The organism is Streptomyces sp. NPDC094448, from assembly GCF_044763775.1.
Classification (GTDB): Bacteria; Actinomycetota; Actinomycetes; order Streptomycetales; family Streptomycetaceae; genus Streptomyces.
In genome coordinates this window covers 76,918-133,904 of the sequence record NZ_JBIWGU010000011.1, presented here as the reverse complement: position 1 = coordinate 133,904, position 56,987 = coordinate 76,918, and the positions used below count along the sequence as shown (strand labels likewise).

General features: G+C 69.1%; 50 protein-coding genes, 1 pseudogene and 1 riboswitch (1 of these 52 running past the window's edge). Of the genes and pseudogenes, 25 read left to right on the top strand and 26 right to left on the bottom strand.

Annotation, left to right across the window (positions count from 1 at the left end):
- Both ACIQ9E_RS22275 and hisC read right to left on the bottom strand, forming a co-directional pair.
- Positions 1-650 carry the 5' end (the start) of a cytochrome ubiquinol oxidase subunit I gene (locus tag ACIQ9E_RS22275; protein WP_403709581.1) on the bottom strand. Its footprint begins 859 nt before the window's first position, so 650 of the gene's 1,509 nt are visible here — the first part of the coding sequence; it begins with the start codon at positions 648-650; its stop codon lies beyond the left edge, outside the window.
- Positions 651-1,042: 392 nt separating this feature from the next.
- On the bottom strand, positions 1,043-2,125 hold the full coding sequence (gene hisC, locus ACIQ9E_RS22270; RefSeq protein ID WP_403709580.1) for a histidinol-phosphate transaminase: 1,083 nt from the start codon (positions 2,123-2,125) through the stop codon (positions 1,043-1,045).
- 396 nt (positions 2,126-2,521) lie between these two features.
- Here hisC and ACIQ9E_RS22265 point away from each other — a divergent pair, with 396 nt between their 5' ends.
- From ACIQ9E_RS22265 to ACIQ9E_RS22255, 3 genes are all read left to right on the top strand, one after another.
- Positions 2,522-3,634 carry a LacI family DNA-binding transcriptional regulator gene (locus ACIQ9E_RS22265; protein ID WP_403709578.1) on the top strand — a complete coding sequence of 371 codons (1,113 nt, stop codon included), beginning with the start codon at positions 2,522-2,524 and terminating at the stop codon, positions 3,632-3,634.
- A 353-nt stretch (positions 3,635-3,987) separates the two neighbouring features.
- On the top strand, positions 3,988-5,433 hold the full coding sequence (locus tag ACIQ9E_RS22260) for a metallophosphoesterase (protein ID WP_403709576.1): 1,446 nt from the start codon (positions 3,988-3,990) through the stop codon (positions 5,431-5,433).
- A 149-nt stretch (positions 5,434-5,582) separates the two neighbouring features.
- Entirely contained in the window at positions 5,583-6,416 is an 834-nt protein-coding gene (locus tag ACIQ9E_RS22255) for a hypothetical protein (RefSeq protein WP_403709574.1), read from the top strand.
- Between the two features lie 48 nt (positions 6,417-6,464).
- Here the strand turns inward: ACIQ9E_RS22255 and thiC are convergent, their stop codons facing one another.
- Positions 6,465-8,276 (bottom strand): phosphomethylpyrimidine synthase ThiC, encoded by a 1,812-nt coding sequence (gene thiC, locus ACIQ9E_RS22250; RefSeq protein WP_403709572.1) that lies wholly within the window; start codon positions 8,274-8,276, stop codon positions 6,465-6,467.
- Positions 8,270-8,448: riboswitch (TPP riboswitch) on the bottom strand. It overlaps the preceding gene by 7 nt.
- Before the next feature lie 275 nt (positions 8,449-8,723).
- Here thiC and ACIQ9E_RS22245 point away from each other — a divergent pair.
- Complete coding sequence (locus tag ACIQ9E_RS22245; RefSeq protein ID WP_403709570.1) at positions 8,724-10,154, top strand: YibE/F family protein; 1,431 nt, start codon at positions 8,724-8,726, stop codon at positions 10,152-10,154.
- Between the two features lie 38 nt (positions 10,155-10,192).
- Here ACIQ9E_RS22245 and ACIQ9E_RS22240 read toward each other — a convergent pair whose 3' ends face one another.
- The 4 genes from ACIQ9E_RS22240 to ACIQ9E_RS22225 form a co-directional block, all read right to left on the bottom strand.
- Positions 10,193-10,627 carry an SsgA family sporulation/cell division regulator gene (locus ACIQ9E_RS22240; RefSeq protein WP_366259223.1) on the bottom strand — a complete coding sequence of 145 codons (435 nt, stop codon included), beginning with the start codon at positions 10,625-10,627 and terminating at the stop codon, positions 10,193-10,195.
- Between the two features lie 180 nt (positions 10,628-10,807).
- Positions 10,808-11,884, bottom strand: coding sequence for a helix-turn-helix domain-containing protein (locus ACIQ9E_RS22235; RefSeq protein WP_403709852.1), 1,077 nt, complete (start codon positions 11,882-11,884; stop codon positions 10,808-10,810).
- Between the two features lie 303 nt (positions 11,885-12,187).
- Positions 12,188-12,406 carry a DUF5326 family protein gene (locus ACIQ9E_RS22230; RefSeq protein ID WP_403709568.1) on the bottom strand — a complete coding sequence of 73 codons (219 nt, stop codon included), beginning with the start codon at positions 12,404-12,406 and terminating at the stop codon, positions 12,188-12,190.
- Between the two features lie 145 nt (positions 12,407-12,551).
- On the bottom strand, positions 12,552-12,869 hold the full coding sequence (locus tag ACIQ9E_RS22225) for a cupin domain-containing protein (protein WP_006348088.1): 318 nt from the start codon (positions 12,867-12,869) through the stop codon (positions 12,552-12,554).
- 274 nt (positions 12,870-13,143) lie between these two features.
- On the opposite strand from ACIQ9E_RS22225, the gene ACIQ9E_RS22220 reads away from it, so the two are divergent.
- The 5 genes and pseudogenes from ACIQ9E_RS22220 to ACIQ9E_RS22200 form a co-directional block, all read left to right on the top strand.
- Positions 13,144-14,280: a cystathionine gamma-lyase gene (locus tag ACIQ9E_RS22220; protein ID WP_403709566.1), complete on the top strand. Its 1,137-nt coding sequence runs from the start codon at positions 13,144-13,146 to the stop codon at positions 14,278-14,280.
- A gap of 213 nt (positions 14,281-14,493) precedes the next feature.
- Entirely contained in the window at positions 14,494-15,384 is an 891-nt protein-coding gene (locus tag ACIQ9E_RS22215; RefSeq protein ID WP_006348086.1) for a LysR family transcriptional regulator, read from the top strand.
- Between the two features lie 70 nt (positions 15,385-15,454).
- Positions 15,455-15,934, top strand: a complete 480-nt coding sequence (locus ACIQ9E_RS22210) for an NUDIX domain-containing protein (protein WP_403709564.1) — start codon at positions 15,455-15,457, stop codon at positions 15,932-15,934.
- Positions 15,935-16,331: 397 nt separating this feature from the next.
- Complete coding sequence (locus ACIQ9E_RS22205) at positions 16,332-17,192, top strand: GNAT family N-acetyltransferase (RefSeq protein ID WP_403709562.1); 861 nt, start codon at positions 16,332-16,334, stop codon at positions 17,190-17,192.
- A gap of 1 nt (position 17,193) precedes the next feature.
- Positions 17,194-17,467, top strand: a pseudogene (locus tag ACIQ9E_RS22200) (MarR family transcriptional regulator); the annotation flags it as partial.
- Here ACIQ9E_RS22200 and ACIQ9E_RS22195 read toward each other — a convergent pair.
- Entirely contained in the window at positions 17,404-18,789 is a 1,386-nt protein-coding gene (locus tag ACIQ9E_RS22195) for a serine hydrolase domain-containing protein (protein WP_403709560.1), read from the bottom strand. The pseudogene ACIQ9E_RS22200 and the gene ACIQ9E_RS22195 overlap by 64 nt on opposite strands.
- A 94-nt stretch (positions 18,790-18,883) precedes the next feature.
- Between ACIQ9E_RS22195 and ACIQ9E_RS22190 the strand changes: the two genes are divergently transcribed.
- Positions 18,884-19,402, top strand: coding sequence for a GNAT family N-acetyltransferase (locus ACIQ9E_RS22190; RefSeq protein ID WP_403709558.1), 519 nt, complete (start codon positions 18,884-18,886; stop codon positions 19,400-19,402).
- A 4-nt stretch (positions 19,403-19,406) separates the two neighbouring features.
- On the opposite strand, the gene ACIQ9E_RS22185 is transcribed toward ACIQ9E_RS22190, so the two are convergent.
- Both ACIQ9E_RS22185 and dnaB read right to left on the bottom strand, forming a co-directional pair.
- On the bottom strand, positions 19,407-19,796 hold the full coding sequence (locus tag ACIQ9E_RS22185) for a hypothetical protein (protein ID WP_403709556.1): 390 nt from the start codon (positions 19,794-19,796) through the stop codon (positions 19,407-19,409).
- 195 nt (positions 19,797-19,991) lie between these two features.
- Positions 19,992-21,488: a replicative DNA helicase gene (gene dnaB, locus ACIQ9E_RS22180; RefSeq protein ID WP_403709554.1), complete on the bottom strand. Its 1,497-nt coding sequence runs from the start codon at positions 21,486-21,488 to the stop codon at positions 19,992-19,994.
- Positions 21,489-21,914: 426 nt separating this feature from the next.
- On the opposite strand from dnaB, the gene ACIQ9E_RS22175 reads away from it, so the two are divergent.
- Positions 21,915-23,252, top strand: coding sequence for an MATE family efflux transporter (locus tag ACIQ9E_RS22175; RefSeq protein WP_403709552.1), 1,338 nt, complete (start codon positions 21,915-21,917; stop codon positions 23,250-23,252).
- A gap of 145 nt (positions 23,253-23,397) precedes the next feature.
- Here ACIQ9E_RS22175 and rplI read toward each other — a convergent pair whose 3' ends face one another.
- The 4 genes from rplI to rpsF form a co-directional block, all read right to left on the bottom strand.
- Complete coding sequence (gene rplI, locus ACIQ9E_RS22170) at positions 23,398-23,844, bottom strand: 50S ribosomal protein L9 (RefSeq protein ID WP_389883317.1); 447 nt, start codon at positions 23,842-23,844, stop codon at positions 23,398-23,400.
- Positions 23,845-23,862: 18 nt separating this feature from the next.
- Positions 23,863-24,099 (bottom strand): 30S ribosomal protein S18, encoded by a 237-nt coding sequence (rpsR, locus tag ACIQ9E_RS22165; RefSeq protein ID WP_358826448.1) that lies wholly within the window; start codon positions 24,097-24,099, stop codon positions 23,863-23,865.
- 66 nt (positions 24,100-24,165) lie between these two features.
- Positions 24,166-24,762 carry a single-stranded DNA-binding protein gene (locus ACIQ9E_RS22160; protein ID WP_403709549.1) on the bottom strand — a complete coding sequence of 199 codons (597 nt, stop codon included), beginning with the start codon at positions 24,760-24,762 and terminating at the stop codon, positions 24,166-24,168.
- A gap of 71 nt (positions 24,763-24,833) precedes the next feature.
- Complete coding sequence (rpsF, locus tag ACIQ9E_RS22155; RefSeq protein WP_005482942.1) at positions 24,834-25,124, bottom strand: 30S ribosomal protein S6; 291 nt, start codon at positions 25,122-25,124, stop codon at positions 24,834-24,836.
- 280 nt (positions 25,125-25,404) lie between these two features.
- On the opposite strand from rpsF, the gene ACIQ9E_RS22150 reads away from it, so the two are divergent.
- From ACIQ9E_RS22150 to ACIQ9E_RS22140, 3 genes are all read left to right on the top strand, one after another.
- Positions 25,405-25,713 carry a hypothetical protein gene (locus tag ACIQ9E_RS22150; RefSeq protein ID WP_366259201.1) on the top strand — a complete coding sequence of 103 codons (309 nt, stop codon included), beginning with the start codon at positions 25,405-25,407 and terminating at the stop codon, positions 25,711-25,713.
- Between the two features lie 296 nt (positions 25,714-26,009).
- Positions 26,010-27,128, top strand: a complete 1,119-nt coding sequence (locus ACIQ9E_RS22145; protein WP_006348073.1) for a peptidoglycan bridge formation glycyltransferase FemA/FemB family protein — start codon at positions 26,010-26,012, stop codon at positions 27,126-27,128.
- Between the two features lie 136 nt (positions 27,129-27,264).
- Positions 27,265-28,296, top strand: coding sequence for an alanine racemase (locus tag ACIQ9E_RS22140; protein ID WP_403709547.1), 1,032 nt, complete (start codon positions 27,265-27,267; stop codon positions 28,294-28,296).
- Between the two features lie 59 nt (positions 28,297-28,355).
- Here the strand turns inward: ACIQ9E_RS22140 and ACIQ9E_RS22135 are convergent, their stop codons facing one another.
- Together ACIQ9E_RS22135 and ACIQ9E_RS22130 are read right to left on the bottom strand one after the other, a co-directional pair.
- On the bottom strand, positions 28,356-29,873 hold the full coding sequence (locus tag ACIQ9E_RS22135; RefSeq protein ID WP_403709545.1) for a glycosyltransferase family 87 protein: 1,518 nt from the start codon (positions 29,871-29,873) through the stop codon (positions 28,356-28,358).
- A gap of 130 nt (positions 29,874-30,003) precedes the next feature.
- Positions 30,004-32,754, bottom strand: coding sequence for a transglycosylase domain-containing protein (locus tag ACIQ9E_RS22130; RefSeq protein ID WP_403709543.1), 2,751 nt, complete (start codon positions 32,752-32,754; stop codon positions 30,004-30,006).
- A gap of 361 nt (positions 32,755-33,115) precedes the next feature.
- On the opposite strand from ACIQ9E_RS22130, the gene ACIQ9E_RS22125 reads away from it, so the two are divergent.
- The 3 genes from ACIQ9E_RS22125 (at position 33,116) to ACIQ9E_RS22115 (ending at position 36,354) form a co-directional block, all read left to right on the top strand.
- Positions 33,116-33,817, top strand: a complete 702-nt coding sequence (locus ACIQ9E_RS22125; protein WP_040915549.1) for a PadR family transcriptional regulator — start codon at positions 33,116-33,118, stop codon at positions 33,815-33,817.
- Between the two features lie 59 nt (positions 33,818-33,876).
- Positions 33,877-34,959, top strand: a complete 1,083-nt coding sequence (locus ACIQ9E_RS22120; protein ID WP_403709541.1) for an inositol-3-phosphate synthase — start codon at positions 33,877-33,879, stop codon at positions 34,957-34,959.
- 102 nt (positions 34,960-35,061) lie between these two features.
- The gene (locus ACIQ9E_RS22115; protein ID WP_403709539.1) at positions 35,062-36,354 is read left to right on the top strand and encodes an MFS transporter; all 1,293 of its coding nucleotides are present in this window, start codon (positions 35,062-35,064) and stop codon (positions 36,352-36,354) included.
- Positions 36,355-36,501: 147 nt separating this feature from the next.
- On the opposite strand, the gene ACIQ9E_RS22110 is transcribed toward ACIQ9E_RS22115, so the two are convergent.
- Positions 36,502-37,944: a CCA tRNA nucleotidyltransferase gene (locus ACIQ9E_RS22110; RefSeq protein ID WP_403709537.1), complete on the bottom strand. Its 1,443-nt coding sequence runs from the start codon at positions 37,942-37,944 to the stop codon at positions 36,502-36,504.
- 102 nt (positions 37,945-38,046) lie between these two features.
- Between ACIQ9E_RS22110 and ACIQ9E_RS22105 the strand changes: the two genes are divergently transcribed.
- From ACIQ9E_RS22105 to trxA, 7 genes are all read left to right on the top strand, one after another.
- Positions 38,047-40,458: a DUF6049 family protein gene (locus ACIQ9E_RS22105; protein ID WP_403709535.1), complete on the top strand. Its 2,412-nt coding sequence runs from the start codon at positions 38,047-38,049 to the stop codon at positions 40,456-40,458.
- 44 nt (positions 40,459-40,502) lie between these two features.
- Positions 40,503-42,788 (top strand): murein biosynthesis integral membrane protein MurJ, encoded by a 2,286-nt coding sequence (gene murJ / locus ACIQ9E_RS22100; protein WP_403709533.1) that lies wholly within the window; start codon positions 40,503-40,505, stop codon positions 42,786-42,788.
- 137 nt (positions 42,789-42,925) lie between these two features.
- The gene (locus ACIQ9E_RS22095) at positions 42,926-44,659 is read left to right on the top strand and encodes a protein kinase family protein (protein ID WP_403709531.1); all 1,734 of its coding nucleotides are present in this window, start codon (positions 42,926-42,928) and stop codon (positions 44,657-44,659) included.
- 150 nt (positions 44,660-44,809) lie between these two features.
- A complete protein-coding gene (gene sigM / locus ACIQ9E_RS22090) occupies positions 44,810-45,514 on the top strand; it encodes an RNA polymerase sigma factor SigM (RefSeq protein WP_403709529.1) in 705 nt (234 codons plus the stop codon).
- Positions 45,515-45,528: 14 nt separating this feature from the next.
- Positions 45,529-46,434: an anti-sigma factor family protein gene (locus ACIQ9E_RS22085; protein ID WP_403709527.1), complete on the top strand. Its 906-nt coding sequence runs from the start codon at positions 45,529-45,531 to the stop codon at positions 46,432-46,434.
- Between the two features lie 123 nt (positions 46,435-46,557).
- Complete coding sequence (gene trxB / locus ACIQ9E_RS22080) at positions 46,558-47,508, top strand: thioredoxin-disulfide reductase (protein WP_006348059.1); 951 nt, start codon at positions 46,558-46,560, stop codon at positions 47,506-47,508.
- Between the two features lie 73 nt (positions 47,509-47,581).
- Positions 47,582-47,914: a thioredoxin gene (gene trxA / locus ACIQ9E_RS22075; protein ID WP_403709525.1), complete on the top strand. Its 333-nt coding sequence runs from the start codon at positions 47,582-47,584 to the stop codon at positions 47,912-47,914.
- 82 nt (positions 47,915-47,996) lie between these two features.
- Here trxA and ACIQ9E_RS22070 read toward each other — a convergent pair whose 3' ends face one another.
- From ACIQ9E_RS22070 to rpmH, 9 genes are all read right to left on the bottom strand, one after another.
- On the bottom strand, positions 47,997-48,614 hold the full coding sequence (locus ACIQ9E_RS22070) for a GNAT family N-acetyltransferase (RefSeq protein WP_403709523.1): 618 nt from the start codon (positions 48,612-48,614) through the stop codon (positions 47,997-47,999).
- Positions 48,615-48,662: 48 nt separating this feature from the next.
- The gene (locus ACIQ9E_RS22065) at positions 48,663-49,760 is read right to left on the bottom strand and encodes a ParB/RepB/Spo0J family partition protein (protein WP_403709521.1); all 1,098 of its coding nucleotides are present in this window, start codon (positions 49,758-49,760) and stop codon (positions 48,663-48,665) included.
- Positions 49,757-50,833 carry a ParA family protein gene (locus ACIQ9E_RS22060; protein ID WP_403709519.1) on the bottom strand — a complete coding sequence of 359 codons (1,077 nt, stop codon included), beginning with the start codon at positions 50,831-50,833 and terminating at the stop codon, positions 49,757-49,759. The genes ACIQ9E_RS22065 and ACIQ9E_RS22060 overlap by 4 nt, the downstream gene beginning before the upstream one ends.
- 225 nt (positions 50,834-51,058) lie before the next feature.
- A complete protein-coding gene (gene rsmG / locus ACIQ9E_RS22055) occupies positions 51,059-51,775 on the bottom strand; it encodes a 16S rRNA (guanine(527)-N(7))-methyltransferase RsmG (RefSeq protein ID WP_006348054.1) in 717 nt (238 codons plus the stop codon).
- Positions 51,776-51,889: 114 nt separating this feature from the next.
- Positions 51,890-52,402: a protein jag gene (locus ACIQ9E_RS22050; RefSeq protein ID WP_403709517.1), complete on the bottom strand. Its 513-nt coding sequence runs from the start codon at positions 52,400-52,402 to the stop codon at positions 51,890-51,892.
- Between the two features lie 16 nt (positions 52,403-52,418).
- Entirely contained in the window at positions 52,419-53,690 is a 1,272-nt protein-coding gene (gene yidC / locus ACIQ9E_RS22045) for a membrane protein insertase YidC (RefSeq protein WP_403709515.1), read from the bottom strand.
- A 3-nt stretch (positions 53,691-53,693) separates the two neighbouring features.
- Positions 53,694-54,074, bottom strand: coding sequence for a membrane protein insertion efficiency factor YidD (gene yidD / locus ACIQ9E_RS22040; protein ID WP_403709513.1), 381 nt, complete (start codon positions 54,072-54,074; stop codon positions 53,694-53,696).
- Complete coding sequence (rnpA, locus tag ACIQ9E_RS22035; protein ID WP_366261583.1) at positions 54,071-54,442, bottom strand: ribonuclease P protein component; 372 nt, start codon at positions 54,440-54,442, stop codon at positions 54,071-54,073. The genes yidD and rnpA overlap by 4 nt, the downstream gene beginning before the upstream one ends.
- An 18-nt stretch (positions 54,443-54,460) precedes the next feature.
- Entirely contained in the window at positions 54,461-54,598 is a 138-nt protein-coding gene (gene rpmH, locus ACIQ9E_RS22030; RefSeq protein ID WP_006348049.1) for a 50S ribosomal protein L34, read from the bottom strand.
- A 399-nt stretch (positions 54,599-54,997) separates the two neighbouring features.
- On the opposite strand from rpmH, the gene dnaA reads away from it, so the two are divergent.
- Entirely contained in the window at positions 54,998-56,794 is a 1,797-nt protein-coding gene (gene dnaA / locus ACIQ9E_RS22025) for a chromosomal replication initiator protein DnaA (protein WP_403709510.1), read from the top strand.
- The last annotated feature ends 193 nt before the right edge of the window (positions 56,795-56,987 follow it).

Here is a 56,987-nt window from a genome sequence, read left to right as displayed (position 1 = left end):
GGGATGTGCTTGCGGCGGGCCAGATGGTAGGCGGCGATGCCGACCATGAAGGCGCCACCGACCAGGAAGGCGGCGGTGATGGTGTGGAAGAACTGGGTGACGGCGGTGTCCTGCGAGAGCACCCGCCAGAAGTCGGTCAGCTCGGCCCGGCCGCGCTCCTCGTTGATGCGGTAGCCCACGGGGTGCTGCATCCAGGAGTTCGCCGCCAGGATGAAGTAGGCGGAGAGGACCGTGCCGATCGACACCATCCAGATACAGGCCAGGTGGATCTTCTTGGGCAGCTTGTCCCAGCCGAAGATCCACAGCCCGATGAACGTCGACTCGAAGAAGAAGGCGATCAGCGCCTCGAAGGCGAGCGGGGCGCCGAAGATGTCACCGACGAAGCGAGAGTAGTCCGACCAGTTCATCCCGAACTGGAACTCCTGGACGATGCCGGTGACGACACCCATGGCGATGTTGATCAGGAACAGCTTGCCCCAGAACTTGGTCGCCTTGAGGTACTTCTCCTTGTTCGTCCTGACCCAGGCGGTCTGGAGCCCCGCGGTCAGTGCGGCCAGGGAGATCGTGAGAGGGACGAAGAGGAAGTGGTAGACGGTCGTGATGCCGAACTGCCATCGCGCCAGGGTCTCCGGCGCCAGAGCCAAGTCCACGTCGTCATCTCCTTACATCGACGAGGTCGATCGGCAGTTTGCCTGATTAATCCCATCCATTGCGGGATGAACGAGACACGCTTGTGAAAGCGTTCACATTCACATGAGATTATGTCTCATACGAAATCCACACTGATGACCGGGGGGTACCTCTTGACGCGACGGCCCGGCCGGCGCTAGTCGTCCCCGGCGGATCCTGCCCCGCCGCCCCGCCGCCCCGCCGCCGGGGCTCCGGGGGCTCCGGGGGCTCCGAAACGTTGCGGCCGGACCGGGAGCACCCCCGGCCCGGCCGTAAACACCGACGGCCCGGGTCCTCGGAGGACCCGGGCCATGACTGCGACGCGATATCCGCACGCGCGTAAGGACGGGGGGCGGCGGCGCCCCTCCCCCCGCTACAGCTTCTTGTCGAAGTCCCCCGCCACCCGCAGGAACAAATCATTCGCCTCCGGCTCGCCGATCGTGATCCGTACCCCCTCACCCGGGAACGGCCGCACCACGACCCCCTCCTTCTCGCACACCGCCGCAAACTCCTCCGTCAGCTCGCCCAGCCTCAGCCAGACGAAGTTGGCCTGCGTCTCCGGCACGGTCCAGCCCTGCCCGACCAGGGCCCCATGAACCCGGTCCCGCTCACCGACCAGCATCCCGACCCGCCCCAGCAGTTCGTCCTCCGCCCGCAGCGAGGCGACGGCCGCGTCCTGCGCCAGCTGGGTCACCCCGAACGGCACCGCCGTCTTGCGCAGCGCCGCGGCGACCGGCTCATGGGCGATCGCGAACCCGACCCTCAGCCCGGCCAGCCCGTACGCCTTGGAGAACGTCCGCAGCACCGCCACATTGGGCCGGTTCCGGTAGATCTCCACCCCGTCCGGAACGTCCGCGTCCCGGATGAACTCCCGGTACGCCTCGTCCAGCACGACCAGCACATCCGACGGCACCCGGTCGAGGAACCGTTCCAGCTCCGCCCGGCGCACCACCGTGCCGGTGGGGTTGTTCGGATTGCAGACGAAGATCAGCCGGGTCCGGTCGGTGATCGCGGCGGCCATGGCGTCCAGATCGTGCACATCGCCGGAGGTCAGGGGCACCTGCACCGCCGTCGCCCCGCTGACCCGGGTGATGATCGGGTACGCCTCGAAGGACCGCCAGGCGTAGATCACCTCGTCACCCGGGCCCGAGGTCGCCTGGAGCAACTGCTGGGCCACGCCGACGGAACCCGTACCGGTCGCCAGATGCGACAACGGCACCCCGTACCGGTCCGCCAGCTCGGCCATCAGCTCCGTACAGGCCATATCCGGGTAGCGGTTGAACTGGTGCGCCGCCGCGACGGCGGTCTCCAGCACCCCCGGCAGCGGGGGGTAGGGGTTCTCGTTGGACGACAGCTTGTACGCGACGGACCCGCCCGCGGCCGCCGCCGGCCGACCCGGCTTGTACGTGGGAATTCCGTCCAGCTCGACACGTAGCTTCGGGCTCGTCTCGCTCACCGCAGATCCTCCTCGAACGACCGTCCGTCCACGGCCCCGGCACGGGAAATCCGGCCCGGACCCCAATACTGCACACCCTATGAGGATTACCTCCGGAGGGAACCCCGTGAACCCCCGCGGACCCCCGCGGAGCCGGGGGAGCGCAAGCTCTTCCGGCGCGCGCCCGTGGCTCGCTCCGTGGCGCGCGTCCCCCGTAGAGGTGAGTTGAGACCTCTTCGCAACCTCGAAGCAGCTTCAGGCTTGGACCGCACTACACCTCGGCCGCCCTATGACTAGCGGATAAGTGCCTTAAATTCCAAGGCAGTTGATGGCTTATGATCATGCAGAATCGTGCCTGTCAACGAGTGCAATGGCGATCGGTCCCACCGCCCGCACGAGCCCTAATATCGGCACGCCATGACAGCAGCAGGGAAGCACCAGGTGAGCCGGACGGACACAACCCGCCGGGGCAGCCGGCAAGGTCGGGCAGGCATCCGAGATGTCGCCGCCGCAGCCGGTGTCTCCATCACGACTGTCTCGGACGCGCTGAACGGGAAGGGCCGGCTCCCGGACGCCACCCGCAGACATGTGCGCGAGGTCGCCGACCGGCTGGGCTACCGCCCGTCGGCGGCCGCGCGCACCCTCCGTACCGGAAAGTCGGGCCTCATCGGCCTGACCGTGACGACGTACGGGGATGAACCTTTCACCTTCACGGAGTTCGCCTACTTCGCCGAGATGGCGCGGGCGGCCACCTCCGCCGCGCTCGCCCGCGGCTATGCGCTGGTGATCCTCCCCGCGACCTCGCGCCACGACGTCTGGTCCAACGTGGCGCTCGACGGGACGGTCGTCATCGACCCGTCCGACCACGACCCGGTGGTCACCGAGCTGGTCCGCCAAGGCCTGCCCGTCGTCTCCGACGGCCGCCCGGCCGGCACTCTCCCGGTCACCGCCTGGGTGGACAACGACCACGAGGCGGCCGTCCTCGACCTCCTCGACCATCTCGCCGACGCGGGCGCCCGCCGGATCGGACTGCTCACCGGCACCACCACGGACACCTACACCCGGCTCTCCACCACCGCCTATCTGAACTGGTGCGAGCGGGTCGGCCAGGACCCGGTCTACGAGTCCTACCCCGCCCACGACCCCTGCGCCGGGGCCGTCGCGGCCGACCGGCTCCTCGCCCGCCCCGACCGCCCGGACGCCGTCTACGGGCTCTTCGACCCCAACGGCACCGATCTGCTGGCCGCCGCCCGCCGCTACGGACTGCGCGTACCCGAAGATCTGCTGCTGGTCTGCTGCAGCGAATCGACGGTCTACGCCACCACCGAACCGCCCATCACCACGCTCTCGCTCAAGCCCCGCCGGATCGGCACCGCCGTCGTCCAGCTCCTCATCGACGCCATCGAGGGCATCGACGAGGACCGACCGGTCGAGCAGGTGATACCGACGGAGCTGATCGTCCGGACCTCATCGCAGCGCCGCTCCCCGCGGACCACCGTCAGCCCGCCGCGCTCCCCCGCGCCGGACTAGGCCGTTCCGCACGGACGCCCCCGGCCGACTCCCAGCCGGCCCGGGGCCGTCCGGGCCTCGGCGTGTCCGGAAACGTTCCGCCGCCGTACCGAAGGGCCCCGGACCGGCCCCGGACCGTCACCACGACGTCACCAGTACGTCCCCGGTCGATATCCGGCGCGACGCCGGGCATCCCCAATTGGGGCCCTATTGGGGCGAAACAGCCGACGTGTCAGGGGTACGGCGGGATTCACCACCCCTGGTGCGTCACAGAGCGCGGACCTCATTCCTATGATGGGCGGACGACACCGCGGACCACCCCGACCAGGCTGGGCCGAGAGGTGAACGGCGGCGCGACGGTGGTGGAGGGGTCGATGACTCAGGGGGCCGGTCAGGGACCCGTGGTGCGCACGGCGACGTTGCGCGATTTCCGCGTTCCGCCCTATGCGCAGATGCCCGTGCAGTCGGAGCCGGCGCAGGACGACGAGCGCCCCGAGAACATCCCGGCGCCGCGCGCGCCCGAGGCCGCGGCGCCGCCGCCCGCCGGGCCCGGGTCCGAGCCGCACCAGGCCGTCCGGGAGTACCCGGCGGCCGCCGTGCCGCAGCACGAGCAGGGGCAGCAGCCGGCGCACCGGACGGACATTCCGGGGTACGAGCAGGAGCCCGCCCCCTACCCCGGACCCCAGCAGGACCACCGGGTGCACCCGGCCGCCGAACCCCCGTCTGCGCACCGGCCGCACCCGGAGCCGTACGCCGACCCGGCCCCGGCCGGGCACCCCGGTGGCGACCGGCCGTACCCCGCGCAGACGCACCCCGGAGACGCCCTCACAGGACAGGCGCACGCCGCGGAGGTGCATCCCGGGAACGCCGTCCCCGAGGACGAGCTGCCCGAGGGCTACACCCCCACCGAACGGGACCTGCCCGTCATCGGCCGCGCCGAGCCCGACCCCGGCACCCTCCCCCTGACCGGCACCGCCGAGGCCCCCGTACCGACCGAACGGGGCCCGCTCTACGTCGTCGGCGACGTCCACGGCTATCTCGACCAGCTCGTCGCGGCCCTCACGGCCCAGGGGCTGATCGACGCCGAGGGGAACTGGGCCGCGGGCAATGCCCGGCTCTGGTTCCTCGGCGACTTCACCGACCGCGGCCCCGACGGCATCGGCGTCATCGACCTGGTGATGCGGCTCTCGGCCGAGGCAGCGGCCGCGGGCGGCTACTGCAAGGCCCTGATGGGCAATCACGAACTGCTGCTGCTCGGCGCCAAACGCTTTGTCGACACCCCGGTGAACTCCGGTGCGGGCACCGCCACCTTCCAGGCCGCCTGGCTGCTCAACGGCGGCCAGAAGTCCGATATGGACCGGCTCCAGGACGTCCACGTCCAGTGGATGGCCCGGCTCGACGCGGTCGCCGTCGAGGACGACCATCTGCTGCTGCACTCCGACACCACCGCCTATCTGGACTACGGCGATACCGTCGAGGACGTCAACGAGGCCGTCCAGGACGTCCTCACCCGCAACGACCCCGACGAGTGCTGGGACCTCTTCCGGAAGATGACCAAGCGGTTCTCCTTCCGCGACGAGGAGGCGGGACCGCCCGCCGTCCGCGAACTGCTCGGCGCCTACGGCGGCAGCCGGGTCGTCCACGGCCACAGCCCCATCCCGTATCTGCTCGGCGAGGTCGGTACGGAGGACGGCGAGGACGGCGAACGCCCGGTCGTCGAGGGCCCGCACGTCTACGCGGACGGGCTGGCGATCGCCATGGACGGCGGAGTCACCATGGCCGGAAAGCTCCTTGTCGTCCAGTTGCCGGTGGCCGGCTGACCCAAGCCGGTTGGGCGTTTTACCGAAAGTCCCTGTCACCCCGTGCCGTAACGGCTCTACCATCTGCTTATCCGTTGCAGGCTCTCCTCCGTCTATCACCGGAAGTCCCGCTTTCTTATGGGCCTTTCGGGCGTACGGAGTATCGGGGGATGCACATGAACAGCGTTCCGCCCCTGCTCAGCGAGGACCGCGCCGAATTCCAGCGGCTCCTTGACGACGTACTGCGCACTGCCCATGAACGACCGGATCTGGCCACGATCGGCGAACGGCTCAACGCCACCCAACTGCGGACGATGGCGCTCAACAACACCGCGCTGATCACCGCTTCCGCCGCACCCGAGTACGCCCACTATGTACGGATCCGCGAGGAGGCCCACTCCCCCTCGCCCCAGGCCACCGGAGGGTCCGGCGCCGCCGAAGCGGTACCCGGCGGCGGGGACCACGACGGCACGGGCGCCGGTATGGGGGCCGTCTTCACCGTGCTCGCGCCGGTCCTCGCCGGTACGGCGGCCCTGATCTTCCTGCTCGTCGGCCATCTGCTGAAGATGCTCGACCCCCCTCCCTCCTTCGCCTCACCCCTGGTCTCAGCGGGCTGGTTCTTCGCGGCCCTGACCGCGGCGGCCATTCTGACGGCGGCGATCGGACTGCTGATCACCGCCGTGCGCAACAGCTCCACCCAGGTACCGGCCGCGGAGCATGCGGAAGAACTCCCCGACGAGGTCGCACGGGCCAAGGACGCCTGGCTCCATGCCGTACTGGAACGCGGTCTGCTGCCCTTCCTGCGGATCACGCTGGAGGACCCCAGCTCCGATCCGCTCTCCCCGGCACCCCCGCGGCAGCCGAACCGGATACCGAAGATCGGCTACGACAGCCCGGATTTCACCAGCCCCGGCGAAGGCGCCACGGCCGGTCAGCGCCCCACCTTCACCAGCCCCGACTTCACCAGCCCGGACTTCGGCGGCCCCGATCACCCACCCGAGTGACCGGGGTGCCCCGGCGCCGACGGCGCCCAACTCGGCTTACGGCCCTGATCAGTCGGCCAGCGGCAGATAGACGCGGTTCCCGCTCGCCGCGAACTCCTCCGACTTCCGGAGCATGCCCTCCGCGATCTCCTCGTCGCTCGCCCCCTGCGCCGCTGCCTCGTCCCCGCCGAACTGCTCGGCGATCGAACGACTGATCTTCATCGAGCAGAACTTGGGACCGCACATGGAACAGAAGTGCGCCGTCTTCGCGGGCTCGGCGGGCAGGGTCTCGTCATGGAACTCCCGGGCCGTATCGGGGTCGAGCGCCAGATTGAACTGGTCCTCCCAACGGAATTCGAAACGGGCGTCCGACAGCGCGTCGTCCCACTCCTGGGCATCCGGATGCCCCTTGGCGAGATCGGCCGCATGCGCCGCGATCTTGTAGGTGATAACACCGGTTTTGACGTCGTCCCGGTTGGGCAGACCGAGGTGCTCCTTGGGCGTCACGTAACAGAGCATCGCCGTGCCCCACCAGGCAATCATCGCAGCCCCGATACCGGAGGTGATGTGGTCGTAGGCGGGCGCCACATCGGTGGTCAGCGGGCCGAGCGTATAGAAGGGGGCCTCCTCGCAGATCTCCTGCTGGAGGTCGATATTCTCTTTGATCTTGTGCATCGGAACGTGACCGGGGCCCTCGATCATCGTCTGCACATTCATACGCTTGGCGATCCGGTTGAGTTCCCCGAGCGTCCGCAGCTCCGCGAACTGCGCCTCGTCGTTGGCATCCGCGATCGACCCGGGCCGGAGCCCGTCACCGAGGGAGTAGGTGACGTCGTACGCCGCGAGGATCTCGCACAGCTCCTCGAAATGCTCGTACAGAAACGATTCCTTGTGGTGCGCCAGACACCAGGCGGCCATGATCGAACCGCCGCGCGAGACGATCCCGGTCTTCCGGCGCGCGGTCAGCGGGACATACCGCAGCAGCACCCCGGCGTGGACGGTCATATAGTCCACCCCCTGCTCGGCCTGTTCGATCACGGTGTCCTTGTAGACCTCCCAGCTCAGCTCCTCGGCCCGGCCGTCGACCTTCTCCAGCGCCTGGTAGAGCGGCACCGTGCCGATCGGGACGGGGGAGTTGCGCAGCACCCACTCGCGGGTGGTGTGGATATTGCGCCCGGTGGACAGGTCCATGACCGTGTCAGCGCCCCAGCGGGTGGCCCAGGTCATCTTCTCGACCTCCTCCTCGATGGAGGAGGTGACCGCGGAGTTGCCGATATTGGCGTTGACCTTCACCAGGAACCGCTTGCCGATGATCATCGGTTCGATCTCGGGATGGTTGACGTTGGCGGGGAGCACCGCCCGGCCGGCGGCGATCTCCTCCCGTACGACCTCGGGAGAAACGTTCTCCCGCAGCGCCACGAACTCCATTTCGGGGGTGATCTCGCCCCGGCGGGCGTACGCGAGCTGGGTCACCGCCTGTCCGTCGCGGCCCCGGCGCGGCTGGCGCGGCCGCCCCGGGAAGACCGCGTCGAGGTTGCGCAGCCCTCCGCGCGGCGAAGTGTGCCGGACGCCGTCGTCCTCCGGGCGCACCGGACGGCCCGCGTACTCCTCGGTGTCGCCGCGCGCGACGATCCAGTGCTCCCGCAGGGGCGGCAGCCCGCGGCGTACGTCCGTCTCGACGGTGGGGTCGGTGTACGGGCCGGAGGTGTCGTACAGCGTCACGTCCCGGCCATTGGTGAGGTGCACCTGACGGACCGGCACCCGGAGATCGGGGCGCGAGCCCTCGATGTACCCCTTGTGCCAGCCGGGCGTGCGAACACCGTCGGCCGCCACCGGGGCGGCGGGTACGACGGCAGGCGTGCGTGCATCCTGAACGGTCATGAAGACCTACTCCCTACGCCGGCATTACCCGGTAACAGGTTCGGCGGTCGACGCAGCGATTCCCGTGACCGGCACCTTCGGCGCGTATATGTCCCGCATATACGTCCGATGGTGCGTCGACGGAGGTCAGCGCCCTCTCAGCCCGGTGCTCCGAGCTCCCGCGTGTGCAAAGGTGACACCACGCTAGCGTCATTTCTGGCGTGCTGAACAGGGGCCCCCGTCCGTTCTTGCGATGATCGGTCGGTGACGTCATCAGCGCCCGGTCCCCAGGGGGGTCCCGACTCCCGGTTCGCGTACGGTGCGGCGGACGGCGGCGGTCAGGGGTACGGCCCCGGTCCGGACCCCGCCCCCGTCCCTGCCTCCGCCGCGGCACCTCCCCCGACGCCCGCCCGGGCACCCGCCCGCAGCCACGAACACGCGCACGCGCCCCCACCGCCGACGACTCCGGTGCCCGCACACCTTCACGGGCACAGTCATGGGCACAGCCACAGCCATGGACCGGCCGCCCCCGTCTCACGCCATCTGCGCCGCATCATCGCCGCGGTGCTGATTCCTTTCGCCGCGGCCGTCGTCGTGGGTCTGGCCGTCCTCTGGCCCGGCTCCGCCCCAGGTCATGAACGCACCGGCGTCGGCTTCGACCGCCAGACCGAACAGGCGGTCGTCACCCGCGTCGACCCGGTCGACTGCAAGTCGGTCAACTCCGCGCAGGTGCCTCCGACCGGTGACACCAGTACGCCCCAGGGCCGTGAGGCCGTCGCGGCGCAGCAGGGCGACTGCAAGAAGGCGACCATCAGGATCACCTCCGGGCCTCATCTGGACCGGATCATCGCCGAGATCGTCCAGCCGGACGCGTCACGGCAGTTGGAGCGGGGGCAGCAGCTCGTGGTGGCGTACGCCCCCGATGCGCCCCGCGACCTCCAGTACTCGGTCATCGACGTGAACCGCCGGTTCCCGCTCGCCGTGGTGGCCGGGGTCTTCGCCCTGGCCGTGGTGCTGGTGGGGCGGATGCGCGGGGTGATGGCGCTGATTGCGCTGGCCGCGTCCTTCGCCGTGCTGACGCTGTTCATCCTCCCCGCGATCCTGGAAGGCTCCAATCCGCTGGCCGTCGCGGTGGTCGGCTCCAGTGCGATCATGCTGATCGCGCTCTACGCCTGTCACGGCATCACCGCCCGTACCTCCGTCGCGGTCCTCGGCACGCTGATCTCGCTGCTGCTGATCGGGCTGCTGGGCTCGCTGTTCATCGACTGGGCGGCGCTTTCGGGCAATACCGACGACAACACCGGGCTGATCCATGGGCTCTATCCGGGCATCGACATGAGCGGACTCCTGCTGGCCGGTGTGATCATCGGTTCACTCGGGGTGCTCGACGATGTGACGGTGACCCAGACGTCGGCGGTATGGGAGCTGCGCCAGGCGGATCCCGGCATGGGACCGCGCGCGCTGTACCGCGCCGCCATCCGGATCGGACGCGACCATATCGCCTCCGTGGTCAACACCCTGGTCCTCGCCTATGCGGGCGCCGCACTGCCCTTGCTGCTGCTGTTCAGCATCGCGAAGAGCGGGGTGGGGACGGTCGCCAACAGCGAACTCGTCGCCGAGGAGATCGTCCGGACGCTGATCGGGTCGATCGGTCTGGTCGCGTCGGTTCCGGTGACCACGATCCTGGCCGCTCTGGTGGTCTGCGCCGACCGGCCGGATGCCCGCGTCCGGGACGGCGCCGAAGGCACTTCCGGGCACCCGGCCGAAGGGTCCGGGGCCCGGCTGCCGCAGATGTCCGCCGAACCGGCGGCCGGCGGGCCGGTTCCGGAGATCCGGCCCGCGGGCCGGGGCGGGCTGCCGGGTCTGGGCGGCGGCAAGGGCCGCCGCCGCAAGCGGTAGCGGTACGGGTCCCCGGGCGCGCCCGGGGACCCGTACGGTCAGCCCGCGTTCTCCTCCGCGAGGATGCTCCGCAGCACCTGCTCCAGTTCGGCGCCGAAATCCCCGAACGCCCGCTCCTGGCCCAGCGGAACCAGCCGGTCCGTACGGTCCAGGAAGGCCACGACGGGTGCCGCGCTCACCTGGAAGAGGGCGAGTTCTCCGCCCACCTGGAGCCGGATCCCGAGGTCCGCCGACTCGTCCGGCCCCAGCGGTGCGATGTGCACATCGCCGTCGCCGCTCGGCCCGACGATCCCGTCGAGCAGCAGATCCCGGCCGAAGGCCCAGGTCACCGGCGCGTCTCCGGGCAGATGGAAGGTCATCCGCACGGCGTACGGATCCGCGGCCGCATAGCGGAGCTCCACCGGGATCCGGAACGACAGCTCCTCGGAGACGAGGAAGCTCATCAGTACCTCGGCCTGGACCGACTCGTGCATCGTGTACCCCGCAGTGACGGAAGCCCGGATGGGCCTGGTGGGCAGCCTTCTTGCTGAAGCCTGGCGAAACGGGTCAGGAAGGACTCCCCTGACGCTCTCCTCATAATCGTGCGCTAAGTCACCAGAGGACTACAAGGAGTGATTTTTCAGATACTGATAGACGCCTCGAACGAAGGGCCGTCAAGCGTCCGGCAGACGAGCGGCGAAGGCGAGTGAACCGAGCAGTCCGCCGACCCCCGACCGGAGCTGCCCGATTGCCGGAAGCAGCCGTTCCGATCGGTCGAGGGGGAGGGATATCGCCATCGCCGCGGCACGGGCGCCCGCGGGCGGCGGTACGGCGATCGCGGCACAGACCGTGTCGAGCGTGTACTCCTGCCGCTCCACGACGGGTTCCGCGCGCCCCCGGGCCACCAGCCGTTCGAGCAGGCTGCGCCGGTCCCGTACCGAATACGGCGTCAGGGCGCGCACCGGGTGCCGGTCGAGATGGTCGTGGAGTTCGGCGGTGTCCAGCCGGCCGAGCAGACACTGGCCGATCGCATGGGCATGGCCGGTCTCGCGGAAATCCGCCCATTCGCTGACGGCGGGGGCGTACGGGGTGTCCGATACGGCCACCACCTGGATTTCGCCGTCGCGGTAGACGCCGAAGTAGACGGGGGCTCCGATCGCGTCCCGCCAGTGCTCCAGGGAGTCCGCCGGCCTGGTGCCGGGGCCGGGCTCCGGCCGTAGCCCCGGGCGGAGGACCGGAGGCGGATCGCCGTCCGCCCCGGCGACCGGTTCTGTTCCTGACGCGCCCGATTCCACACCAACTGTGCCCGCTTCGGGACTGCTGCGACGATTCTGCACAGCGGAAACAAGGGAAGCGGCAGGTGCAGAAGGCACATGGGGCACATGGGGCGCCATGGAAGCAGTGGACACAGCGGATTCGGATGCCTTCGGCGCTTCCGGCCCTTCCGGCCCTTCGGGTGCTTCGGGTGCTTCGGGGCCCAGCCGTCCCACCGCGTCGCCGAGGACGAACACGCCGCTCTCCCTGCGGAGATAGCCCTCGTGCACCAGGGTGCGCAGCAGGTGGTACGCGGTGGGGAGCGGGATCGTCGCCACCCGGGCCAGCACCTTGGCGGGCGCGCCCGCGGGGTACGAGGAGGCGGCCTCCAGCAGCCGCAGGGCCCGCTGCACCGAAGTGATCAGGGTGGGTGTGCCGACGGCCGGAGGCCGGGTGACACCGTCCGCCGGGCCGGTGCCGCGCTCGTCCGGTGGCATGGCCACGGTTCACCCCCTGACATGGTGGCGGGTCGGCGCCCGCCCGCGGGGTCGGTCCCCGTGCGCCCGCCGCCGCACCGGGCACGCGGCCCTGCCGGAACCCGGAACGGTCCGGTACGTGCGGTCCGCACCCGTACCGGTCGTACGGGCCCACAGGGGGCGCTCACCGGCGTACAAGAGGGCGCACAAGGGTGGTGAATCCGCATACCCAGCGGCGGACTGCCACTGTAATGGCCATTCAACCGAGTGTGACCTGGTAAGGCCCGGGGTTCCCCCGGCCGGGTTAACGCCGGACCCGGGCGGCTACCAGTCCCCGCGGGAGTTCGACGACCCCTTGAACTTCCTGACGACGAACACCAGTCCGCCGACGAGGGCGACCAGGGCGAGCGCCTTGAAGAGCAGTCCGATCAGCACCCCGACGACATGGGCGACCAGTCCGCCGAAGAGCAGCAGCACCAGCACCGGCGCCACCACCCACTTCACCCACCACGGCAGCCCCGTGACGATCTCCCGTACAGCCATGGCCCCTACCTCGTCTCTCCTTCGGCTCCCCCGGCGGAATTTCCGGCGCTCCGCCCTCGATGCTAGGCGGGCCGGAAGGCGGGCGGGACGGTCCGGGCCCTTGATCTCCCCTGAGCTGCCCCTTAGGGATTCCGGGGGCGTGGGCTCAGCTCTCAGGGGGAGAGAAGACCACCATGACCCGGAGGTCCTCGGTGATGTGGTGGAACTTGTGCGGCACTCCCGCGGGTACGTAGACCACACTGCCGCGGGCGACCGGAGTCGTCTCCGTGCCGACGGTGATCGCCGCCCGCCCGCTGACGACGAAGTAGACCTCGTCCTGGCGGTGCGGCTGCTGGGGGTCGAGGGCCCCGGCGTCCAGCGCGTACAGACCGACGGACATGTTCCGCTCACGCAGGAACTGCAGATACGCGCCGTCGTTGGCGGCGCGCTCCGCCTCCAGTTCGTCCAGCCGGAATGCCTTCATCGTGCGCCGCCCCTGCCGCTCGTCCCGATCATGTCTGCCACGATCAGACACAGGAAGGAATTGCCTCGTCAAGGGCGCCGGAGCGGCGGTCCGGCGGCCCGCTGCGCAAGGGTGTGGCCGTCCCATCCGGCGGACGGAGGAGGAACGGAAGCTTCCGGAGAACGTACGGTCGGAGCACGAACGAACGGCGCGGGGATCGCGCACGGCCGGTCACCGGACGCCCGGCGCGGGCGGACCCGGGCGGAACCCGGCTGACGAGAGGAGCACCACGGCCATGGAAACGGGCATCGGAGACGGCACCAGAGCGGTACGGGCGGGGCTGCCCGAGCCGGTGAAATACGAGCCCACCCTGCCGGGCCCGGCGTTCGCCGCCCACTTCCATCTGCCGGGCGAGCCCACCGGGCCGTACACCTACGGCCGCGACACCAACCCGTCCTGGACCCTGCTGGAACGGGCCATAGGTGAGCTGGAAGCGCCGGGCGAGTCCGTCGAGACCACGGTATTCGCCTCCGGTATGGCGGCCGTATCCGCGGTGCTGTTCTCCACGCTGCGGGCCGGCGACACCGTCGTCCTGCCGAGCGACGGCTATCAGGCGCTGCCCCTGGTCCGCGATCAGCTGGAGGCGTACGGAATCGAGGTGCGCACCGCGCCGACCGCGGGCGACGCCCAGTTGTCGGTTCTGGAGGGGGCCAGGCTGCTCTGGGTCGAGAGCCCGTCCAATCCGGGGCTCGACGTCTGCGATATCCGGCGCATGGTGCGGGTCGCCCATGCGCACGGTGCCCTGGTCGCCGTCGACAACACCCTGGCCACCCCGCTCGCGCAGCGGCCGCTGGCGCTGGGCGCCGACTTCTCGGTGGCCAGTGACACCAAGGGCATGACCGGCCACGGCGATCTGCTGCTCGGGCATGTGACCTGCCGCGACACCGCACGGGCGGCGGACGTACGGCGCTGGCGGAAGGTGGTCGGGGCGATTCCGGGTCCTATGGAGACCTGGCTGGCCCACCGGTCTCTGGCCACCCTGCATCTGCGGATCGACCGGCAGTGCGTCAACGCCCTGGCCCTGGCACGGGCGCTGGGCGAGCGGGCGGAGGTGACGGGGCTGCGGTATCCCGGGCTGCCCACGGACCCCTCGTACACCCTGGCCGGACGGCAGATGCGGCGGTACGGAGGGGTGCTCTCGTTCGTCCTGCCCGACCGCGACCACGCCGAACGCTTCCTCGACGCACTCCGGCTGGTCGACGACGCGACCAGCTTCGGCGGGGTCCGCTCCTCGGCGGAGCGGCGCGGGCGGTGGGGCGGGGACGCGGTCCCGGAAGGCTTCATCAGGCTGTCGGCCGGTGCCGAGGACACCGACGATCTGGTCGCCGATGTGCTGCGGGCCCTGGACGAAGCCGCAGGCGCGGTCGGCTGAGAAACACCTTCCCGGCAGGCCCGGTCCGTCTCTCGGCGGGCGGTCCGAGCCTCCCCCCTCATGGCTCGGACCGCCCCGGTTCCTCCCCGAAGAACCGCCCCACAAGGCTAGTTGACTGTGCGTCAGTGTCCAATCACAGTAGCGGCAGCAACCAATCGACTTATTTATCGTTGTCCGATCCCCGGACACCGTCGGTGGAGGAGGCGCTCGGCAATGGATCTGGCCCTGCTGCGGACGTTCGTCACGGTGCACCGGGCCGGTTCGTTCACCCGCGCCGCGGCCCTCCTCGGGCTCTCCCAGCCCGCGGTCACCGGACAGATACGCACCCTGGAACGGCAACTGGGCAAACCCCTCTTCCTGCGGCAGGCCCGGGGGGTCACCCCCACCAGCGTCGGCGACGAACTCGCCCACCGGGCCGCCCCGCATCTCGACGCCCTGGTGGAAATCGCCGAATCCGGGCTCGACGAGGAGGCGGGCGTACGGACCCTGCATCTGGCCGGCCCGCCCGAATTCACCTCCCTGCGCGCCCTGCCCGCGCTCACTCCGCTGCTCTCCCAGGGGCTCGCGCTGCGCGCCGCGTTCGGCAAGGCCGAGGAGTCCCTGGAGGGACTGGCGGCCGGGCACCACGATCTGGCCATCACCACGGCCCGGCCGCGCGGCGGGCTCCTCACCGCGACCCCGCTCTGCGACGAGGAACACGTCCTGGTCGCCTCGCCCCGCTGGGCCGCCCGTCTCGGGCCGGACGTCCTGCGCGCCGGACAGGTGGTGCTGGAACAGCTGCCGGTCGTCGAGGTCCATGAATCGCTGCCCTTGGTCTCCCGGTACTGGGCCACCGTCTTCGAATCCCCGCCCGCCGCCGCGGGCACCGTCATCGCCCCCGATCTGCGGGCCGTCCTGGAGAGCACCGCCGCGGGCGCCGGGCTGGCCGTCCTGCCGCGCTACCTCTGCGAGGAGGCGCTGGACCGGGGGCGGGTGGTGACCCTGCTGGAACCTCCGGTACCCCCGCTGCGGACCTACTTCCTCGTCGTACGGGCCGGGACACTGGCCCTCCCGCATATCTCCCGGGCGCACGACTGGCTGATGCGGGCCGCCGCGGACTGGTGACCGCCCTCCCGTACGGACGGCCGAAGCCACCGGGAGTTTCAGGACACGCCGAACGGGCCATGGTCCTGGCATGACCGAACGTCCCGTGGTCAAGCGCACCGCCCGTGCCGTCCTCCTCGACGGCGACGATCTCATCCTGATCAAACGCACCCGGCCCGGCGTGGATCCGTACTGGCTCACCCCCGGCGGCGGAGTGGAGGCGGCGGACGCCAGCGTCGTCGACGCGCTCCACCGGGAGATGAACGAAGAGCTGGGTGCCAAGGTCACCGATGTCGTGCCCTGCTTCGTCGACACCGTGGAGCACCACACCGGCAGTGGTGTGACCGGGGTCAAGGTGCAGCATTTCTTCGTCTGCCGGCTGGTGTCCATGGACCCGGCGCAGCGGCACGGCCCGGAGATCGACGAGCCGCGGGGCGAGTACGAGATCGTCCGGGTGCCCTTCAGCCGGATGGGGATCGCCGGGGTCCATCTGGTCCCGCTCTCCCTCCGCCACTACCTCGACGGCAATATCGAGGGCGTCCGGGCCCTGCACGCACCCGATCTGGGCTGAGACCTCGCCGGCCTCCCGACGGTCCTTCCGGACCGGGACCGGCCCGCCCGGCGAGAGCCGTCGTCCGGCGGGGCGATGCGCCGCTCGACGAGAGCCGTCGTCCGGCGGGGCGATGCGCCACGAGATCCGGCCGACCCCGGGCCTGGGCGGACACTCCCCGACGCCGAACCGGGACCGCCCTGCCTACTCCCGGGCTCGTACCGCAGATGCCTCCCGGGGGCGGACGCGGGGTTCCGGCCGCCCCCGGCACGGTGTTTCACGTGAAACGTCTGTTCATGACGGCCGTCTCCGTGCTCAAGCCCTGGGGACCGACACCGCGCGCCCGTCGGTTGCGGGCAGAGATCAGTTCCCTGAAAGCACTGGACGAGCGATCACCACGGCGTACAGTCTGGCCCCTATGTCGACAGCGCTCCCCGAACTGCCCATCCGCCGACTCACCAGGGACGACCTCGCAGCCTGCGCCGACCTCTCCGAGGACCGCGGCTGGTCCCGGGAGGAAAGCACCTGGGGACTGCTTCTGGCTGCGGGAACCGCCATGGGGATCGACGACCCCGAGGACAAGGGGCTGGCGGCGTGCTGCGTCCTGACCCCGTACGGCAGCGGACTTGCGGCCGTCGGCAAACTGCTCGTCGCCCGCCGGTACGGGCACCAGGGCATCGGACGCCGCCTGATGGACCGCGTCATGGAGGCAGCGGGCGGAACCCCGCTGGCGCTGTACGCGACGCCGTACGGGCAGCCGCTGTACCGGAAGCTCGGCTTCGCCGATATCGGGCACGTCGAACGGATCAGGGGCCGGTTCTCCCCGTCCGCGGCCGGGTCGGTCGCGGAGGTGAGGACGCGGCGGGCGACCGCCGAGGACATGCCCTCCATCGTGGAACTGGATGCCGAGTGTTTCGGCCTGGACCGTACCTCGGTGATCACCCGGCTGCCCGGTATGACCGAACGGCTGTGGGTGGCGGAGGACAGCCGTGGCCTCACGGGCTTTGCGGCGGTCTGGGACAGCAGCGAGCAGCACAGGGTCGGGCCGTTGACCGCGAAGGACTCCGGGACGGCCCGGGCGCTGCTCGTCGCGGCGGCGGGATCAGCCGAAGGGCCGATCCGTACCGATATCGACGGCCGGCACCGGGATCTGCTGGACTGGGCCGTGGCACACGGGATGGAGCCGGTCGGCTCGACCGCCCTGATGACCTACGGAACCGACAGGCTTCCCGGCGACTGGCGACGGTCCTTCGCTCCTCTCTCGGTCGCCACCGGCTGACCGCTGTCTCTGCGACACCGACCGCCGCGGGATCTGCACCGATGTGACCGAAGCCGGACTGGCCCTGCTCGTCGAAGGCCCGCCCCACCCATGGCACGGCGCTGCGCCGGGCCTTCGACGAGGCCGCGGCGGATCTCGCGCTCGCCCCGCTGGCGCGGACCGTCGAGCGGCTGGCCCCCTCCGTCCGGGCCGGATCCGTTGTGGTCCCCGCTCAGGGCGTACCGCGCCAGCCTCCCGGGTCCACATCCCCCGGAACCCCGGCGCCGGGCTCGTAGGGCTCACGGGTGAGGACGAACGAACCGAGGTCGAGATGGCGGACCGAACCGTCCGCCCGCCGGACCACCCTTAGGGTTTCCCCCGCGTAGTACCCGTCGAGCCCGGTCCAGGTACCGTCCTCCGCCGCCCGGAAACGCGCCCCCCGCCCGTATCCCCCGACCGGGGTGAGCAGCAGACCCCGCTCCAGCAGCAGCCGCAGCTCATGGGGTTTCGCCCCCCAGTACCAGGGGCCGGTGAGGGCCAGCAGTTCGGGATCCGCCTCCGGCAGCGGACGCCAGGGCTCGGGCAGCTTCGGCTCGGCCTCCGCCACCGTCCGGACGAGTTCGGCGGCGACGGCCCAGGGCTGAGGGCCGGAGGTGGCGTTCGCCAGGGTCGCCGCCGCCACCCCGTCGGCAGGGCTCACCCAGAGCCCGGCAACGTACCCGGGCAGCGAACCGGTATGGCCGACCATGGTCCGGCCGTACAGCCGGGCCACCTGCACACCGAGACCGTAGGTGCCGTCCCACTCGCCGTTCTCCAGCGGTGCGGCCGGGGTGGCCATCTCCTGTACGGAGGCGGTGGAGAGTACCCGGTCGTCCCCCTCGGCGAGGAATCCGGCGAACCGGCACAGGTCCCCGGCGGTGGACCACATCTGCCCTGCGGGGGCCATCACTCCGAGGTCCTCCACGGGCTCCGGCAGCAGGACGTCCGCGTAGGGGTGAACGGCCCACCCCTCCGCGTACGGAGCGCTGGGCTGCACGCCGGTCCGCTCCAGACCCAGCGGCTCCAGGATCTCCTCCCGTACGGCATCGGCCCAGCCGACTCCGCGCACGGCCCCGACGAGGGAGCCCAGCACCGTGTAACCGGGATTGGAGTAGTGGAAGCGGCGTCCGACGGGGTGCTTGAACGGGGCGTCCCCGAGAACCTCCGCCAGACCGGGCCGCAGGCCGGCCGGGGTCCGCTCCCACCAGGGGCCGGGCGTCTCGGCGGCCAGACCGGCCGTATGGGACAGGAGTTGGGCGATGGTCGCCTCGCCGAGGTCCGTACCGGGCAGATGCTTCTCCAGCGGATCCCCGAGGTCCAGCAGACCCTCGTCACGCAGCCGCATCACCAGCACCGCCGTGAAGGTCTTGGTGATGGAGCCGATGCGGTACTGCGGATCGGGGCCGGGCCCCGTGCTCCCGTCGGCGGACCGGATACCGCTCCAGACGACGCGGCCCCCGCGGGCCACCGCCGCGGAGAACGAGGGCGTCCGCCCTTCGGCCTGCGCCGCGGCCAAACTGTGCAGCAGAGCCCGTTCGGTGGTGGGCAGCAGGCGTTCCGTCGGAGATGAAGAGATCATGGGACCAGGTCTACCAACCGCAGGCCTCGATGTCCGACGGCACCCTGGGGTTTATCCGATGCGCCGGGCCCGCGTACCGTGCTAGGCCATCTCCATGGAAGATCTTGTGACCGAGCGACTCGTCCTGCATCCGCTGACCCCGGAGGAGGCCGGGAAGTTGGCGGAGGGCGTCCCGTTTCCCGGAGCGGTGTGGGCGCCGGGCTATCCCATGACGGACGACAGCTCCGCGGCCCGCCGCTTCCTCGACACCCGTATCCGTGCCACCGCCGCCCGTCCGCATCCCGGCGCCTTCGAGATACGGCTCCGGTCCGACGGGCGGGCGATCGGCGGGGTGGACTTCCACGGCCCCGCCGACAGCACCGGCAGCGTCACCGTCGGCTACGGACTGATCCCCTCGGCCCGGGGCCGCGGCTACGCCTCCGAGGCCCTCCGCGCCGTCCTGTCCCATGCCCGTGCCCTCGGCATCACCCGGGTCAAGGGCGACGCCGACCACCACAACACCCCGTCCCACCATGTGATGACCGCCGCGGGCATGCATCTGACCGGCGAGGACCACCGCGTCCGCTACTACGAGACCGTCTGGCACCGAACCGGTCCTGAAACCCCGGTGTAGGTTCTCACTTATCGGCAGCCATCCGTTCCACCCACTCCCGCACGGACACTGCTCGGTCGATGCGGCTGACGATGTCCTTCTTGGATGCCGTGTCCAAGGTTTCCGGGATCTTGTCGAAGGTGCCGGGAAGAACGTCGAGCAGACCCAGGATCTGTTCGCCGGTGCCGACGGTCAGCAGTTGCCGGCACCTCCACTGCACCGGTGTCTCGGGACGGTGAGTGAGGTGCTGCACGACCGTCGGGAACAGGTAGTGCGTCGCCTCCGCGGCAAGGTGCTCCCGGAGCCAGTCGACCGGGAGCCGCTGGCTGAAGCCGTGCCGGGCGGCCTCTTGGGCCAGGTCCAGGAGCTGAGCGGTGTCGACGGCTCGGACGGTGCGGGGAAAGGTCGGGGTCATATCGGCGATGATGCCAAGAAGCCTCCGCCGTGCCGAGAGGTCGGCCGGGCCGGGACGCGATCTGCCAACGGTGGTGTCCCCCATCTCTTCGAACCGCTCGGAGGCGAGTTGTTCGGAGTCGTGGCCTTCGAGTTCGACCTGCCGGACCAGCCGGCCGTCGGCGTCGGCCTCAACGGAGAACCGGACCCGGGGTGATCAGGTCTGGGCCATGTCCACAAAGCGGGAGTAGTGGCCCTGGAAGGCGACCGTGATCGTGGCCGTCGGACCGTTACGGTGCTTGGCCACGATCAGATCGGCCTCCCCGGCGCGGGGGGACTCCTTCTCATAGGCGTCCTCGCGGTGCAGCAGGATCACCATATCCGCGTCCTGCTCGATGGAGCCCGATTCACGCAGGTCGGAGACCATGGGCTTCTTGTCGGTGCGCTGCTCGGGGCCACGGTTCAGCTGGGAGAGCGCGATCACCGGAAGCTCCAGTTCCTTCGCCAGCAGCTTGAGGTTTCGCGACATGTCCGAAACCTCCTGCTGACGGCTCTCGGCGCGTTTGGAGCCGCCGGACTGCATCAGCTGGAGGTAGTCGATGACGACGAGCCGGAGGTCGTTGCGCTGTTTCAGCCGACGGCACTTGGCGCGGATCTCCATCATCGAGAGATTGGGGGAGTCGTCGATGTACAGCGGCGCCTGGGAGACGTCCGGCATCCGGCGGGCCAGCCGGGTCCAGTCGTCGTCGGTCATGGTGCCGGAGCGCATATGGTGCAGCGCGACCCGGGCCTCCGCCGACAGCAGACGCATCGCGATCTCGTTGCGCCCCATTTCGAGGGAGAAGATGACGCTCGGCAGATTGTTCTTGATCGACGCGGCTCGGGCGAAGTCCAGCGCCAGGGTGGACTTTCCCATCGCCGGACGGGCCGCGATGACGATCATCTGACCGGGGTGGAGCCCGTTCGTCAGGGAGTCGAAGTCCGTGAAGCCGGTCGGCACCCCGGTCATCTCGCCGCTGCGGGAGCCGATCGCCTCGATCTCGTCGAGCGCGCCCTCCATGATGTCCCCGAGGGGGAGGTAGTCCTCGCTGGTCCGCTGCTCGGTGACGGCGTAGATCTCGGCCTGGGCGGAGTTGACGATCTCGTCGACGTCGCCGTCCGCCGCATATCCCATCTGGGTGATCTTGGTGCCGGCCTCCACGAGCCGGCGCAGCACCGCCCGCTCATGGACGATCTCCGCGTAGTACGAGGCGTTGGCGGCGGTGGGGACCGACTGCACCAGGGTGTGGAGGTAGGACGCGCCGCCGACCCGGGTGATCTCACCGCGTTTGACCAGTTCGGCCGCGACCGTGATCGGGTCCGCGGGTTCCCCGCGGGCGTACAGGTCCAGGATCGCCGTATAGACGGTCTCATGGGCGGGGCGGTAGAAGTCGTGCCCCTTGATGATCTCCACGACGTCCGCGATGGCGTCCTTGGAGAGGAGCATGCCACCGAGCACCGACTGTTCGGCGTCCAGGTCCTGGGGCGGCACCCGCTCGAAGCCTCCGCCGGCTCCGTCCCAGCCGCCGCCGTCCCGGCCTCGTTCGTGCTGGTCGTCCCGGCCGCCACGGCGGTCAGGGCCGCGGTCGTCACGGCGGGAACGGGAGACGGGCAGACGGTCGCCGGGGATTCCGTCGGCCGCCCACGGGTCGTCCAAGGGCTCGGAAATGCTCACCCGGGCCACCTTCCTCCCGTCCGCTGAGCGGACCTCGCCGTGCCCCTTCTTTCTACGGCACAGCACTGACAAATCGAGTGGCCCGACCCGGCTTCCGGCGCGTCGAGCAACGGTCCACGTTAGGCCGCTCGCCACCGTCAGCCAATCTGGTTATCCACAGGCCATGTGGATGAGCGGTCAGATGCTGTGGAGAACTCCCCGGAACCTGTGCACGGACCGGGGGACAGCATTGTGGACAACCCGGCCCTCGCCTGGGGAGACCACCCCTGACCTGCACCTTTTCCATCCACGGGCTGTGGGGGAGAAAAAGTTTCCCAAGCGGAGCACGAACGGAACAAACGGCCCAGCGCCAAGCCGTCACCCTGAGTAGAGGTAAGGATCACAGAACACTTGCATCTCTTACCTGTGGACGATTACCTTGTGCATATGACTCAGGCCTCCGCACCGCCGAAGGCGATCCGGCGACGCCATGACCGAGAGATCATCACCCTCGCCGTTCCCGCGTTCGGCGCCTTGGTCGCCGAACCCCTCTTCGTCATGGTCGACAGTGCGATTGTCGGCCACCTCGGCACCGCGCAGCTCGCGGGGCTCGCCATCGCTGCCGCTCTGCTGATGACCGCGGTGAGCGTCTTCGTCTTCCTCGCCTACGCCACCACCTCCGCCGTGGCCCGCCGGGTCGGAGCCGGAGATCTGCCGGGGGCGATCCGCCAGGGAATGGACGGCATCTGGCTCGCGGTCATCCTGGGCGCGGCCGTGGTCGCCCTCACCCTCCCGCTGGCACCCCGGATCATCGACGCCTTCGGAGCCTCCGACACCGCCTTCCCCTACGCCGTCACCTATCTGCGCATCTCCCTCATCGGCATCCCCGCCATGCTGATCGTGCTGGCCGCCACCGGAGTGCTCCGCGGCCTCCAGGACACCCGTACCCCGCTCTATGTCGCGGTCGGCGGCTTCAGCGCCAATGCGGTACTGAACGTTCTGCTCGTCTACGGCGCCGGCTTCGGAATCGCCGGATCCGCCTGGGGCACCGTCATCGCCCAGTACGCCATGGCCGTGGCCTATCTGGTCGTCGTCGTCCGGGGCGCCCGCCGGCACCAGGCCTCGCTCCGCCCCGATGCCGCGGGCATACGGGCCAGTGCACGGGCCGGGGTCCCCCTGCTGATCCGTACGCTGTCCCTGCGCGCCGTACTGATGATCGCCACCGCCGTCGCCGCCCGCCTGGGCGACACCGAGATCGCCGCCCATCAGATCGTGCTCTCCCTGTGGAGCCTTACGGCCTTCGCCCTGGACGCCATCGCCATAGCCGGCCAGGCGATCATCGGCCGCTACCTCGGAGCCGGGGACACCGAGGGAGCCCGCCAGGTCGGCCGCCGGATGGTGCAGTGGGGCCTGGTCTCGGGGATGGTCTTCGGTCTGCTGCTGGTACTGCTGCGCCCGCTCTTCCTGCCCCTGTTCAGCAGCGATCCCGCCGTCCACGATGCGCTGCTGTCCGCCCTGCTGGTCATGGCGCTCACCCAGCCGGTCGCCGGGATCGTCTTCGTCCTCGACGGAGTTCTGATGGGAGCCGGAGACGGCCCCTATCTCGCCGGCGCCATGCTGGTGACCCTGGCGGTCTTCGCCCCGGTCGCCCTGCTGATCCCCGTATTCGGCGGCGGTCTCACCGCCCTGTGGTGGGCGATGGGCCTGATGATGGCCGTACGGATGGCGACGCTCTGGGTACGGACCCGCTCCGGGCGCTGGCTCGTCACCGGAGCAACCCGCTGAACCACTGTTTCACGTGAAACGGTGGCCGCCCGACGACGATATTGCCCGGTGCTCCACCGGCGGGCGCGCCGGACAGGAATCCGGACAGCACAGTGGGCCGTACCCGACGGGTACGGCCCACTGCCTGCTCAGTCGGAGACTGACGTCAGCCCGCGACGACCTCGACGCCGAGCTTGGCGTCGACCTCGGGGTGCAGACGCACGGACACCTGGTGCGAGCCCAGGGTCTTGATCGGCGCACCGAGCTCGACACGGCGCTTGTCGACCTCCGGGCCCCCGGCGGTCTTGATCGCCGAGGCGATGTCGGCCGGGGTCACGGAGCCGAAGAGACGGCCGGCGTCGCCGGAGCGAACAGCCAGACGCACCTTCACGGCCTCAAGCTTGGCCTTGACCTCGTTGGCCTGCTCGATGGTCGCGATCTCGTGGATCTTGCGGGCGCGGCGGATCTGCGCCACGTCCTTCTCGCCGCCCTTGGTCCAGCGGATCGCGAAACCGCGCGGAACCAGGTAGTTGCGAGCGTATCCGTCCTTGACCTCGACGACGTCTCCCGCGGCACCGAGCCCGGAGACTTCCTGGGTGAGGATGATCTTCATTGTGCGGTCACCCTTCCCTTATCGCGCGGTGGACGTGTAGGGCAGCAGCGCCATCTCACGGCTGTTCTTCACGGCCGTGGCGACGTCACGCTGGTGCTGCGTGCAGTTGCCGGTAACGCGGCGGGCACGGATCTTGCCGCGGTCGGAAATGTACTTCCGCAGCATGTTCGTGTCCTTGTAGTCCACGTATGCGGTCTTGTCCTTGCAGAACGCGCAGACCTTCTTCTTCGGCTTGCGCACAGGCGGCTTCGCCATGGTGTATCTCCTGTGTGATCAAGAATGGGGAGTAGCGAGCACCCCTGGTGTCCCGGCGCGGGACGCCTAGAAGGGAGGCTCGTCCGAGTAGCCGCCGCCGGAGTTGCCGGAAGCGCTGGAGCCACCGGAGTTTCCACCCCAGTTGCCTCCGCCGCCCTGCTGGCCGCCGCCGGAGGGAGCACCGGTGGCCCAGGGGTCGTCGGCGGGAGCCCCGCCGCCCTGCTGGCCGCCGGGGCCGGAGCCCCAGTTGCCGCCACCCTGCTGGCCACCGCCGTAGCCACCACCCTGACCACCGCGACCGGCGGTCTTGGTGACCTTGGCCGTGGCGTTCCGGAGGCTGGGGCCGACTTCCTCGACATCCAGCTCGAAGACCGTGCGCTTCACACCTTCGCGGTCCTCGTAGGACCGCTGCTTCAGCCGGCCCTGCACGACGACGCGCATGCCGCGCTGGAGCGACTCGGCGACGTTCTCCGCCGCCTGCCGCCAGACCGAGCAGGTCAGGAACAGGCTCTCGCCGTCCTTCCACTCATTGGTCTGACGGTCGAAGGTGCGCGGGGTGGACGCGACACGGAACTTCGCGACCGCCGCACCGGAGTTGGTGAAGCGCAGCTCGGGGTCGTCGACGAGATTGCCGACGACCGTGATGACGGTCTCGCCTGCCATGGGTGAACCTCTCGGCGGGGATTGCTTGGCTGCTTGCTGCTACTCGAACCCTTTGACCTCTGAGCGGATGCTCAGTGGGTCTCGGGGCGGAGGACCTTGGTCCGGAGGACCGACTCGTTCAGGTTCATCTGGCGGTCGAGCTCCTTGACGACCGCAGGCTCGGCCTGCAGGTCGATGACCGAGTAGATGCCCTCGGGCTTCTTCTTGATCTCGTACGAGAGACGACGACGGCCCCAGGTGTCGACCTTCTCGACCTTTCCGTTGCCCTCACGGACGACGGAGAGGAAGTTCTCGATCAGGGGGGCGACAGCGCGCTCCTCCAGATCGGGGTCGAGGATGACCATCACCTCGTAGTGACGCATGTGGAACCCACCTCCTTTGGACTCAGCGGCCACGGTCGTTCCGTGGCAGGAGGGTCGTGATGCGTTGTTGCAACGGTGTCGAGTAAAGCAGGGCCCACTGACACTCACCGGCTGTCGATGCCGGATCGGTCGGCAGCCTGGGCCGACACCGCGCAGACCGTTCAGAGTACCCGGAGAGGTGCTTGCGGTTGAAATCCGGCAGCCGGAGGGCGCAATCTGTACACATCGGGTGTGCGCGGCACTACGATGCGCCGCGCTCGGCAACGCCAGGAGGTGCCGCATGGCACAGGCAGTGCGACGTCAGACATCCCTCTTCGCCACGGACGGCAAGCCTCATCCCCTTCAGGACACCCTGGCCGGGGTGACCCTGGTTCTGGGCGTGCTGGCCTTTGTGTCGTCGTGGTTCCCCTCCCTCCATCTACTCAGCTCGTGGACGGGCCTGATCGGCATCCTCACGGGCGGCTACGGACAGTTCATCTCCGCGACGACCCGTGAGCGGTTCATCCTGATCGTGGGGCTCGGGATGTCCGCCGCGGGCTTCTTCCTCGGTATGGCGCACGGCGGCCTCTTCGGCGGCCTCATCGGCTGACCGCCGCCGGGCGGCACCACGGCCGGGGTACCGGTGATCCACCGGCACCCCGGCCCTTCACGGCCCGGACCGCCGGCGCCCGCGTTCCCGGCAACCCCGTCCGCGAATACGCAAGATCCAGCACGAGCCGGGCCGGGTGAGTCCGGGGTCCGGTGGATCACCCCAACGGCCGACAGGCCACGTCGAACGGGTACATCGAACGTGCCCATTCGGGGCGCTCCTCCAGCCCAGTAGGCTTCGGCGCGAGAGCCGGAGCCCCTGACCCATGGGGACACACCTGCCGAGGAGCGCCCCATATGAGCCTGACACTGAGGACCATCAGCCGAGAGCAGCATCTGGCGTACATCCAGTCCCTGCCGTCGGCAAGCCACTGCCAGGTCCCCGCATGGTCGGATGTGAAGACCGAGTGGCGCTCGGAGAACCTGGGCTGGTTCGACAAGCACGGTCAGCTCGTGGGTGCCGGACTGGTCCTCTACCGCCAGCTCCCCAAGATCAAGCGGTATCTCGCCTATCTCCCCGAGGGCCCGGTCATCAACTGGTACGCCCCCAATCTGGACGACTGGCTGCAGCCGATGCTCGCCCACCTGAAGCAGCAGGGCGCGTTCTCCGTGAAGATGGGCCCGCCGGTCGTCATCCGCCGCTGGGACGCTCCCGCCATCAAGGCCGGTATCCAGGACCCCGACGTCAAGCGGCTGCGGGACGTCGAGGCGACGCATATCGAGCCCCGCGCCTTCGAGGTCGCCGACCGGCTGCGCAAGATGGGCTGGCAGCAGGGTGAGGACGGCGGTGCCGGCTTCGGTGACGTCCAGCCCCGCTACGTCTACCAGGTGCCGCTGGCCAACCGCTCCCTCGACGACGTCCTCAAGGGCTTCAACCAGCTCTGGCGCCGGAACATCAAGAAGGCCGAGAAGGCCGGGGTCGAGGTCGTCCAGGGCGGCTACTACGACCTGGAGGAGTGGCAGCGGCTGTACGAGATCACCGCGGTGCGCGACCGGTTCCGCCCGCGCCCGCTCTCGTACTTCCAGCGGATGTGGACCGTCCTCAACAACGAGGACCCCAACCGCATGCGCCTCTATTTCGCCCGGCACAACGGCGTCAACCTGTCCGCGGCGACGATGCTCGTCGTCGGCGGCCACGTCTGGTACTCCTACGGGGCTTCCGACAACATCGGCCGCGAGGTCCGGCCCTCGAACGCGATGCAGTGGCGGATGCTCCGCGACGCCTATGCCATGGGCGCCACCGTCTACGACCTGCGCGGCATCAGCGACTCCCTCGACGAGACCGACCACCTCTTCGGTCTCATCCAGTTCAAGGTCGGCACCGGCGGCGAGGCCGTCGAGTACGTCGGGGAGTGGGACTTCCCGCTCAACAAGCTGCTGCACAAGGCCCTGGACATGTATATGTCGCGCCGCTGAGCCGACGGGACCACCGGTGCCCCGGCCGCTTCCGCCGCCGGTGGTCCCCACCCCGTAACCTCGTAGATCACGTGTTCCCCCGTCTCTGTCCACACCTTCGATACACCGCAGCCACCAGAAAGGTTCCGGGCCGGCCATGGCGCTCTCCCTGTACGTCGACACCAACCGCTGGCGGATGCACCAGAATTCGGTGACCGACCAGTTCCCCGGGCTCGTACCGGTCTGCAAGGGCAACGGGTACGGCTTCGGGCACGAGCGGCTGGCGGAGGAGGCGACCCGCTTCGGGTCCGACATGCTGGCCGTCGGCACCACGTACGAGGCCGCCCGCATCAAGGACTGGTTCAGCGGCGATCTGCTGGTCCTCACGCCCTTCCGCCGCGGTGAGGAGCCGGTGCCGCTGCCGGACCGGGTGATCCGCTCCGTATCGTCGGTCGACGGGGTGCACGCCCTGGTCGGCGCCCGCGTGGTCATCGAGTGCATGAGCACCATGAAGCGCCACGGCGTCTCCGAGCAGGATCTGGCCCGGCTGACGGCCGCCATCGAAGATGTGCGGCTGGAGGGCTTCGCGCTCCACCTCCCGCTCGACCGCACCGACGGCTCCGACGCCGTCGAGGAGGTCATCACCTGGATGGACCGGCTGCGGTCCGCGCGGCTGCCGCTGCACACCATGTTCGTCAGCCATCTGCGCGCCGAGGAGCTGGCCAAACTGCGCCAGCAGTTCCCGCAGACCCGGTTCCGGGCCCGGATCGGCACCCGCCTCTGGCTGGGCGACCACGACTCGACCGAGTACCGCGGCTCCGTCCTCGACGTCACCCCCGTCGCCAAGGGCGACCGGTTCGGCTACCGCCAGCAGAAGGCCGCGTCCGACGGCTGGCTGGTGGTCGTCGCCGGGGGTACGTCCCACGGCGTCGGCCTGGAGGCGCCCAAGGCGCTGCACGGGATGATGCCGCGGGCCAAGGGCGTGGCCCGGGCCGGTCTGGCGACGGTGAACCGCAATCTGTCGCCCTTCGTCTGGGCGGGCAAGCAGCGCTGGTTCGCCGAGCCGCCGCATATGCAGGTGTCGATTCTGTTCGTCCCGGCGGACGCGCAGGAGCCGCGGGTCGGCGATGAGCTGGTGGCGCATCTGCGGCACACCACGACCCAGTTCGACCGCATCGTGGAACGCTGACCGGCAGCCTCTGACAAGGCCGCCCCGGGAGCCGCGTACGGCAGCTCCCGGGGCGGTCCTTATGAGCCGCTCGGCGGCACCGTACGGCCTTCGGGGCCTGCAAAGCCCCAGGCCACCTTCGGCCCGTCCGCATCGCCGTGGCCGGTTCCGTACGCCCCTTCCCGGCCCAGCACGAACACGTCGTCCGCCCGGTCGAGCACCCCGCCCGAGGGGTCGTCCGCCCCGTCCTGGCGTACGACGTCCCGCTCGGGCCGCAGGATGTCCCGTACGACGACGGCGCAGAGGTAGAGCGTCCCCAGCAGATGCAGGGCGATCGCGAAGTGGTACCCCTCGGGCGGCAGGCCCTGCCGCTGGTTGCCGCTGGTGGTGTAGGCCAGGTACATCCAGATGCCGAGGTAGTACGCCACTTCGCAGGCCTGCCAGATCAGGAAGTCCCGCCAGCGCGGCCGGGCCAGCACCGCCAGCGGGATCAGCCAGAGCACGTACTGCGGCGAGTACACCTTGTTGGTCAGGATGAACGCGGCCACCACCAGAAAGGCGACCTGCGCGAATCGCGGCCGCCGGGGTGCGCTCAGGGTCAGCCAGGCGATACCCGCGCAGGCCAGCACCGCCAGGAACAGGGAGTAGCGGTTGACCTCCTCGGGCGTGATCGTGATGTCGAAACGCTGGGCGGCGATCAGCCAGACGGACCCGAAGTCGATATCCCGTTCCTGGTTGAAGGTGTAGAACTTCCGCCAGCCCTCGGGCGCCGCCAGCAGCACATACAGATTGGCCACCAGCCAGGAGCCCGCGGCGCCCAGAACCGCCAGGCCGTACTCCCGCCATTTCCCGGCCCGCCAGCAGAGCACCAGCAGCGGTCCGAGCAGGAAGAGCGCGTAGAGCTTGGCGGCGGTCGCCAGCCCGATCAGCACCCCGAAGGCCAGCGGGCGGCTGCGGGACCACATCAGCATCGCCGCGGCGGTCAGGGCGACGGCGAGCAGGTCCCAGTTGATGGTGGCGTTCAGGGCGAAGGCGGGGGCCAGGGCGACCAGGAGGGCGTCCCAGGGGCGGCGGGCGTGGGTCCGCGAGACACAGACCGCGATGATCACGGCGCAGACCATCAGCATGCCCGCGTTGACCATCCAGTAGAGCTGCTGCTGGTCCTGGAGGGATCCGCCCGAGGGGGTGAGCCAGGCGGCGATCTGCATGAAGAGCCCGGTCAGTACGGGGTACTCCAGGTACTCCATATCGCCGGGGAGCCGGTCGAAGTACGGAATCAGCCCGTCCGAGAAGCCGCGCCCGACGAAGAGGTGCGGAATGTCGGAGTAGCAGGCATGGGTGTACTGGGAGCTGGCGCCGCGGAACCAGGCCCAGTCGTAGCACGGCATCTTCTGGACCATGCCCAGGGCGAACATCCCGATGGCGGTGAGCGCCACCACGCGTACGGGGGTCGGATAGCCGCCGCGGACGCGCAGGGCCCAGCGGCCGGCCGGGCCACCGATCAGCTCGCTGCCGGCCGCCGCGACGGAATCGCGCCGGGTGGGCCGTACATCCGGGCGGTCGTCCGGGGGCACGGTCGTCTTCTCTGCGCTGGGCATGGTGCACATCCTGCCGTACGGGTGGGGGTACGCCGCGAGGGCCGTGGAATCCGGTGCGGCCGGGTACGGGACACGGAACCGCGGGTGCCGGATGCCACGGCCCTCGCAGGGGCGCGGACGGGCCGGAGGGCTACTCCTCCTGGGGCCCGCCGATCACGAGGCCGTTGCTGTTGCCACCGTTGTTGTTGGAGTTGCCGCCGTTATTGGAGTTGCCGCCGTTGTTGGCAGTGCTGCCGTTATTGGCGTTACCGCCGTTGTCGGCACTGCCGTCGGTGCCCCCGTTGTTGTTGCTCCCGTCGGTGCCGCCGTTGTTGTTGCTGCCGGTGTTGGTACCACAGCTCCAGTTGTCCCAGGGCTTGCAGGAGTTGCTGGGGTCGGGGGAGTTGCCGGTGGCCGGCGGGGACTTCGACTCCTTCTGGGTCTGCTGGGTCTTCGACGGCGCCTTCGTCGAGGACGTGGCCGAGGGCTCCGCCGACTTCGACGGCGGCGGGCTGGACGCGCCGCCGCCCCAGTACGCCTCGCCGATCGGCTCGGGCTCGGGGAACTTCAGCGCCTTGGTGCCCTTGAGCGCGTTCTTCATATAGTCCGCGAAGATGTCGGACGGGAACGACGAACCGTGGATCTTGTCCTGGCCGCCGGTGCCGAACATCTTCAGGAACTCGCGCTTGGTGTTCTTCTCGTTGTCGTCGAGGCGGTACATATCGATCGCGGTCGACAGCTGCGGGGTGTAGCCGACGAACCACGCCGACCTGTTGCCGTCGGTGGTACCCGTTTTGCCGGCTACCTGGCGGCCCGGGACCTTGGCGTTCGTACCGGTGCCCTTCTCGACGACGTCGACCAGCACATCGGTGACGTTGTTGGCGACGGCGGGGGAGAAGCCGTCGGTCGGCTTGTCCTCGTGCCGGTAGATCTCCCGGCCGCTCTTCTTCACGTACTCCACCGAGTACGGGTCGCGCTGCTGGCCCTCGGCGGCGAAGGTGCCGTAGGAGCTGGCCATGCGGATGGCGCTCGGGGTGGAGATGCCGATGGAGAAGGAGGGCACGTCGGACTTGTTGAGCGAGCTCTCCAGCAGTCCGGCCTTGACCGCGGCCTTGCGGACCTCCGAAACGCCGATGTCCATACCGAGCTGCACGAACGGGCTGTTCGCCGAGTCGATCATCGCGTCGCGGAGGTTGATGTTCTTGTAGTCCGTGTCACCGTCGTTGACCTGGAGCCACTCCTTGCCCTCCTCGTTGCGCCAGATCGACCCGTCGTAGTTTTTGATCTTGAGCTTGTTCTTGCCGTTGTAGACCGTCTTGTCGGGGTCGATCTTGGTGCGCTGGGACTCCGTCTGGACCCGGCCGCCCTCCGGATCGCGCACCCCGACCTCCATCGCGGAGGCGAGGACGAACGGCTTGAAGGTCGAGCCGACCTGGGCACCGGTGCTGTCGGCGTTGTTGGTGAAGTGCTTGGTCGCGTCGGTTCCGCCGTAGATCGCGACGATCTTCCCGGTCTTCGGTTCGATCGAAGCCCCGCCGAACTGGACGTGGGTGTCCTTGTCGGGACGCTTCTTCGGGTCGATGTTCTTGTCGTAGACCTTTTTGACGGACTCTTGGAGCAGCTTGACCTGGTTCTTGTTGAAGGTCGTGTAGATCTCGTAGCCGCCGAGGGAGAGGTCCGCGGCGGTGAGCTGCTTGTTGTTCGAGAGGAAATTCGCCTTGGCGAGGTCCACGAGATAGCCGACCTGGCCGCCGAGCTTGGCCTGCTTGGCGGGGTCGAGGACCTTCGGGAAGACCGTCTTGTCCCGCTCCGCCTTGTCGAGGTGGCCGTCCTTCACCATCTCGTCGAGGACCCAGTTCCAGCGCTCGGTCACCCGCTTGGTATTGGCCTCCGCAGTGGCCGCCTCGTCGAAGTCGGTGGCCCCGGCCGGGTCGTAGTAGGTCGCGCCCTTGAGCAGGGTGGTCAGGAAGACGGACTGGGCGACGGTCAGCTTGTTGGCGTCGACACCGAAGTAGGTACGCGCCGCGGCCTGGATCCCGTAGGAGTTCCGGCCGTAGAAGGAGGTGTTCAGATAGCCGGCCATGATCTCCGGCTTCTTCATCTCCGTGCCGACCTTTATGGAGATGAACAGTTCCTTGAACTTACGGCTGATGGTCTGCGACTGGTCGCCGAGCCGGGCGTTCTTCACATACTGCTGGGTGATCGTGGAACCACCCTGGGTCTGCTGACCGCGGGCCATGTTCACCAGGGCCCGGCTGATCCCCTTGGGGTCGATGCCGGAGTCCGAGTCGAAGGTCTTGTTCTCCGCCGACTTCACGGCGTTCTGCAGATGCACGGGGATCTGCTCGATCCCCACGTTCTGCCGGTTGACCTCACCGCCGGTCGCGGCCATCTGGGAGCCGTCGGACCAGTAATAGACGTTGTTCTCGGCCTCCGCCTGCTTACGGGGGTCCGGGACGTCCACCCAGGCGTACGCCAGCGTCGCCGCGCCCATCAGGGTGCCGAAGAAGGCCAGCGCCAGCCCGGCCACCAGCTTCCAGGAGGGCGTCCAGCGGCGCCAGCCGTCCTTGTCGTACCGCGGGTAGTCGACCAGTCGCCGTTTGCGAGGGCCGCCACCGCCCGGGTCATGGTGGCCCGCGCCACCGGCGCGGCGGCCGCCGCCGCGCCCGCCCCGGCCGCCTCCGGCGGCAGTGGGATCCACCCGGCGGCGGCCGCCGCGCTGGGCGGCCCGCCGGGCCTCGGCGCGGCCGCCGTAAGGGCGCTCCTCACCGTGGGAGGCGGCAGGGGAGACGGCGCCGGTGTCCCCGGTGGGGGCGGCACGGCGGCCGGATGGCTGCTGGGCTTCGCGCCTGGCAGCGGCCCGTCCGCCGGTCTGCGGCGGTTTGCGACGGTGCTCGCTCATCGAACGACTACTCCTCGGGCAGGCGAAACGCCTGGAAGCGGCAGTTGACTTCCGGTCCCCCCGGCATGGATGCGGACCGGCCGCGTGAAGGGCTCGTCCGCAGTGCACCCACGGCGATGACGACTGGGGCCGTCATGTGGTTCCCGGCGGTCTGCATCCGCACAGACTACGCACGAACAAATCCATCCCGACGCTGAAGTTCATCCCAAAACAGGCAAGTTGGCCAGAACGAATTGACGATGTGACCCCGTTCACCATGACCCCCCTTGTCGCAGGAGCCCCGCCGTCCTATCGTGCTGATGTATCGAGTCGATACATCAGCACGTCATAGAGAGTCGGGGCCGTACGAAGGGAGGCCGAGGTGAGCAGGCGCTCGGGAATTCTTGAGTTCGCTGTGCTCGGCCTCCTCCGTGAAGCCCCGATGCACGGGTACGAGCTGCGGAAACGGCTCAACACTTCGTTGGGGATCTTCCGGGCCTTCAGTTACGGGACCCTGTATCCCTGCCTCAAGACGCTGGTCGCCAACGGCTGGTTGATCGAGGAACCGGGAAATGCTCCCGACGACGCCCTGGCCGCTCCACTCTCAGGGCGCCGCGCCAAGATCGTCTACCGGTTGACGGCGGAAGGGAAAGAACACTTCGAGGAGCTGCTTGCGCATACCGGCCCCGACAGCTGGGAGGACGAGCACTTCGCGGCTCGCTTCGCCTTCTTCGGGCAGACGGAGCGCGAGGTGCGGATGCGGGTGCTGGAAGGCCGCCGCAGTCGGCTGGAGGAGCGTCTGGAGAAGATGCGCGCCTCCCTCGCCCGCACCCGGGAGCGCCTCGACGACTACACGCTGGAGCTCCAGCGCCACGGAATGGAGTCCGTGGAGCGCGAAGTGCGCTGGCTGAACGAGCTCATCGAGAGCGAGCGGGCGGGACGGGATCAGCGACGCTCCTCCCCCGGCTCCGCAGCACAGCAGCAGAACACCGCGGGGCCCGGGGACGGCCTGCCCCGGCGTGGGGACGCGGAGACCTCCGGGCCCGCCACCCCGCCGGATCCGTCCGACGGCACCGCCAACTGAGACCCCGCGGTCCGCAGGGTCTCATCCGGAATACCGAAATCACACAGGGAGCAACCGGAATGGGTTCGGTTCGCGTAGCCATCGTCGGCGTGGGCAACTGCGCCGCCTCGCTGGTGCAGGGCGTCGAGTACTACAAGGACGCCGACCCGGCCGGCAAGGTGCCGGGTCTGATGCACGTCCAGTTCGGGGAGTACCACGTCCGGGACGTCGAGTTCGTGGCGGCCTTCGACGTGGACGCCAAGAAGGTCGGCCTCGACCTGGCGGACGCCATCGGCGCCAGCGAGAACAACACCATCAAGATCTGCGACGTGCCGAACACCGGTGTCACGGTGCAGCGCGGCCACACCCTCGACGGTCTGGGCAAGTACTACCGCGAGACCATCGAGGAGTCGCCGGAGGCCCCGGTCGACGTCGTCCAGGTCCTCAAGGACAAGCAGGTCGACGTTCTGGTCTGCTACCTCCCCGTCGGCTCCGAGGACGCTGCGAAGTTCTACGCGCAGTGCGCCATCGACGCCAAGGTCGGCTTCGTCAACGCGCTCCCCGTCTTCATCGCGGGCACCAAGGAGTGGGCTGACAAGTTCACCGAGGCGGGCGTCCCGATCGTCGGTGACGACATCAAGTCGCAGGTCGGCGCCACCATCACGCACCGTGTGATGGCGAAGCTCTTCGAGGACCGGGGCGTCGTCCTGGACCGCACGATGCAGCTGAACGTCGGCGGCAACATGGACTTCAAGAACATGCTGGAGCGCGACCGGCTGGAGTCCAAGAAGATCTCGAAGACGCAGGCCGTCACCTCGCAGATCCCCGACCGCGAGCTGGGCGAGAAGAACGTCCACATCGGTCCGTCCGACTACGTCGCGTGGCTCGACGACCGCAAGTGGGCGTACGTCCGCCTGGAAGGCCGTGCCTTCGGTGACGTCCCGCTGAACCTGGAGTACAAGCTCGAGGTCTGGGACTCCCCGAACTCGGCCGGCGTCATCATCGACGCCCTGCGCGCCGCGAAGATCGCCAAGGACCGCGGTATCGGCGGCCCGATCCTCTCGGCCAGCAGCTACTTCATGAAGAGCCCGCCGGTCCAGTACTTCGACGACGAGGCCCGCGAGAACGTGGAGAAGTTCATCAAGGGCGAGACCGAGAGCTGATCCCCGCCCTACAGGGCAGTGGCGCAAGGCTACGGAGGGTCTCCGGTGGTTCACCGGGGACCCTCCGCATCTGTGCCGGGCCGGTGTGTGACGCTTGGCCCCATGCCCGTCGTAGGTGATCTGCGCGTACTCCTGCGCCTGACGAACTTCCGCCGACTGCTGACGGTCCGGCTGCTGTCCCAGACAGCGGACGGCGTCTACCAGGTCGCGCTCGCCACGTATGTGGTGTTCTCGCCGGAGAAACAGACCTCGCCCGCGGCCATCGCCTCGGCCATGGCCGTTCTGCTGCTGCCGTACTCGCTGATCGGCCCCTTCGCCGGGGTGCTGCTGGACCGCTGGCGCCGCCGCCAGGTGCTGCTCTACGGCAATCTGCTGCGGGCCCTGCTCGCCTGCGGCACCGCCTTGCTGATCCTGGCCTCCGTACCGGACTGGCTGTTCTACGTCTCGGCCCTGTCGGTCACAGCCATCAACCGCTTCGTCCTCGCCGGGCTCTCCGCCGCACTGCCCCGGGTGGTCGACGACGAGCGGCTGGTCATCGCCAACGCCCTCTCGCCCACGGCCGGCACTCTGGCGGCGACCGCGGGCGGCGGGCTCGCCTTCGTCGTACGACTGGTCGTCGCCGACTCCGATGCGGCGGTAGTCCTCCTGGGGGCCGCCCTCTACCTCTGTGCCGGACTGGCCTCCCTGCGGATGGGGCGCGACCTCCTCGGCCCCGATCCGGAGCGGGTCCAGCCCCGTCTGGCGACCGCCCTCGTCTCCACGGCTCGCGGTCTGACCGACGGGCTGCGCCATCTGGCCCGACGGCCGGCCGCGGCCCGGGTCCTGACCGCAGTCACCCTGATGCGCTTCTGCTACGGGGCGCTGCTGGTGACCGTGCTGATGCTCTGCCGCTACGCCTGGTACGCGGACGAGCGGGACGGGCTGGCGCTCCTCGGGGTGGCCGTCGCCGTATCGGGGGCCGGCTTCTTCGTCGCCGCCGTGATCACCCCTTGGACCATCGGGCGGTTCGGACCGTACCGCTGGATGATCTTCTGCGCCGCGACCGCGGCCGTACTCGTCCCGGCGCTCGGGCTCCCCTTCGCGAAGGCACCGATACTCGTCGCGGCCTTTGTTCTGGGCCTGGTCACCCAGGGGGTGAAAATCACCACCGATACCGTTGTCCAGATCTCGGTGGACGACGCCTATCGGGGCCGGATCTTCTCCCTCTACGACGTTCTGTTCAATGTCTCGTTCGTCGCGGCGGCAGCCGTCGCCGCACTGATACTGCCGCCCGACGGCCGCTCGGCCCTGCTGGTGGTGCTGATCGGCGCGATCTACGCCGGAATCGCCCTGATGCTTCTGCGCTGGAGCAGGACCACCCCCGCGCTTCCCCGGTCGACCGGCCGGGCCGGCTGAGCTTCGCGGTGGGGCGGGCGATGTTTCACGTGAAACATCGCCCGCCCCGGAGGCGGTTTCCCGGAACGGCTGCCCAACGGGTGCGGGGCATGTTTCACGTGAAACATGCCCCGCACCCGGCCATCGGCCCGATCCGAAAGAAGCGCCCTATCCCTGAGCGGCCCACCACTCGGTGAGCGCCTTGACCGCGTCGTCGCGCTCCATCGGCCCGTGCTCCAACCGCAGCTCCAGCAGATGCGCATACGCCTTGCCGATCAGCGGTCCCGGGCCGATGCCGAGGATCTGCTGAATCTCGTTGCCGTTGAGGTCGGGCCGGATGGCGTCCAGCTGCTCCTGCTGCTGCAGCTGCGCGATGCGCTCCTCCAATCCGTCATACGTGCGGGAGAGGGCAGCCGCCTTCCGCTTGTTCCGGGTGGTGCAGTCCGAGCGGGTCAGCTTGTGCAGCCGGTCGAGCAGCGGTCCGGCGTCGCGCACATAGCGGCGTACCGCCGAGTCGGTCCACTCCCCGTCCCCGTAGCCGTGGAAGCGCAGATGCAGCTCCACCAGCCGGGAGACGTCCTTCACCAGCTCATTGGAGTACTTGAGGGCGGCCATCCGCTTCTTGGTCATCTTCGCGCCGACCACCTCGTGATGGTGGAAGGAGACCCGGCCGTCCTTCTCGAACCGACGGGTGCGCGGCTTGCCGATGTCATGGAGCAGCGCGGCGAGCCGGAGCACCAGATCCGGCCCTTCCTCCTCCAGGGCGATGGCCTGTTCCAGCACGGTCAGGGAGTGTTCGTACACATCCTTGTGCCGGTGGTGCTCGTCGCTCTCCAGCCGCAGGGCGGGCAGCTCCGGAAGCACCCGGGCGGCCAGTCCGGAGTCGACGAGGAGGGCCAGTCCCGTCCGGGGGTGGCGGGAGAGCAGCAGTTTGTTCAGCTCGTCCCTGACCCGCTCGGCGGAGACGATGTCGATGCGGTCGGACATCTCCGTCATGGCACGGACGACCTCGGGCGCCACCTCGAAATCGAGCTGGGCCGAGAAGCGGGCGGCTCGCATCATCCGCAGCGGATCGTCCGAGAAGGACGCCTCGGGGGTGCCCGGGGTCCGGAGCACCTTGGCCGCGAGGTCTTCCAGACCGTGGTGCGGGTCGATGAACTCCTTCTCCGGGAGCGCGACGGCCATCGCGTTCACCGTGAAGTCCCGGCGGACGAGATCGTCCTCGATGGAATCGCCGTAGGACACCTCCGGCTTGCGGGAGGTGCGGTCGTAGGCCTCGGAGCGGTAGGTGGTGATCTCGATCTGATAGCCGCTCTTCTGGGCCCCGACAGTGCCAAAGGCAATACCGACGTCCCATACCGAATCCGCCCAGGGGCGGACAATCTTCAGGATGTCCTGGGGGCGGGCGTCCGTGGTGAAGTCGAGGTCGTTGCCGAGCCGGCCGAGGAGCGCGTCCCGTACCGAGCCGCCGACCAGGGCAAGACGGAAGCCGGCTTCCTGGAAGCGGCAGGCGAGATCGTCCGCGACGGGAGCTACCCGCAGTAGCTCCGTCACCGCGCGGCGTTGCACCTGGTTCAGTGCGGAGGGAGTGTCTTCATTGGCGTTCGGCACAACAGAGAAGGTTACGTCCCCCGGGCCCGCAGGGGTCCCCCGTAGACCGTGACGATCATGTAGGGCAGTCCGCGGCACTTCCGCCCGGCGCACCTCGTTACCATGCGTGGACGCAATGAGCGACAGCGACCTGACGACAGCAGACGACGAGGGACGGACGAGCGCGTGGCCGAGGCGGCAGACTTCCGGAGGATGACCCCCGCGCCTGCCCGTCGATGGCTCCGCAGGGCCGTCTGCGCGCTCGCCGCCGCCCCCATGATCGTGGGGCTCCTCGGGTCGTCCGCGCCCGCCGCTCAGGCCGCTCCGGCCGCCCCGGGTCCGACCACCGTGGATGTGAGTCTCACCACAGTCACCCCGAGCGTGCCGGAAGAGGACGGAACACTCACCGTATCCGGCACGGTGGTCAACAAGACCAAGGGACCGGTGACGAGCCCCGAGATCGACCTCCATGTGGGGCCCCCGGTCAACGGCCGCACCGGGATAGACCGGGCCGCGAAGCGCACGGGGTACGACCGGGCTGCCGACGGCCCCGCCGTGGGCGGCCGGTACACCGTGAAGCTGCCCTCCCTGGCTCCGGGCATCAGCCGGGACTTCACCGTGTCGGTGCCCGTCGAGGAGCTCGAACTCGGCGAGGCAGGCGTCTATCAGCTCGGGGTCAGCCTCTCGGGGCGGAGCCGCGGCTCGTCCTACCGGCAGGTCCTGGGCATCGAACGGACCTTCCTGCCCTGGCAGCCCGACACCCTGGAACAGCGCACCCGCCTCACCTACCTCTGGCCGCTGGTCTCCTCGACCCATCTGACGTCCGAGGTCGGCTCCGACGAGCAGCGCACCCCGGTCTTCGAGGACGAGTCGCTGGCCAAGGAGATCTCCCCCGAGGGCCGGCTGGGACAGATGGTGTCCCTCGGCCGCGAACTGCCGGTCACCTGGGTCATCGACCCCGACCTGCTGGCCACCGTGGACGCCATGACCCGGAACTACCGGGTGAAGGACGGCAAGGGCGGCGAGGAGACCGTTCCGGGCCGTAACCAGGCGGTGGCCAAGCAGTGGCTCAGCTCCCTGGAGGCCGCGGTCCAGAACCGCAAGGTGATCGCCCTCCCCTATGCGGACCCGGATCTGGCGTCCCTGGCCCACCGCGGGACGGGCACTCTCGGGCGGCTGACGGATGCCACCGAGGTGGCGAGCCTGACCGTGGAGACGATCCTGCACGTCAAGCCGTCCGTGGAGTTCGCCTGGCCCGTCGACGGGGCGATCGACTCGTCGATCGTGAAGGTCGCCACCTCCGCGGGCGCCGACCATGTGATCGCCCGCAGCGACAGCCTCCGTGACGATCTTCCGTACACGGCATCCGCGGCCCGGCCGATCGGCGGGGGCACCACCGCGGTGGTCGCCGACGCCCGGCTGTCGAAGGCGTTCGAGGGGAACATGCTGGACAGCGGCGAGTCCACCCTCGCCGTGCAGCGGTTCCTGGCCCAGACCCTGGCGGTGGCGCTCCAGGACGAGGCACCCGCGGGCCGCAGCGTCGTCGTGGCCCCCCAGCGGATGCCCACCACATCGCAGGCGCAGAGCATGGCACGCGCCCTCCAGGGGCTCGCCGGACAGCGTTGGACGCAGCAGATCGACCTGCTCGCGGCAGCGGACGCCAGGCCGGACAGCGGGGCGAACCGCAGGACTCCTTCGGTGTCCCAGTACCCCGAGAAGCTGCGCAAGCGCGAGCTGCCCGACCGGGCCTTCGAGGAGATCCGGGACACCCAGGAGACCCTCGACAACTTCACGCTCATCCTGACCGCCCGGGACCGGGTGGAGACGCCGTTCTCCCGTGCGATCGACCGGGAGATGTCCACCTCGTGGCGGGGCCATCAGCAGGCCGCCGAGGCCTACCGCGCCGATGTGCGCACGACCCTCGGGCGGCTCGTCGGCGAAGTCCAGCTCATCGAGAAGTCGCAGATCACCCTCTCGGGCCGCAGCGCCACCATCCCGGTGACCGTCCAGAACCGGCTGGTCCAGGACGTCGACCGGCTGGTGCTGCGGCTCAGCTCGGACAACGGAGCCCGGCTCAGCCTCGACGGCGGCAAGGGGACCGCGGAGCGCCCCATCGAGATCAAGGGCGGCCACAGCCAGTCGGTGAAGTTCGACGCCAAGGCCAACGCCAACGGCCAGGTCCGGATGACGGCGCAGCTCTACACCGAGGACGGCAAGCTCTACGGCCCTGCCATGCAGTTCACCGTGAAGGTCTCCGAGGCCACCCCCACCGTGCTGCTGGTCATCGCGGGCGGCGTTCTGCTCCTGGTGCTCGCCGGGGTCCGGATGTACACCCAGCGCAAGCGGGCGGCGGCCCGCGACACCCCCGCCGGCGGCCCCGGCACCGAGCCCGGTGGGGACGGTGACCCCGACGGTACGGAACCCTCCGGAGACAGCGGCGACGGCGCCGATCACGGGCAGCCGAGTGACCCGACACCGGACACCCGTCGGGAAAGCGGCAACGGATCGCGCGCGGGTGAGAAAGTGGACCGTTGAGCGATGTCGTGGCCACCGGCCGGGGACGATGAGGTGGGGTAGCAATGAACGCGCCGTACGACGGTGACCGCGGTCAGGGCGCCGGGACGAACCCGGCGGACCAGCCGCCACCGCCGCAGCCCCCGTATGCCCACGATCCGGCCCAGCACCCCTACGCCCACGACGCGGGCACACAGCCTTACGCCTACGACCCCGCCCAGTACCAGCAGCAGGTCCCGTACCCGTACGACCAGACGGTGCAGCAGCCGGGCTACGACACCGCCCACGATCCGTATCTGCGGGACGCCTACGCCCAGGACCCCTACCGGGCGCAGGACCTGTCCGCCCAGGACCCGGTGGCCGAGGCGCTGTACGACCGCGCCTCCCACCCTCCGCCGCCGCCCGGCACCTACCCCGACCAGCAGCCGCTCTACCAGCAGCCCCCGCCCTCGGAGTACGCCCCGGACCCCCGAGTCTGGGCCCACACCCCGCCGCCCGAGCCCGCGGGCCCCTCCCGTCATCTCCCGTACGGCGACGACGCGCGCACGACGCAGTACACGGGCGTGGACGACCTGGTGAGCAACGCGGCCGACGCTCGGCCGCAGCAGGACGCCTTCGCCCATCTCTTCCGGGACCAGCAGGGCACCGGCAGGACCGTCCCGGCCCCCGCACCCGAGCCGATCCCGGCACCGGCCGCCCCCCAGCGGTCCGGGGGACGGGTCGCCAGTCTGGCGAAGTCGAGCGCGGTGATGGCCGCGGGCACGATCGTCTCCCGCCTCACCGGCTTCCTCCGCAATCTCGTGATGGCAGCGGCGATCGGTGTCGGCGTCCTCAGCGACACCTACCAGGTCGCCAACGTCCTGCCCACGATGATCTACGTCCTGGTCGGCGGCGGCGCCCTGAACGCGGTCTTCATCCCGCAGCTCGTACGGGCGATGAAGAACGACGACGACGGGGGCGAGGCCTATGCCAACCGGCTGCTCACCCTTGTGGTCGTACTGCTGGCGGGCGTCACCGTGTTCTGTGTGGTGGCGGCTCCGCTGCTCGTGACCATGATGTCGCCGACGATCGCCTCCGACCCGCAGAAGAAGGAGGTGGCCGTCGCCTTCGCCCGCTACTGCCTGCCCACCATCTTCTTCATGGGTGTCCACGTGGTGCTCGGGCAGATCCTCAACGCCCGTGGCCGCTTCGGCGCGATGATGTGGACCCCGGTCCTCAACAACGTGGTGATCATCGCCTCGTTCGCCGCCTTCATCTGGGCCTTCGGCAGCTTCACCACCTCGGGCGTCAACACCGCCACGATCACCCCGGAGGGCGTCCGGCTCCTCGGCATCGGCACCATGCTGGGACTGGTGGTCCAGGCACTGGCCATGCTTCCGTACCTCCGGGACGCGGGCTTCCGGATGAGGCTGCGGTTCGACTGGCGGGGCCAGGGGCTCGGCAAGGCCGCGGGACTCGCGAAGTGGACGCTGTTCTTCGTCCTCGCGAACCAGCTCGGCATGATCGTCGTCACCCAGCTCGCCACCTCGGCGGGAGCGACCGCCGAGAAGCACGGCTTCACCGGCACCGGTATCACCGCCTACAACTACGCGCTGCTGCTGTGGCAGCTCCCCCAGGCCATCATCACGGTCTCCGTGATGACCGCCGTCCTGCCGCGTATCTCCCGTTCCGCCCATGACGGCGACGCCGCCGCGGTCCGGGACGACATCTCCTACGGGCTCCGTACCTCCGCCGTCGCGATCGTGCCCTCGGCCTTCGCCTTCTTCGCCCTCGGTGTCCCGATGGCGGGTCTGATGTACGCGGGGTCGGGCGCGGAGGGCGCCCGGAACATCGGATTCACTCTGATGGCCTTCGGGCTCGGACTGATTCCGTACTCCGTTCAGTACGTCGTCCTGCGTGGCTTCTACGCCTACGAGGACACCCGGACGCCCTTCTACAACACCGTTATCGTCGCCCTGATCAACGCGGGTGCGGCCGGTCTCAGCTTCCTCCTGCTGCCCGCCCGCTGGGCGGTCGTCGGCATGGCCGCCTCGTACGGTCTGGCCTACATGATCGGAGTCGGGGTCGCCTGGAGCCGGCTGCGGAAGCGGCTCGGGGGCGATCTGGACGGAGCGCACATCATGCGTACGTACACCCGGCTGTGCATCGCGTCGCTGCCTGCCGCGCTCCTCGGCGGGGCCGCGGCCTTCGGCATCATCAAGCTCCTCGGCAGCGGTGCCGTCGCCTCCCTGGCAGCGCTCACCGGTGGCGGTGTCGTCCTCCTCGGAGTGTTCTTCCTCGCGGCCCGCCGGATGCGGATCGAGGAACTGAACTCCATGGTCGGCATGGTCCGCGGCCGGCTCGGCCGCTGAGACACGAGCCGGGGGCGCATTTGCGCCGCGGCCGCACAACCATCGCCAAGGGCCGTGTGTCGTGCATAGCAGTGGACTGTGGGCACAATTGGCATGGCTGTTGGTTGTGCGCAACGGATGGGGAGGCAGGAACGACGGTGGCGGAACGTAGCACGGCTGCCGTCGACGTGGCCGACAACGGCGGGAACGAACCGCCGACCGCGCAGGCGGAAAAGGCCACGGCCGACGGCTCTACCGGACCCGAGAGGACCGCGGAACTGCCCGTCCCCGGCGACCAGGACACCCAGGACGGGGCGGACGAGGCCGAGGAGCCCGTCCTCGCCGTGCCCGAGCTGCACAGCGGCCACAAGCTCGCCAAGCGCTACCGCTTGGAGGAGTGCATCACCCGACTGGACGGTTTCAGCAGCTGGCGTGCTGTGGACGAGAAGCTGCGCCGGGCCGTCGGGGTCCATCTTCTCCCCGCGGGGCACGCCCGGGCCCGCTCCGTGCTGGCAGCCGCCCGCTCCGCCGCTCTTCTGGGCGACCCCCGGTTCGTGATGGTGCTGGACGCGGTCGAGGAGAACGATCTCGTCTATGTCGTTCACGAATGGCTGCCGGACGCCACCGAGCTGACCACCCTGCTGGCCATGGGTCCCCTGGAACCGCACGAGGCCTACCGCCTCGTCGACCAGCTCTCCCAGGCCATGGCTGCGGCCCACCGCGAGGGCCTCTCCCACCTCAAGCTGACCCCCGGCGCCGTCCTGCGGACCTCCAGCGGCCAGTACCGGATCCGCGGCCTCGCCGTGAACGCCGCACTGCGCGGTATCACCGCCGACCACCCGCAGCGCACCGACACCGAGGCGATCGGCGCGCTGCTCTACGCCGCCCTGACCCAGCGCTGGCCGTACGAGAACGACGCCCACGGCCTTTCGGGGCTGCCCAAGGGTGTCGGGCTGCTCCCGCCCGACCAGGTCCGGGCCGGTGTCCACCGGGGGCTCTCCGAGCTGTCCATGCGGGCCCTGGTCAACAACGGCGCCACGGCATCCCGCCAGGAACCGCCCTGCACCACTCCGGAGGAGCTGGTGAAGGCCGTCGCGGACATGCCCCGTATCAAGCCGCCGGAGCCGGCATTCGCCGCACCGCCGGAGTATCAGCGCACCACCTACCAGCAGGGCAACTACGCCCGTCCTGGTGCCATCCGGCCCGGCGGCGCCGTACCGGCGCATGCGGTTCCGGTACCGCCTCCGCCGCTGGAGAGCCGGGCCGGCAAGGCACTGAAGTGGACGGTCGCCGCGCTGCTGATCGCCGCCCTGGGGCTGGGCAGTTGGCAGATCTCGGAGGAACTGCTCGACCGTGACAAGGGTTCCGGCTCCACGCCCGAGGCTCCGCCCCAGGACGGCGACGAGAAGCCGAAGGCACCCGCCGAACCGCTCACCGTCGACCACGCCACGGAGTTCAAGCCGAGTGGCTCCGGCATACAGCAGCACGAGGCTCCCCTCACCATCGACGGTGACCCCAGGACGTCCTGGGTGACCCCCGAGTACCGGAACTACCCGAACTTCGGGAACTACCCCAACCGCCGCCAGGGCAGCGGAATCATCGTCGACCTCGGCACCGTGCGAGAAGTCTCCGGAGTCGATATCGACCTGTACCGGGCAGGGCACAAGGCTGAGGTGCTGGCGGCCGCCGAGAGCGCCTCGGATCCGGGTTCGCTCACGGACTTCGACCGGCGGCTCACCCCCGAGCAAACGGTGGGGAAGCAGCTCAAGGCCTCCTTCGACACACCCACCCGGACCCGATACGTGCTCGTCCGGATCACCGAACTCCCGCCCGCCGAACTGGCGAACCGCTACCGGGGCGGGATCTCGGAGATCAGGATCCTCGGGCACTGACTCCGCTCCGGCGGCCTTGCGCCCGCCGTCCGGGGGCGCCCGGGGACTGCCCTGGGCGCCCTGCCTCTCCCCGGGGGAATCGTGATAGACAGACCGGGCCGGAGCTGATGCTTCCAGGCGCCGAACCGGACCGACCAGAGGGTGGAGGCCGTGACGACGGGGGCGTCCCACACAGTCAGCGACTCCGAGCTTCTCGCCCGCCATGTCGCCGGGCATCCCGACGCCTTCGGTGAACTGGTCCGGCGGCACCGCGACCGGCTCTGGGCCGTCGCCCTGCGCACCCTGGGGGACCGTGAGGAGGCCGCGGACGCCGTACAGGACGCCCTGGTCTCCGCCTTCAGAGCCGCCCACACCTTCCGGGGCCAGTCCGCCGTCACCACCTGGCTGCACCGCATCACGGTCAACGCCTGTCTCGACCGGGCGCGTAAAACCGCATCCCGGAGAACAGCACCCGTCGAAGACACCGAACGGCTGGAGCAACTGCTCGAACCCCATGAGTCCGCGGAAGCGCCCGCAGAGCGTCGCGACCTCAACCGCGAGCTGCTGGCCGCCCTGGGCAAGCTCGCGCCGGAGCAGCGGGCCGCCCTGATCCTCGTGGATATGCAGGGCTACTCCGTCGCGGAGGCTGCAGAGGTCCTCGAAGTGCCCCCGGGAACGGTGAAGAGCCGTTGTGCACGGGGGCGGGCAAAGCTACTCCCCTTGGTCACCCATCTGCGCGGTACTTCCGGGGATAGCGAGGATCCCGGCCGGGGAAGGAACCGGACGCCGGGGGCAGCCGTCCCACCGGCGACGGACCGAAGGAACGCAGGGCCGACCGATCCTGCTGCTGTGAAGGGCGGAGGTGGACGCACGTGACATCCACGGCCGACATGACTCAGCATCCGGATGTCTCCGAGATCTCCGATCTCACGGAGGGACTACTCTCCCCCGCCCGGAGCGCCCCATTGCGGAAGCATCTGGCCGACTGCGAACTCTGCGCCGATGTCCGGGCGTCTCTGGAAGAGATCCGCACCCTGCTGGGGGTCGTCCCCGGCACACCGCGGATGCCGGCCGATATCGCCGAACGGATCGACGCCGCACTGGCTGCCGAGGCATTGCTGGATGCCGGCCGCCCCGAGCATGTTTCACGTGAAACATCGACTGCCTCCGGGCCCGCCGAACCGGGTACGGCTGCCGGTACCGGTACCGGTACCGCGACCCGCCCGGCGGGTCATCCCCGCGGCGCCACCGGTCCCGGCCGGACAGGCGCACAGCGCCGCAGGCGCCGGAATTCGGTGCTGGGCGCCATCGTCGGCATGACCGCGGTGGGAGTGGGTGCGTTTCTCTTCCAGAGCGGGGACTCCGGCAGCACGCCGACGACCCAGGCCATCGCCTCGCCCTCGGACCGGCCCGGAGAGTTCTCGGCGTCGACACTGGAGACCCGGGTACGGGATCTGCTGGACCGTCCCGTACCCCAGAGGGACGGGGGGAACGCCATGGCCACCAGTGAACAGCCCGGCTCACCGGCCGGCGGGGTACCGGGTACGGAGCTGGGGGGCCACACGGGCACCGGGCCCGAGGTTCCTCTCTGTGTTCAGCAGGGCACCGGCCGTACCACGGTTCCGATCGCGGTCGAGAGGGGCCGGTACCGGGGCACGGATGCCTATCTCCTGGTCCTCCCGGTCATCGGAAACATCCAACAGGTCGAGGCGTTCGTCGTCGACGCCGGTTGTACCGGCAGCTCGCCCTCGGACACCGGGGAACTCCTGCTGACGGACTCCTTCCCCCGACGCTGACAGCTCCGAGCGCGCTGCGTGACAGTACGGGAATGCATCCGCCGTAGGATCCGTTGGGTGGGGTGAGAGCCATTGCCCCGGCCAACAGTCAGCAGACAGCCTGCAGAGACGAGGAAGAGACCCGTGAGCGACGTCCGAAACGTGATCATCATCGGCTCCGGACCCGCCGGTTATACGGCGGCGCTCTACACCGCACGGGCCTCCCTGAAGCCGCTGGTCTTCGAAGGCGCCGTGACCGCCGGTGGCGCACTGATGAACACGACCGACGTGGAGAACTTCCCCGGCTTCCGTGACGGGATCATGGGACCGGACCTCATGGACAATATGCGGGCGCAGGCCGAGCGCTTCGGTGCGGAGCTGATCCCGGACGATGTGGTCTCCGTCGACCTCAGCGGTGAGATCAAGACGGTCACCGACACCGCGGGCACCGTTCACCGCGCCAAGGCCGTCATCGTCACCACCGGATCCCAGCACCGCAAGCTCGGCCTGCCGAACGAGGACGCTCTCTCCGGCCGCGGGGTCTCCTGGTGCGCCACGTGCGACGGCTTCTTCTTCAAGGACCAGGACATCGCTGTGGTCGGCGGTGGCGACACCGCGATGGAGGAGGCCACCTTCCTCTCCCGGTTCGCCAAGTCCGTGACGATCGTCCACCGGCGGGACAGCCTGCGGGCGTCGAAGGCCATGCAGGACCGCGCCTTCGCCGACCCGAAGATCGCATTCGCCTGGGACAGCGAGGTGGCCGAGGTCCACGGCGACCAGAAGCTCACCGGACTGACCCTGCGGAACACCAAGACCGGGGAGACCTCCGAGCTGCCGGTCACGGGGCTGTTCATCGCCGTGGGCCACGACCCGCGGACCGAGCTGTTCAAGGGCCAGCTGGACCTGGACGACGAGGGGTACCTCAAGGTCGAGGCACCTTCCACTCGCACCAACCTCACCGGCGTCTTCGCCGCGGGCGATGTCGTCGACCACACCTACCGTCAGGCCATCACGGCCGCCGGTACCGGATGCTCCGCGGCGCTGGACGCCGAGCGATTCCTGGCCGCGCTGGCCGACGCCGAGAAGTCCAACTGACCCGAGCAGCACCCCAGGGTCTGCTCGGGTCATTCCCCACCCCACACCCCAGATTGATCAAAGGAGGCCCGCCGTGGCCGGCGCGCTGAAGAACGTAACGGATGCCACCTTCGAAGAAGAGGTCCTCAAGAGCGAGAAGCCCGTTCTGGTGGACTTCTGGGCGGCCTGGTGCGGCCCGTGCCGTCAGATCGCGCCGTCCCTTGAGGCCATCGCTGCCGAGCACGGTGACAAGATCGAGGTCGTCAAGCTCAACATCGACGAGAACCCGGCCACCGCTGCCAAGTACGGCGTGATGTCGATCCCGACCCTGAACGTCTACAAGGACGGCGAGGTCGCGCAGACCATCGTCGGCGCCAAACCGAAGGCCGCCATCGTCCGCGATCTGGAGAACTTCCTCAGCGAGTAAGCGCCGCCTGCACGCACATGTTTCACGTGAAACATGACGGAGGGACTCGCCCGATCGGGCGAGTCCCTCCGTTGTTGTCCGGTCAGAGCGGCCGTAGTACCGGCTCCTTCTGTACCGCACCGAGCAGCCGGTCCAGAGCCTGCTCGACGTCCTCCTTCCAGGAGAGCGTGTTTCTCAGCCCCAGCCGCAGCCGCGGATACGAGAAATGCGGGCGGACCGTTTTGAATCCCACCGCGGTCAGATGGTCGGCCGGAAGAAGGCAGGCAGGCTCCCGCCAGCGGGCATCACCGAAGGCTTCGACCGCCTTGAAGCCCCGCCGCAGTGCGTCCTTGGCAACGGTCTGCACCAGGACCCGGCCAAGCCCCTGCCCCTGGTATCCCGGGTTGATCCAGGACGTCATCAGCTGAACGGCGTCAGCTGATACGGGACTGGTCGGAAAAGCCAGGGAACGCGGCACATAGGCCGGTGGGGCGTAGAGAACAAAGCCGACCGCGACCTCGTCGACATAGACGACCCGGCCACAGGATCCCCATTCCAGCAGGACCGCGGAGAGCCAGGCTTCCTTCTCCAGCTCGGACCGACCGGCCCTGACAGCGGCATCACCGCTGACCGGATCCAGCTCCCAGAAGACACAGGAGCGGCAGCGCTTGGGGAGGTCCGACAGATTGTCCAGCGTGAGAGGTACCAGCCGACGCCCCATAGAGACCGCTCCTCCGTTCCGTCCCCGTCCGCCCGGCCAACGGCAGCCTCAGTCGTCGGCGTCCTGCCCGCCCTGGGTGAGCCCTCGTTCCAGGGCACGGTCCTCACCAGGAGCAAGGGTTCCGAGAATGCGCTCCAGATCCTCCATCGAGGCAAACTCGACGACGATCTTGCCGCGCTTCTGGCCCAGGTCGACCTTGACCCTGGTCTCGAAGCGGTCGGAGAGCCGGGAGGCCAGATCGGTCAGTGCGGGGGAGACCCGAGTACCGGCACGAGGGCCCTTCTTCGGCTTGACCGTGCTCTTGGGGTCGGAGCCGAGCAGAGTGACGATCTCTTCGACGGAACGCACCGACAGTCCTTCGGCGACGATCCGGCGCGCCAGCCGGTCCTGCTCCTCGTGGTCCTCCACCGACAGCAGCGCACGAGCGTGCCCGGCCGTCAGCACTCCCGCGGCCACCCGCCGCTGGACCGTGGGCGCCAGCTTCAGCAGCCGCAAGGTGTTGGAGACCTGAGGGCGCGACCGCCCGATCCGATCGGCGAGCTGATCGTGGGTGCAGTTGAAGTCTCTCAGCAACTGGTCGTAGGCAGCGGCCTCTTCCAGCGGATTGAGCTGGGCGCGGTGGAGATTCTCCAACAGCGCGTCCAGCAGCAGCTTCTCGTCCTCCGTCTCCCGGACGATCGCCGGGATCCGTTCCAGACCGGCCTCACGGCAGGCACGCCAGCGACGCTCGCCCATGATGAGCTCGAAGCGCTCCGGGCCGGTCTGCCGGACGACGACCGGCTGAAGCAGGCCGACCTCCTTGATGGAGGTGACCAGTTCGGCCAGGGCGTCCTCGTCGAAGATCTCACGGGGCTGCTGCGGGTTGGGCGTAATCGCATCCAGCAGCACTTCGGCGAAGTGGGCACCGGACGGCGTCATCAGTGCGGAACTTTCATCCGCTCCGATGGAGTCGATGGTGGTGTCAAGGGGGACGCCCGCCGAGGGCAGGGTGGCGACCTTGGCCGCCGCGACACCACGCTGCTCGGTCAGCACCGGAATCGCCCCGGGTGAGCTGAGCGTGGCGCCGGAAGAAGCCGGCCTCTCCTGGGGAGCGCCAGGGATCAGGGCACCGAGCCCACGCCCCAACCCTCTACGTCGCTCGCTCACTGGATCCCCTCCGAGATGTTCTGCCGGCTGTTCTCTGTGCCCACATGGGCATGGTGCGGGTCGTACTGAAGGCCCACCCCGCGCAAGGCGATCTCGCGGGCCGCTTCCAGATAGGACAGGGCGCCGCTGGAGCCCGGGTCGTAGGTCAGTACCGTCTGTCCGTAACTCGGAGCCTCCGAGATCCGGACGGATCGCGGGATGTTGGTCCGCAGTACCTCTTCACCGAAGTGGCTACGGACTTCGTCGGCCACCTGGGAGGCAAGCCGGGTCCGGCCGTCGTACATGGTGAGGAGGATCGTCGACACATGGAGCGCGGGGTTGAGATGGCCCCGTACCAGATCCACGTTCCGAAGCAGTTGGCCCAGACCTTCCAGTGCGTAGTACTCGCACTGGATGGGGATCAGCACCTCGGCCCCGGCGACCAGGGCATTGACCGTCAGCAGACCGAGCGACGGCGGACAGTCGATGAGGACGTAGTCCAGCGGCTGCTCATAGGCCTGGATCGCCCGCTGCAGTCTGCTCTCCCGCGCCACCAGGGACACCAGCTCGATCTCCGCACCGGCGAGATCAATCGTGGCGGGGGCGCAGAAGAGTCCTTCGACGTCCGGAACCGGCTGGACCACCTCGGAGAGCGGCTTGCTCTCCACCAGGACGTCGTAAATCGAGGGAACCTCGGCGTGATGGTCGATTCCCAGCGCCGTGGACGCATTGCCCTGCGGGTCGAGGTCGACCACGAGTACACGGGCGCCGTGCAATGCGAGGGAGGCGGCCAGATTGACCGTGGTCGTGGTCTTGCCCACCCCGCCCTTCTGGTTGGCAACCACCATGACCCGGGTCTGCTCCGGCCTGGGAAGACCTTCACCGGCCCGCCCCAGTGCCTGGACGGCAAGCTGGGCAGCTCGGCCGATGGGGGTGTCATCCATCGGGGCCGGTGTTTCACGTGAAACATCGTCTCCGGGCGACTCGGTACGGGGACCGGGGACCGGATCGGTCATCGGTCCCGCGATGTTGGCGTCGGACCGCAAGGATTCACTCTCCTCGACTTCAGGCTCGCGATGAACAGAGCCTGCCATGCTTTCGGGGTCATGAACCAGCGAGGCCCGTGCTTCTGTGGATGAATCCACCTCTGTGGACAACTTCGTGACCCCTCCGAGGGGCCTCCGGTTCCGAATCGGGGCGGCAGCACGCCCGCGGCTGATGATTCCGTGCAGCAGTGAGCGACGTTTCACGTGAAACACGATGCCCGGACCGTGGAGCGGCATCCGGACGACACTCCGGCATACGTACGTACGGGAGCCTCAGCGGCGGCGTCGGGTGCGGCTGGTACGGGCAGCCTTGGCCCGCTTCGCCGCGAATCGCACACCGCCGGGGCTCTCTCCGACCTCCACCCGGACCACCGTGGAAAGAGGGTCGACCAGACCCTCGCCGACCTGGAGCACGGACGTCTCGACCACACCGAGCTTGCTCAGCGCGGCTCGGGCTCCACGCAGCTCCTCCTCGGCGGTATCCCCCTTGAGCGCCAGCATCTCGCCGTAGGGACGGAGCAGTGGAACGCCCCAGCCGGCCAGACGGTCGAGGGGAGCCACGGCCCGGGCCGTCACCACATGAACCGGAGGCACCGTCCCGAGGACTTCCTCGGCCCGGCCCCGGACCACGGTCACATGGTCGAGCCCGAGCAGTTCGACGACTTCCTGGAGGAAGTTGGTACGCCGCAGCAGCGGCTCCAGCAGGGTGATCTTGAGATCAGGACGGACCAGGGCCAGCGGGATACCGGGCAGACCCGCACCGGAACCCACGTCGCAGACCGTGACACCCTCGGGAACCACCTCGGAGAGCACCGCGCAGTTCAGCAGATGCCGCTCCCACAGCCGGGGCACCTCGCGGGGGCCGATCAGACCGCGCTTGACCCCGGCGTCGGCAAGCAGCTCCGCATAGCGCACGGCTTCCGGAAAGTACTCTCCGAAGACCGTCCGCGCCGCTTCGGGCGCCTGGGGAAGCTCCGCTGCCTCCGTCACGGGAACCGTCCTTCCGTACCGCACTATCGCTTCATGGACCGTGGTGGCTGACTATCAGGCTGACAAAGATCGGCCCCGTCTGCGCTACAGACGGGGCCGAGGAAACGATCGGGGTCAGGCAGGGAGGACGACGACGAAGCGCTGCGGCTCCTCGCCCTCCGACTCACTGCGCAGACCCGCCGCGGCAACCGCGTCGTGCACGACCTTGCGCTCGAAGGGCGTCATCGGCTCAAGCTTCACCGGCTCACCGGTGTTCTTCACCTCGTCGGCGGCCTTGGCGCCCAGCTCGGCCAGCTCGGTCCGCTTCTTCGCCCGGAAGCCCGCGATGTCCAGCATCAGCCGGCTGCGGTCTCCGGTCTCGCGGTGCACGGCGAGACGGGTCAGCTCCTGAAGAGCTTCCAGAACCTCGCCGTCGCGTCCCACCAGCTTCTGAAGGTCACGACCGCCCGATTCACTGATGATCGAGACAGCGGCCCGGTCGGCCTCGACGTCCATGTCGATATCGCCGTCGAGATCGGCGATATCGAGCAGACCCTCAAGGTAGTCGGCGGCGATCTCCCCCTCCTGCTCAAGGCGGGTCAGGGTGTCGCCTTCCTCCGCGGCAGCGGGGATGGTGCCTTCCGTCACGGATGGACTCCTTCTACTACTTCTTGGACGACGGGTGCTTGGGACGCTGCGGGCCCTTGCGCTGTCCGGACTTGGGCTGCTGACGGCCCGAGTTGGCCCGGGGCTGCTTGGACTTGGCGCTCTGCGACGAATCCTTGCGGAGCGAAGGCTTCGACTCGGTGTCGCCGGAGCCGGATTCGTCCTGGTCCGCTGCCTTGTCCGTGGGCTGCTGTGCACCGGTGGACTGCCGCTGGGACTTGCTCTGCCGCTTCGGCTGCTGGCGCCTGGTGGTGCCGCCCTCGGCCTCGGTCTCGACGGTCTCGCTCTTCACGATCGACCCGTCCGCCTGCGCGGCGAATCCGGCCTTGGCCAGACCGGTGATGAACTTGCGCTCGTTGTCGTTGCGGTCCGAACCCTTGGCGACGACCGCCTGGACGACCTTGCGGCGACGGCGGGAACTGATCTCGCCATGCTGCGTGGCGGTCTTCAGCAGCCGGGTCAGGTAATGATCCTGGGCCTTGCTGCCCGGTGTCGGGTTCTGGTTGATCACGTACATCTGCTGACCCATGGTCCAGACGTTGGTGGTCAGCCAGTAGACGAGGACGCCGACGGGGAAGTTGATGCCCATGACCGCGAAGATCACCGGGAAGATGTACATCAGCATCTTCTGCTGCTGCATGTACGGGGTCTTCACCGTCAGGTCGACGTTCTTCTGCATGAGCTGGCGCTGCGTGTAGAACTGCGACGCCGACATCAGAATGATCATGATTGCGGTGACGACGCGGACATCCGTCAGCGAGGCGTCCAGAGCCTGGACCTTCTCGGGGCTGTCCGTGAACTTGGCCGCCAGCGGGGCGCCGAAGATATGCGCCTGCCGGGCACTGGCCAGCAGCGGCTCGTTGATGACACCGACGACATCACCGGATGCGATCTTCGAGAGCACGTAGTAGAGCGCGAAGAAGAACGGCGACTGCGCGAGGATGGGCAGACACGAGGAGAGCGGGTTGGTACCCGTCTCCTTGTACAGCTTCATCATCTCTTCGGACTGACGCTGCCGGTCGTTCTTGTAACGCTCCTGGATCGCCTTCATCTTCGGCTGGAGCGCCTGCATGTTCCGCATCGACTTGATCTGCTTCACAAAAAGCGGGATCAGGCAGATACGGATGAGGACCACCAGCGACACGATGGACAGTCCCCAGGCCCAGCCCGTGTCGGGGCCGAAGATCGCCCCGTAGAGCTTGTGGAACTGGACGATGATCCACGAGACGGGCGTGGTGATAAAACTGAAGAGACTGGCAATCGTGTCCACTAATCAGGCTCCTTGAGCTTTGGGCGAGGTCTCTGCGGCCGGACTCGGGGGTGCGGAATCCCCTCCCGACGGCACCGAAGGCTCTCCGGAACCGTGCCCGCCCTCTGTGCCGGCATGGCCGTCCTTGCCCCGAAGGGCATTGCGCAGCGTCTCGTGCCACCGTGGACGCTTCCGCGGAGGCACATGATCCACTCCACCTGGTGACCACGGATTGCACCGCAGGATCCGCCAGGCGGTGAGCACCGTGCCTTTCACCGCACCGTGCCGGTCGATGGCCGTGTATCCGTAGTGGGAACACGACGGGTAGTACCGGCAGACGGGCCCCAGCATGGGGCTGATCGTCCACTGGTACAGCTTGATCAGAGCCAGCAGCGGGTACTTCATCGCGCGCCCCCTCCCAGGAGCCGCTGAAGTGCGGCGTCCAGGTCCCGGGCCAACTGTGCGTGATCGGCGTCGCCCGCTCCGGGCAGCGCCCGTACGACCACCAGGCTACCGGCGGGAAGCTCGGCGAGCCGGTCGCGTATCAGATGCCGCAGTCTGCGCTTGACCTTGTTGCGCACAACCGCGCCACCCACTGCCTTGCTCACGACGAAACCCGCACACGTCGGGGGAGCGCTCTCCCCAGGCGCGTGCGGGTCCGGTGAACCGCTGCGTAGATGGACGACGAGAAGCGGGCGTCCGGCCCTGCGCCCTCGTCGTACCGCGGCCGCGAAGTCCTCGCGCCGCCTCAGCCGATTCTCGGTAGGCAGCACGTCATGACCTGTACGCGATCAGGCGGACAGGCTCGCGCGACCCTTGCTGCGGCGAGACGCGAGAATCGCGCGGCCGGCACGGGTACGCATGCGCAGACGGAAACCGTGGGTCTTCGCCCGGCGACGGTTGTTCGGCTGGAAGGTGCGCTTGCTCACTCGGGGGCTCCAGATGAAGATTCGTAGGTGGCGGGGTATCGCCTGGCTGTCACCGTGCGCCCACGAGAAGCTCGCGTTTCGCCCGAGTGCACCGCTTCACAACCACGGAAAGTGGTCTTTGCCCATCGGAGGCAGGCGGCAGCAGCCATCGACAACTCGACCTGGTTACGGTACGCGCGGCTACGCCATCCGGTCAAACCAGCCTCCGGCCACCCCCCGGGCCGCCCGCCGTGCGGGCCCCTCTGTGCACAGGCTGTGGACAACAACTTGAACCAGCCGGGTCGCGCTGACTACCTTGGCTGAACTCCGAATCTTTCCTTTCTGTCCTTGACTGTCCTTCCCCCACCGCCCCGGACCACCCTTTCGGCAGCGTGCGGGACCTTCGAGAGAGCGTGGCTCGTGGCTGACGTACCTGCCGATCTTGCCGCAGTGTGGCCACGAGTGCTGGAACAGCTCCTCGCCGAGGGCCAGCAGGGCATCGAGCCCAAGGACAAGCAGTGGGTCGAGCGCTGCCAGCCGCTGGCGCTGGTTGCCGACACCGCACTGCTGGCCGTCCCCAACGAGTGGGGCAAGCGGGTGCTCGAAGGCCGGCTGGCGCCGCTGATCAGCGAGACGCTCAGCCGGGAGTGCGGCCGTCCGATCCGGATCGCGATCACGGTCGACGATTCGGCGGCCGAGCCCCCGGCCCAGCACCAGCCGCCGCCCGCCGGGCCGCTCTACGACGAACCCGGCGAGCCGGGCCCCGAGCGGTATCGGCAGGGTGATCCCTACGGGGGCTACGGCCACCGTCCCGCCGAGGACGGGCTGCCGGAGATCCGCCCCGCCTACCCCGAGTACCAGCAGCAGCGCCCCGAGCCGGGCGCCTGGCCGCGTACCCCGGAGGACCTGTCGTGGCAGCAGCCGCGCCTCGGCGGGTTCCAGGACCGGGATCCGTACGCCACTCCGGGCCGGCACCGGATGCCGCACGAATACCGCGGCCCGCAGCAGTCCGAGCGCCCGGCCTACGAGCCGCAGCGCCAGGACCGCAGGGAGTCCGAGCCCCCGCAGCAGCCGCACCGCACCGGGCCGCAAGGACTCCAGGTACCGGGGCGGCCGTCGGGTGCCATCGACGGTCCGGGCGGCCCGGGGGCATCGTCGCCGACCTCCGGCGGGCCCGGGGAGCCGCACGCCCGGCTGAACCCCAAATACCTCTTCGACACCTTCGTCATCGGCGCTTCCAACCGGTTCGCCCACGCGGCCGCCGTCGCGGTGGCGGAGGCCCCTGCCAAGGCGTACAACCCCCTCTTCATCTACGGGGAGTCGGGCCTCGGCAAAACGCATCTGCTGCACGCCATCGGGCACTACGCGCGCAGCCTCTATCCCGGCACGCGGGTTCGGTACGTGAGCTCGGAGGAGTTCACCAACGAGTTCATCAACTCCATCCGCGACGGCAAGGGCGACACCTTCCGCAAGCGCTACCGCGATGTGGACATCCTGCTCGTCGACGACATCCAGTTCCTGGCGAGCAAGGAGTCGACGCAGGAGGAGTTCTTCCACACCTTCAATACGCTCCACAACGCCAACAAGCAGATCGTTCTCTCCTCCGACCGGCCGCCCAAGCAGCTGATGACGCTGGAGGACCGGCTGCGGAACCGTTTCGAGTGGGGTCTGACGACCGATGTCCAGCCGCCCGAGCTGGAGACGCGGATCGCGATCCTCCGGAAGAAGGCGGTCCAGGAGCAGCTGAACGCTCCGCCGGAGGTTCTGGAGTTCATCGCCTCGCGCATCTCCCGCAATATCCGCGAGCTGGAGGGGGCGCTGATCCGGGTCACCGCCTTCGCTTCGCTGAACCGGCAGCCGGTCGACCTCGGGCTGACCGAGATCGTGCTGAAGGACCTCATCCCCGGCGGCGAGGACTCGGCGCCCGAGATCACGGCGGGCGCGATCATGGCGGCGACCGCGGACTACTTCGGGCTGACCGTGGAGGACCTCTGCGGTTCCTCCCGCAGCCGGGTGCTGGTCACGGCCCGGCAGATCGCCATGTACCTCTGCCGCGAGCTGACCGATCTTTCACTGCCGAAGATCGGCGCGCAGTTCGGCGGCCGGGACCATACGACGGTGATGCACGCGGACCGCAAGATCCGCGCGCTGATGGCGGAGCGGCGCTCCATCTACAACCAGGTCACCGAACTGACCAACCGCATCAAGAACGGCTGAGGGGCGGCCGCAGGGCGGGATCGGCGGCCCTTTCACGACAGTGGACGAAGCGCCCCGGGACTCCGGTCCCGGGGCGCTTTTCCATGGGCGTACGGACCCTGCCGAAGATCGGCGCGCAGTTCGGCGGCCGGGACCATACGACGGTGATGCACGCGGACCGCAAGATCCGCGCGCTGATGGCGGAGCGGCGCTC

What these genes read in the sequence shown, in the direction of transcription:
- ACIQ9E_RS22265 (WP_403709578.1), top strand. Translation starts at nt 2,522, where the DNA reads ATGACAGCAGCAGGGAAGCACCAGGTGAGCCGGACGGACACAACCCGC.
- ACIQ9E_RS22260 (WP_403709576.1), top strand. Translation starts at nt 3,988, where the DNA reads ATGACTCAGGGGGCCGGTCAGGGACCCGTGGTGCGCACGGCGACGTTG.
- ACIQ9E_RS22255 (WP_403709574.1), top strand. Translation starts at nt 5,583, where the DNA reads ATGCACATGAACAGCGTTCCGCCCCTGCTCAGCGAGGACCGCGCCGAA.
- thiC (WP_403709572.1), bottom strand. Translation starts at nt 8,276, where the DNA reads ATGACCGTTCAGGATGCACGCACGCCTGCCGTCGTACCCGCCGCCCCG.
- ACIQ9E_RS22240 (WP_366259223.1), bottom strand. Translation starts at nt 10,627, where the DNA reads ATGCACGAGTCGGTCCAGGCCGAGGTACTGATGAGCTTCCTCGTCTCC.
- ACIQ9E_RS22235 (WP_403709852.1), bottom strand. Translation starts at nt 11,884, where the DNA reads ATGCCACCGGACGAGCGCGGCACCGGCCCGGCGGACGGTGTCACCCGG.
- ACIQ9E_RS22230 (WP_403709568.1), bottom strand. Translation starts at nt 12,406, where the DNA reads ATGGCTGTACGGGAGATCGTCACGGGGCTGCCGTGGTGGGTGAAGTGG.
- ACIQ9E_RS22225 (WP_006348088.1), bottom strand. Translation starts at nt 12,869, where the DNA reads ATGAAGGCATTCCGGCTGGACGAACTGGAGGCGGAGCGCGCCGCCAAC.
- ACIQ9E_RS22220 (WP_403709566.1), top strand. Translation starts at nt 13,144, where the DNA reads ATGGAAACGGGCATCGGAGACGGCACCAGAGCGGTACGGGCGGGGCTG.
- ACIQ9E_RS22215 (WP_006348086.1), top strand. Translation starts at nt 14,494, where the DNA reads ATGGATCTGGCCCTGCTGCGGACGTTCGTCACGGTGCACCGGGCCGGT.
- ACIQ9E_RS22210 (WP_403709564.1), top strand. Translation starts at nt 15,455, where the DNA reads ATGACCGAACGTCCCGTGGTCAAGCGCACCGCCCGTGCCGTCCTCCTC.
- ACIQ9E_RS22205 (WP_403709562.1), top strand. Translation starts at nt 16,332, where the DNA reads ATGTCGACAGCGCTCCCCGAACTGCCCATCCGCCGACTCACCAGGGAC.
- ACIQ9E_RS22195 (WP_403709560.1), bottom strand. Translation starts at nt 18,789, where the DNA reads ATGATCTCTTCATCTCCGACGGAACGCCTGCTGCCCACCACCGAACGG.
- ACIQ9E_RS22190 (WP_403709558.1), top strand. Translation starts at nt 18,884, where the DNA reads ATGGAAGATCTTGTGACCGAGCGACTCGTCCTGCATCCGCTGACCCCG.
- ACIQ9E_RS22185 (WP_403709556.1), bottom strand. Translation starts at nt 19,796, where the DNA reads ATGACCCCGACCTTTCCCCGCACCGTCCGAGCCGTCGACACCGCTCAG.
- ACIQ9E_RS22175 (WP_403709552.1), top strand. Translation starts at nt 21,915, where the DNA reads ATGACTCAGGCCTCCGCACCGCCGAAGGCGATCCGGCGACGCCATGAC.
- rplI (WP_389883317.1), bottom strand. Translation starts at nt 23,844, where the DNA reads ATGAAGATCATCCTCACCCAGGAAGTCTCCGGGCTCGGTGCCGCGGGA.
- rpsR (WP_358826448.1), bottom strand. Translation starts at nt 24,099, where the DNA reads ATGGCGAAGCCGCCTGTGCGCAAGCCGAAGAAGAAGGTCTGCGCGTTC.
- ACIQ9E_RS22160 (WP_403709549.1), bottom strand. Translation starts at nt 24,762, where the DNA reads ATGGCAGGCGAGACCGTCATCACGGTCGTCGGCAATCTCGTCGACGAC.
- rpsF (WP_005482942.1), bottom strand. Translation starts at nt 25,124, where the DNA reads ATGCGTCACTACGAGGTGATGGTCATCCTCGACCCCGATCTGGAGGAG.
- ACIQ9E_RS22150 (WP_366259201.1), top strand. Translation starts at nt 25,405, where the DNA reads ATGGCACAGGCAGTGCGACGTCAGACATCCCTCTTCGCCACGGACGGC.
- ACIQ9E_RS22145 (WP_006348073.1), top strand. Translation starts at nt 26,010, where the DNA reads ATGAGCCTGACACTGAGGACCATCAGCCGAGAGCAGCATCTGGCGTAC.
- ACIQ9E_RS22140 (WP_403709547.1), top strand. Translation starts at nt 27,265, where the DNA reads ATGGCGCTCTCCCTGTACGTCGACACCAACCGCTGGCGGATGCACCAG.
- ACIQ9E_RS22135 (WP_403709545.1), bottom strand. Translation starts at nt 29,873, where the DNA reads ATGCCCAGCGCAGAGAAGACGACCGTGCCCCCGGACGACCGCCCGGAT.
- ACIQ9E_RS22130 (WP_403709543.1), bottom strand. Translation starts at nt 32,754, where the DNA reads ATGAGCGAGCACCGTCGCAAACCGCCGCAGACCGGCGGACGGGCCGCT.
- ACIQ9E_RS22120 (WP_403709541.1), top strand. Translation starts at nt 33,877, where the DNA reads ATGGGTTCGGTTCGCGTAGCCATCGTCGGCGTGGGCAACTGCGCCGCC.
- ACIQ9E_RS22115 (WP_403709539.1), top strand. Translation starts at nt 35,062, where the DNA reads ATGCCCGTCGTAGGTGATCTGCGCGTACTCCTGCGCCTGACGAACTTC.
- ACIQ9E_RS22105 (WP_403709535.1), top strand. Translation starts at nt 38,047, where the DNA reads ATGCGTGGACGCAATGAGCGACAGCGACCTGACGACAGCAGACGACGA.
- murJ (WP_403709533.1), top strand. Translation starts at nt 40,503, where the DNA reads ATGAACGCGCCGTACGACGGTGACCGCGGTCAGGGCGCCGGGACGAAC.
- ACIQ9E_RS22085 (WP_403709527.1), top strand. Translation starts at nt 45,529, where the DNA reads ATGACTCAGCATCCGGATGTCTCCGAGATCTCCGATCTCACGGAGGGA.
- ACIQ9E_RS22070 (WP_403709523.1), bottom strand. Translation starts at nt 48,614, where the DNA reads ATGGGGCGTCGGCTGGTACCTCTCACGCTGGACAATCTGTCGGACCTC.
- ACIQ9E_RS22060 (WP_403709519.1), bottom strand. Translation starts at nt 50,833, where the DNA reads ATGGCAGGCTCTGTTCATCGCGAGCCTGAAGTCGAGGAGAGTGAATCC.
- yidD (WP_403709513.1), bottom strand. Translation starts at nt 54,074, where the DNA reads ATGAAGTACCCGCTGCTGGCTCTGATCAAGCTGTACCAGTGGACGATC.